The following is a 55,251-nucleotide window of genomic DNA, read 5'->3' on the forward strand; positions in this document are numbered from 1 at the left end:
TTTCCGAAGAATTATTGATCCCATCAGGTATCGAAATTACAGAAGAAATTGCTAAGAGAGTAGATGAGTCAGCTATTGACGAAGTTGAAATACGTTCTGTTCTTACCTGTGAGACCCGTAGAGGTGTTTGCGGTAAGTGTTATGGACGTAACTTGGCTACCGGAGCCATGGTTCAGGCAGGTGAGTCTGTGGGTGTAATTGCCGCACAGTCTATCGGTGAGCCAGGTACACAGTTGACCTTGAGAACATTCCACGTTGGTGGTACTGCTTCTAACATGGCGGTTGATGCGAGCATCAACGCTAAGTTTGACGGGGTAGTTGAATTCGAAGAGGAATTGAGATGGATCGAAACTACCAACAAAGATGGAGAGAAAATCTCTATCGTCATGGGTAGATCAGGTGAAATCAGAATCAACGATGCGAAGTCTGGCAAAACACTTGTGTCTAATCACGTGCCTTACGGTGCGATCTTGAATGTACAGGATGGTCAGAAAATTGCAAAAGGCGATTCTTTATGTACTTGGGATCCATACAATGCGGTTATTCTTTCCGAATTTGATGGAGAAGTGGAGTTTGACGCGATCATAGAGGGCATCACCTTTAAGGAAGTTGCCGATGATCAAACAGGCTTTAGAGAAAAAGTAATCATTGATACAAAAGATAAAACTAAGAATCCAGCGGTAGTAGTTAACTATGGTGAGGAGTCTAAGGGGTATAACATTCCAGTAGGAGCTCACTTAGCTGTTGAGGCAGGTGAAAAAGTGAAAGCTGGACAAATCTTGGTGAAAATCCCACGTTCTGTAGGTAAAACTAGAGATATCACGGGTGGTCTACCACGAGTGACAGAATTGTTTGAGGCAAGAAACCCATCCAATCCAGCGGTGGTTTCTGAAATCGACGGTGTGGTAACTTATGGTGGTATCAAGCGAGGTAACCGTGAAATCTTCATTGAATCCAGAGATGGTGTTAGAAAGCGTTACATGGTTTCACTTTCCAAGCATATCTTGGTTCAGGAAAATGACTTTATCAGAGCTGGTGAGCCATTATCCGATGGTGCCATCACTCCAAACGATATCCTATCCATCAAAGGACCAACTGCTGTGCAGGAATACTTGGTGAATGAGATTCAGGAAGTTTACAGATTGCAAGGTGTGAAGATCAACGATAAGCACATCGAAGTAATTGTAAGTCAAATGATGCAAAAAGTAGAGATCTTGGACGCAGGTGATACTAATTTCTTGCAAAATCAAGTAGTTGATAAATGGGCATTCAGAGAAGAAAACGATAATATCCTAGACAAAAAAGTGGTTATGGATGCAGGAGATTCTTCTACCTTGAAGCCAGGGATGATCATTACTTCCAGAAGGTTGAGAGATGAAAATTCCAGCTTGAAGCGTAAGGATTTGAAATTGGTACAAGTAAGAGATGCTGAAACTGCCGTTTCCAAGCCAACCTTGCAAGGTATTACTGCTGCATCATTGGGTACAGAAAGCTTTATTTCAGCAGCATCCTTCCAGGAGACGACGAAGGTGTTGAGTGAGGCAGCTATCCGAGGTAAGCGTGATGAGCTATTGGGTCTGAAAGAAAACGTAATTGTAGGTCATTTGATCCCTGCAGGTACAGGTCAGCGTAAGTTCCAAAGCATGATCGTAGGATCATTGGAGGAGATGGACCGCATGACAAATGAAAGAGACCGTACAGCAAAAAAATCCAAAGAGGCTGTTAAATAAATAAACGTCTAATTATTGAAAGGCCTGTATTCACGTACAGGCCTTTTTTAATCCTTATATGATATGGACCAAAATAATCAACCGAATCAACAAATAGATGTGGAATTGACAGAAGAGGTGGCTGAGGGTATTTACTCCAACTTAGCCATGATTGCCCATTCCAATTCAGAATTTGTTATTGATTTTATCCGTCTGATGCCAGGTGTGCCTAAAGCCAAGGTGAAATCACGCATTATTATGACCCCCGATCATGCTAAAAGATTGCTAGCAGCCTTGAAGGACAATATTGCCAAGTACGAGGAAGCATTCGGGAAGATCCCTACAGGACAGGAAGCACCGGGATTCCCGATGAATTTTGGGGGAAACTTTGGCGAGGCTTAATAAAAATATAACAGCTTAATTTTGTTTGTTTTACCGATTTCCCTACCTTTGCAGTCCAAAATTTACAAGTTTAAAGGAAGTATTTATAAATCTATCAGTTAATGCCTACTATACAACAGTTAGTAAGAAAAGGTAGAAACGTCCTAGAGACCAAATCCAAGTCAAAAGCTTTGGATGCATGTCCTCAAAGACGTGGTGTATGTACCAGAGTGTACACTACCACCCCGAAGAAGCCAAACTCAGCGATGAGAAAAGTGGCCAGGGTTAGATTGACGAATGGTAAAGAGGTGAATGCCTACATTCCAGGAGAGGGTCACAATTTGCAAGAGCACTCGATCGTATTGATCAGAGGTGGTCGTGTAAAGGATCTACCAGGTGTACGTTACCACATTATCAGAGGTGCATTGGATACTGCAGGAGTAAAAGACCGTAAGCAAGGTCGCTCCAAGTACGGTGCTAAAAGACCTAAGCCAGGAGCTCCAGCTGCTGCAACAGGCAAAAAGAAATAATTAATAACATTACAAAGAAATGAGAAAAGCGAAACCAAAGAAGAGATATATTCTTCCTGATCCGAAGTTCAATGATACTTTGGTAACAAAGTTCGTTAACTGTCTAATGGTAGATGGTAAGAAGAGTATTGCTTACAAAATCTTCTACGATGCAATCGAGAAGGTTGAACAAAAAGTAGGTGAGAACGGTCTTGAGGTTTGGAAAAAAGCGCTTAACAATATCACTCCAGCCGTAGAGGTGAAGAGTCGTAGAGTTGGTGGTGCTACGTTCCAGGTCCCAATGGAAGTTAGACCTGAAAGAAAATTGTCCCTAGGTATTAAATGGATGATCAATTATGCCAGAAAAAGGGGTGAGAAGACTATGATGGATAGATTAGCAGGTGAAATCATCTCCGCATCCAAAGGTGAAGGTGCGGCTGTTAAGAAGAAAGATGATACACACAGAATGGCTGAAGCCAATAAAGCATTCTCACACTTTAGATTTTAATAGGTAATGTCAAGAGATTTAAAATATACTAGGAATATTGGTATTGCTGCGCACATTGATGCAGGTAAGACCACGACCACTGAACGTATCCTTTTTTACTCCGGCGTCAGCCATAAAATCGGTGAAGTACACGACGGAGCAGCTACCATGGACTGGATGGCCCAAGAGCAAGAAAGAGGTATTACCATTACTTCTGCTGCTACCACAGTTTTTTGGAATTACAGAGATAATAAATATCAAATCAACATCATCGATACTCCTGGACACGTTGACTTCACGGTAGAAGTTAACAGATCTTTGAGAATCTTAGATGGTTTGGTGTTCCTTTTCAGTGCAGTTGATGGTGTGGAACCACAGTCTGAGACTAACTGGAGACTAGCTGATAACTATAAAGTAGCCCGTATCGGTTTCGTTAACAAAATGGATAGATCCGGTGCTAACTTCCTTGAAGTTTGTAAACAAGTAAAAGAAATGTTAGGAAGTCATGCTGTTCCTTTGCAGCTTCCTATCGGTGCCGAAGACAAGTTCAAAGGGGTAGTTGACTTGATCAACAACCGTGCGATCACTTGGAATGAGGCAGATATGGGGATGACTTATGAAGTGATTCCTATGCCTGAGGATATGGTGGAAGAAGTAGCACAGTGGAGAGAGCATTTGTTGGAATCAGTTGCTGAGTTTGATGAGTCTTTGATGGAGAAATACTTCGAAGATCCAGATTCAATCACAGAGGCTGAAATCTTAGCTGCTCTTCGTGAAGCTACTATCCAAATGAAAATCGTTCCTATGGTTTGTGGTTCATCTTTCAAAAATAAAGGTGTACAGACCATGTTGGATTTGGTAATGGAATTATTGCCTTCTCCACTGGATAAGGACGAAATCATTGCTCATGAACTTGACAATGAAGAAAAAGAAGTAAAAATTGGACCTGACGAAAAAGAGCCATTTGCTGGCTTGGCTTTCAAAATTGCAACTGATCCATTTGTGGGTAGATTGTGTTTCGTAAGAGCCTATTCAGGTGTATTGGAATCTGGTTCATACGTATTCAATAGCCGTTCAGGCAATAAGGAACGTATTTCCCGCGTATTCCAAATGCATGCTAATAAGCAAAACCAAATCCCAAGACTACAAGCTGGAGATATCGGTGCAGTAGTTGGTTTCAAAGATATCAAGACTGGTGATACCCTATGCGACGAAAAGCGTAAAGTAGTATTGGAGTCAATGGTATTCCCTGAGCCGGTTATCGGATATGCTATTGAGCCTAAAACTCAAGCAGATGTTGATAAATTGGGTATGGCGATCGCAAAATTGGTAGAAGAAGATCCAACACTTCAAGTGAATACTGATCATGAAACTGGTCAGACTATCTTGAGAGGTATGGGTGAACTTCACCTTGAAATCATCATTGACCGTCTGAAGAGAGAATTTAAGGTTGAAATCAACCAAGGTGCTCCTCAGGTTGCTTATAAAGAAGCTTTATTTGGTTCAGTTGAACACAAAGAAGTGTATAAGAAGCAGACAGGTGGTAAAGGTAAGTTTGCTGATATCGTGTTCGAATTAGGACCTAAGGATCCAGATCCAGAAACTGGTGAGATCAAACAAGGGTTGGATTTCGTAAACGGTATCGTGGGTGGTGTGATTCCAAAAGAATTCATCGCTCCAGTTCAGAAAGGTTTCACAGAAGCTATGAAGAACGGTCCTTTGGCAGGTTACCCAATCGAGTCTATGAAAGTACGATTGTTCCACGGTTCTTACCATGACGTTGACTCCGATGCATTGTCTTTTGAATTAGCTGCAAGAATTGGTTTCAAGGAAGCTGCTAAGAAGTGTAGACCACAATTGTTGGAGCCAATCATGGCCGTAGACGTAGTAACACCAGATGAGTACACTGGACCTATCACGGGTGACTTGAACAGAAGAAGAGGTTTGATGAAAGGTATGGATACCAAAGGTTCTTCTACAGTAGTAAAGGCAAGTGTTCCATTATCTGAATTGTTCGGTTATGTAACTGACTTGAGAACGATCTCTTCTGGTAGAGCAACAGCGTCTTTGACGTTCTCTCACTACGAGCCAGTTCCAACCAATATCGCTGAACAAGTGATTGCGAAAGTAAAAGGTGAAAAAGCCTAAATCCTGAAAGAAAATGAATCAGAAAATCAGAATAAAACTAAAATCATACGATCACAGCTTGGTGGATAAGTCATCAGAGAAGATCGTAAAGGCGGTAAAAGCTACTGGTGCTATTGTGGTGGGGCCAATTCCATTGCCTACAAAGAAGGAGAAATTCACTGTGTTGAAATCTCCTCACGTAAACAAGAAAGCGAGAGATCAATATCAGCTTTGTACTTACAAGCGCTTGGTAGACATCTACAGCAACAGCTCAAAGACAGTGGATGCTTTGATGAAGATCGAGCTTCCAAGTGGAGTTGATGTAGAAATCAAAGTCTGACGGATCATTCACTCCCATACTGAAACCTGCAGCGTTTTCGTTGCAGGTTTTATTTTTTATATGTTTGAAGGGGCGATTTTTGGAGAGAAGTTAGCTTATGGAGCTTTCGCCAAATTTATTTTGGTAAATAATTGAAAATATTGAAGTTGGGTTTTGCATGGTGAAATTAAATTGATAACTTTGCAGTCCTTAAAAAGGGCCCATCTGCGTAAGCAATTGGGTTTCAAGTTTATTATATAACAGAAGATGTCTGGAATAATAGGTAAAAAAGTAGGAATGACTAGTATTTTCAGTGCCGATGGACGTAATGTCGCATGCACGTTAATAGAAGCTGGTCCTTGCGTAGTGACGCAAGTAAAAAATGTTGAAACAGACGGGTACAACGCTGTTCAATTGGCATTCGGTGAGCGTAAGGAGAAAAACACTCCTAAGCCATTGATGGGGCACTTTAAAAAGGCCGGCACCACGCCAAAGCAGAAAGTTGTTGAATTCAGAGACTTTAGAGTCGAATTCGAAGGTCAGGTTGATCTTGGAAAAACCGTAGAAGCTGGTCAGGTATTCGTAGAAGGTGACTTCGTAGATGCGATCGGAACTTCCAAAGGTAAAGGTTTTCAAGGTGTTGTGAAAAGGCATGGATTTGCTGGTGTGGGTGGTCAAACTCACGGTCAGCACAACAGACAAAGACACCCTGGATCTATTGGTGCTTGTTCTTGGCCTTCAAGAGTATTTAAAGGTATGAGAATGGCAGGTAGAACTGGTGGTGACAGAGTGAAAGTTGTCAACCTAAAGGTCCTAAAAATCTATCCTGAGAAGAACTTGCTACTTGTGAGTGGTTCTGTTCCTGGTCCAAAAAATTCTTTCGTTATTCTAGAGAAGTAAGAAAATGGAATTAGCAGTATTAAAACATAACGGCGAAGATACAGGTAGAAAAATCACGCTATCAGACGAGGTTTTTGCAATAGAGCCAAACGATCACGCGATCTACCTAGATGTCAAACAATTTTTGGCTAACCAGAGACAGGGTACTCACAAATCTAAGGAAAGAAACGAGATCGCTGGTTCAACCAAGAAAATCAAAAAGCAAAAAGGTACCGGTGGTGCCAGAGCGGGTTCAATTAAATCTCCATTGTTCAGAGGAGGAGGTAGAGTTTTTGGTCCTAAGCCAAGAGATTACTCTTTCAAGTTGAATAAGAAATTGAAGCAATTGGCTCGTAAGTCTGCTTTGTCATATAAAGTTAAAGAGAACAGCTTAGTAGTATTGGAGAGCATCAGTTTTGATTCTCCTAAGACTAAAAACTACATCTCTTTCTTGAATGGTCTTGCACTTACTGATAAGAAGTCCTTGTTAGTTCTTCCTGAAGTAAATAAGAATGTGTACTTGTCCAGCAGAAACCTTGCAAAGGCGAAAGTGGTAACGGTTGATTCTTTGAATACATATGAGTTGTTGAATGCTGACAGCTTGGTATTGTGCGAAGGCGCTGTAAGTAAATTAGAAACCATTTTATCGTAAGAAGTCATGCAGATATTAAAGAGACCTTTGATTACGGAGAAGATTTCTGCCATGAACGAAAAAGGCGTTTATGGATTTGTAGTTGAGAAAACAGCTACTAAGCCAGAAATTAAAGCAGCCATCGAGAAAATGTACGGTGTGAAGGTAGAGGATATTCGTACCTTGAGAATGCCAGGAAAGCCAAAGACCCGTTACACCAAAACTAAAATAGTTTCAGGATTTTCCAAGCCATTCAAAAAGGCTATTGTGAAGATTGCTGAAGGTGAAGTGATCGATTTTTACGGAGAAATTTAATTGAATCATAGATAACAATGGCAGTTAGAAAATTAAAGCCTGTTACGCCGGGTACAAGATTTAGAGTTGCTCCTGTATTTGATGAAATTACTGCATCAAAGCCAGAGAAGTCTTTATTGGCCCCGTTGAAAAAAACAGGTGGTAGAAATAATGCAGGTAAAATGACCAATCGCTATATCGGTGGTGGTCACAAGAGAAGACTTAGAATCATTGATTTTAAGCGTAACAAATTTGGTATCCCTGCTGTAGTGAAGACAATTGAGTACGATCCTAACAGATCTGCGCGAATTGCCTTATTGTTCTACACAGATGGTACTAAAACCTACATTATTGCCCCGGAAGGTTTGCAAGTTGGACAAACAGTGATTTCCGGTGAGAGTGTTGCTCCAGAAGTGGGTAATGCGATGCACATGACCAATATGCCTTTAGGTACAATTGTTCACAACATCGAACTTAAGCCAGGAAAAGGTGGCGCTTTGGCACGAAGTGCGGGCGGCTATGCTCAGATTGTAGCGAGAGAAGGTAAGTACGTAACTGTAAAATTACCATCTGGCGAAATGAGATTAATCCTTGGTGCGTGTTTGGCTACAGTAGGTACTGTATCCAATGCTGACCATATGAATGTTAGGTTAGGTAAAGCTGGTAGAAACCGTTGGTTGGGAAGAAGACCTAGAACCAGAGGTGTGGCGATGAACCCTGTTGATCACCCTATGGGTGGTGGTGAGGGCCGTTCATCCGGTGGACACCCAAGATCTAGAAAAGGCTTACTTGCAAAAGGTAAGAAAACTAGATCACCTAAGAAGTATTCAAATAAATTCATTATCAGTAGACGTACGAAATAATTATGGCACGTTCATTAAAAAAGGGTCCTTATATAGAGCACCATTTGGCTAAGAAAGTGGATGTCATGAACGAATCAGGGAAAAAGTCTGTGATTAAAACATGGTCCAGAAGATCAATGATCTCCCCAGATTTCGTAGGCCACACCTTTGCTGTGCATAATGGAAACAAATTCATTCCTGTTTTTGTGACTGACAACATGGTTGGACATAAGCTAGGAGAATTTGCACCTACCAGAAACTTCAGAGGTCACATCGCCAAAAAAGATAAAGGAAAGAGATAATCATGGAAGCAATAGCAAGATTAAACAACGTTCCTACTTCTCCACGCAAAATGCGTTTGGTAGCTGACCTCGTGAGAGGTAAAAGAGTAGGACATGCACTCAGCATATTGAAGTTTACTCCGAACCACGGTTCCATTAAGTTAGAGAAGCTTCTTCTTTCTGCTGTAGCCAACTGGCAAGCGAAAAACCCAGATGTAAAGCTGGAAGATGCAGATTTATATGTGAAAACTATTTTTGTTGACGAAGGTCGTATGTTGAAAAGACTGAGACCTGCTCCTCAAGGAAGAGCTCACAGAATCCGTAAAAGATCAAATCATGTAACCTTGATTGTTGACGCAGTCGATGCAGGTGTTACCGCTGATGAAGTAGAAACAACAGAAAACAACTAATTAAAATCAGACTATGGGACAAAAAATCAACCCAATTGGTTTTAGACTTGGTGTAATCAAGGGATGGGACTCTAACTGGTACGGTGGCAAAGATTTTGCTGAGAAGCTGTATGAAGATCAGCAAATCAGGAAATACGTCAACGCTAGAATTCCAAAAGGAGGTATCTCAAAAGTTATCATCGAAAGAACTTTGAAGAGAATCACATTGACGATCCACACGGCAAGACCAGGAGTGGTAATCGGTAAAGGTGGTGCTGAAGTTGATAAATTGAAGGAGGAGTTGAAAAAACTTACCAACAAGGATGTACAAATCAACATCTTTGAAATTAAGCGTCCTGAATTGGATGCGAAGTTGGTAGGTGAGTCAATTGCTCAGCAATTACAAGCTAGAATTTCCTTTAGAAGAGCAATGAAACAATCCATTGCTGCAACCATGAGAGTGGGAGCTGAAGGTATCAAAATCAAACTTTCCGGTAGATTGGGTGGTGCTGAGATGGCACGTTCTGAAATGTACAAAGAAGGAAGAATTCCTTTGCATACATTGAGAGCTGACATTGATTATGCAGTTTCTGAAGCCTTGACTGTCTATGGTATCATTGGTATCAAAGTATGGATCTTCAAAGGTGAAGTGTACGGAAAGAGAGACCTTTCTCCAAATATTGGTGCTGCTGAGAGCAAATCTAATGCTGGTAATCAAGCCAACAGAGGAAAGCGCAGAGAAGGCGGACCAAAGAGAAGAAAGAGAAATAACTAATTTATCACCATTAGTGAGAAATCATGTTACAGCCTAAAAGAACAAAATATAGAAAAATGCATAAGGGCAGGATCAAAGGGATCGCTCAGAGAGGACACACACTCTCTTTCGGTAACTTTGGTATCAAGTCCCTAGAGGCAGGTTGGATAACTTCCCGTCAGATTGAGGCCGCTCGTATTGCTATGACAAGAGCAATGAAGAGAGAAGGTCAGGTTTGGATCAGAATTTTCCCTGACAAACCAATCACTAAGAAGCCTGCTGAAGTACGTATGGGTAAAGGTAAAGGTGCTCCTGAATACTGGGTAGCAGTAATCAAGCCAGGAACAATCCTTTTTGAAGCTACTGGCGTAAGCTTGGAAGTGGCAAAAGAGGCCTTGAGATTGGCACAGCAAAAACTTCCTGTTAGTACGAATTTCATTGTACGTAGAGATTACGTAGGATAATAAACACTATGAAAAACTCAGAAATCAGATCACTTTCCGAAAGTGAAATCATCGAGCGTATAGCCGCTGAGCAGCAAAATTTAACTAAGTTAAACTTCGCTCATGCTATTTCTCCTATTGAGAATCCAAATAAAATTAGGGAATCAAGACGTTTTATCGCGAGACTACAAACGATCTTGACAGAAAAACAAAGAGCTAAATAAGAAAAAGATGGCTACTACTGAGAGAAATCTACGTAAAGAGAGAATTGGCAAAGTAGTCAGCAACAAGATGGATAAATCCATTACAGTTGCCGTAGAGAGAAAGGTAAAACACCCAATCTACGGCAAGTTTGTTGCCAAGACTACCAAATTTATGGTTCATGACGAGACAAATGATGCTAGAGAAGGCGATGTTGTCAAAATTAGCGAAACTCGTCCGCTGAGTAAAAACAAGCGTTGGAGATTAGTAGAAATTATAGAAAGGGCTAAGTAATCATGATACAGCAAGAATCCAGACTAAGCGTGGCGGATAATTCCGGTGCCAAAGAGGTGCTCGTAATCCGCGTGTTGGGTGGTACCAAGAAAAGGTATGCTTCCATCGGAGACAAAGTTGTAGTAACAGTTAAATCTGCTCTTTCTTCCAGCAACATGAAAAAAGGTACCGTTTCTAAAGCGGTTATCGTGAGAACGAAGAAAGAAATCAGACGTAAAGACGGTTCTTACATCAGATTCGAAGATAATGCAGCTGTATTGTTGAACAACAACAACGAGCCAAGAGGTAGCCGTATTTTCGGTCCTGTTGCAAGAGAGTTGAGAGATAAGCAGTATATGAAGATTGTATCTTTAGCCCCAGAAGTATTGTAATCATGGAAAGAAAATTTAACAAACAGCCAAAGCTACATATCAGAAGAGACGATGTCGTAAAGGTATTGTCAGGCGATGATAAAGGCAAAACAGGCAAGATATTGTCTGTTGATCTTGAAAAAAGAAGGGCTATCGTAGAAGGTCTTAACATGGTAACAAAACATGTTAAACCAACTGCTTCCAATCCTCAAGGAGGAATCGAGAAAAAAGAAGCTCCTATTCACATTAGTAACCTTATGCTTGTAGATCCTAAGACGGGTGAAGCTACCAAAACAGGTAGAAAAAGAAATGAGCAAGGTAAATTGGTAAGGTATTCCAAAAAAACAGGGGAGGTGATCAATGGCTAAGCCTAGAGTAAAAGATAGATATTTGACTGAAATTGCTCCAGCGCTTAAGGAGAAGTTTCAATATAAGTCAGTGATGCAGGTCCCTAAATTGACAAAAATTGTTGTTAATAAGGGTATCGGTGCAGCGGTAGCTGATAAAAAATTGGTTGATCAAGGTGTAGAAGAGCTTGGCTTAATCACTGGTCAGAGAGCTGTAGCTACAAAGGCGAAAACTTCTGTATCCAACTTCAAGTTGAGAGAAGGAATGCCAATTGGTGCAAAAGTTACTCTTAGAGGTAACAAAATGTACGAATTCTTAGACAGATTGATGACTGTTGCTCTTCCTCGTGTGAGAGATTTCAAAGGTATCAGCGATAAAGGTTTTGACGGAAGAGGTAACTATACCTTGGGTGTAACCGAGCAGATCATTTTCCCTGAAATCAGCATTGAGAAAGTTAACAGGATTTCCGGTATGGACATCACTTTCGTGACAACTGCTGCAACTGATGAAGAAAGCTATGCTTTATTGAAAGCTTTCGGTATGCCTTTCGTTAACAAAAATAATCAATAAGAATATGGCAAGAGAGTCATTAAAAGCTCGTGAGAGAAAAAGAGAACATCTTGTAGCCAAGTTTGCTAAGAAAAGAGCAGAACTGAAAGCTGCTGGTGATTATGAAGCATTGGATAAACTTCCAAAAAATTCATCCCCGGTGAGACTGCACAACAGATGTAAATTAACCGGTCGTCCGAAAGGATACATGAGGAAGTTTGGTGTCAATAGGGTTACTTTTAGAGAAATGGCTTCTGCTGGTAAAATTCCTGGTGTAACCAAATCTAGCTGGTAAAAAACAGGTAACTGTTTTTATTCTGAAAATCATTGTGTAACTTTGCACGCCCGTTTGGGAACGTGCAGTTAGACTTATATAATTATGACTGATCCAATAGCTGATTATCTAACAAGATTGAGAAACGCCATAAAGGCGTCTCATCGAATAGTTGAGATACCTGCTTCTAACATTAAAAAAGAAATGACCAAGGTCTTGTTTGACAAAGGTTATATTCAAAACTACAAGTTCGAGGAGAATGGTCCTCAAGGAACTATCAAAATAGCTTTGAAATACAATCCTGCCACCAAGCAAAACGCCATCGTCAGTCTTTCTAGAATTAGTAAGCCAGGTTTGAGAAAGTATGTGAAACATGGAGATCTACCAAGAGTCATCAACGGCTTAGGTATTGCAATCCTGTCCACATCTAAGGGTGTAATGACCGATAAAGAGGCCCGTGTAGAGGGTATCGGTGGAGAAGTACTTTGCTACGTATATTAATAAACCGTCATGTCAAGAATAGGTAAAAAACCAATAAATCTACCTGCGGGTGTTACTGTAGACGTGTCAGCACATAATACTGTCACTGTTAAAGGTCCCAAAGGTACGCTAGTTAGGGATGTGAATCCCGATATTACCGTGAAGGTTGAAGGCAATGAATTGCTTGTAGAGAGACCAACGGATTCCAAAAGACATAAGTCTTTACACGGATTGTACCGTTCTTTAATCAACAACATGGTTGTTGGTGTATCCGATGGATACAAAAAAGAAATGGAATTGGTCGGTGTAGGTTACAAGGCATCTAATCAGGGACAAGTTCTAGAACTTTCTCTTGGTTATTCCCACAGTATTTTCTTTGCGTTGCCGGAGTCAATTAAACTGACTACTGAAACTCCTAAGGGTAAAAACCCTTTGGTAACTTTGGAAGGTATCGATAAAGAATTAGTAGGTCAAATAGCTGCAAAGATCAGATCCTTGCGTAAGGTAGAACCTTACAAAGGTAAAGGTGTACGCTTCGTAGGTGAAATTGTAAGACGTAAGGCTGGTAAAACTGCTGGTAAAAAATAATTAAGATGGCTTTTAATAAGAATTTCAGAAGACTTAGAATCAAGAAAAGTATTCGTAGAAAAATCAACGGTACAGATTCAAGACCTCGTTTGTCAGTATTTAAAAGCAATACTGGTATTTACGCGCAATTAGTGGATGATTTGAAAGGTCATACACTTGCTCAGGCGTCTTCCAAAGAACTTGGTTCCGTTAAGAATGCCAATGTATCAGTTTCTAAAGAAGTTGGTAAAAAACTAGCTGAAAGAGCTGTAGAAAAGGGTGTTTCGGAAGTAGTATTCGACAGAAGCGGCTATTTGTATCATGGTAACGTTAAAGCTTTAGCCGACGGTGCTAGAGAAGGTGGCCTTAAATTCTAATAATTATGTCTCAACTAAGAAGAAAACCCATTAGGGCAACAGATACTGAGTTAAAAGAAAAAGTAGTAGCGATCAACCGAGTTGCGAAAGTAGTAAAGGGTGGTCGTAGATTTTCTTTCTCTGCTATTGTGGTAGTAGGTGACGGAAATGGCGTAGTAGGTTACGGCCTAGGAAAAGCCAATGAAGTTACAGATGCAATCACTAAAGGAATTGAAGATGCTAAGAAAAACTTGGTGAGAGTACCGGTATTGAAAGGTACTATTCCTCACGAGCAACTTGGTAAATTCGGTGGCGGTTTTGTATTGATCAAGCCAGCTGCTGCAGGTACCGGTGTTATTGCTGGTGGTGCGATGCGTGCTGTATTGGAATCTGCCGGCGTTACTGACGTATTGGCGAAGTCTAAAGGATCTTCCAATCCACATAACGTGGTAAAGGCAACTATTGATGCCCTGGTACAATTAAGAGATGCTATCAGCGTTTCTCAGCAGAGAGGTGTTAAAATGTCAAAAGTATTTAACGGCTAAGAGAAATGACGAAGGTAAAAATCACACAAATTAAAAGTACCATCAAAAGACCAAAAGACCAAAAAGCTACTATCATTGCGCTTGGTCTTGGTAAAATCAATAGGTCTGTAGTAGTAGAATCCAATCCTGCTATCAATGGTATGATCAATAAAGTTAGTCACCTTGTAAAAGTGGAGGAAGCTTAATATGAAACTACATACACTAAAACCTGCTGAGGGTTCTGTAAAATCCCGAAAGAGAATCGGTCGTGGTACAGGTTCTGGTAGAGGAGGTACTTCTACAAGAGGTCATAAGGGAGCAAAATCAAGATCTGGTTATAAGACCAAGCTTGGATTTGAAGGTGGTCAAATGCCTCTTCAGAGACGTGTTCCTAAGTTTGGGTTTAAGAGCTTAAACAAAGTTTACTCTAAACCAATCAACCTTTCTACGCTGCAAGAATTGGCTTCTCAATTCAACTTGGACACCATTTCTTTCGACACTTTAATAGAGCATGGATTAGTTTCTAAAAAAGATGTTGTAAAAGTGTTAGGTAGAGGCGAACTTACGGCCAAATTAAATGTTAGTGCTCACTCATTCTCTGCTTCCGCTGTTGAAGCTATTGAAAAAGTAGGCGGAACGGTAAATAAGATTTAAGATTAAATGAAAAAGTTCATCTCAACAGTTAAGAATATCTTTTCTATTGAAGATTTAAGAATCCGAATTATGAATACAATCGGTTTACTGATTGTATTCAGATTGGGTTCTTTCATCGTTTTACCAGGTGTGGACCCTTCTAAGTTGGGTGATGCTCCAGAAGGTATATTTGGTTTGATCGATACTTTCCTAGGAGGTGCATTTAGTAATGCATCCATCTTTGGTCTAGGGATCATGCCATACATATCTGCTTCCATTGTGTTGCAGTTATTAACTGTTGGTGTTCCATATTTTCAAAAATTACAGAAAGAGGGAGAGTCAGGGAGAAAAAGAATCAATCAAATCACTCGTGTATTGACAATTGCAATCACAGTTGCTCAGGGTATCGGCTATATTACAGCTACTATCCTTCCAACTGGCGCGGTAATGGTTGACACTACGTTATTCATGTTTAGTTCATTGGTATTGCTTTCGGCTGGTACTATGTTCTGTATGTGGATTGGTGAAAAGATCACGGAGAAAGGTATCGGTAATGGTATTTCCATGTTGATCATGATTGGAATCATCTCTCGATTCCCAGGTGCGATTATTGCTGAGGTACTTTCTAAAGGTACTTCAGGGATGTTACTATTATTGTTAGAAGCTGCTGTCTTGTTCTTCGTTGTACTTGGAACGGTTGCTTTGACGGAAGCTACTCGTAGAATTCCTGTGCAGTATGCAAAACAGGTTGTGGGTGGTAAAGTCTATGGCGGTCAGCGTCAGTATATCCCTATCAAGGTAAATGCTTCTGGTGTAATGCCGATTATCTTTGCTCAGTCTTTGATGTTTTTACCAGCATTGATTGCTCAAATATGGTCAGCGGACAATGATATTGCCAATTATATTGGAAGTACATTCAGTGATTTCACCTCTTGGCAGTACAACCTTGTATTTGCTATCATGATCATTCTCTTCACATTCTTCTACACTGCTATCACGGTCAATCCGGAGCAGATTTCTGAAGATTTGAAAAGAAATGGTGGATTTGTACCAGGCATTAAGCCGGGGGCTCCTACCGCTGATTTTATTGATAACATTATTTCTAGAATTACGCTGCCTGGATCTATATTATTATCTGTAGTTGCCATTCTCCCTGCGTTTGCGATTATTGCAGGTGTTGGAGGAGAGTTTGCTCAGTTCTATGGTGGTACTTCTCTTTTGATCATGGTAGGTGTTATCATGGATACATTGAGACAAATTGAAAGTTACCTATTGATGAGACACTACGAGGGTATGATGAAGAGTGGGAATATGAAAAACAACCCTTCAAATTACGCCGCTGCACTATGATTCACTACAAGACTTTAGACGAAGTCCAGTTAATCAAAGAAAGTGCTCAAATATTAGGAAAAGCTCACGGCGAAGTCGCCAAGTGTATAAAGGAAGGGGTAAAGACCTCTTATCTAGATAAAATTGCGGAAGAGTACATTAGAGATAATGCTGGTGTACCTTCCTTCAAAGGTTATAACGGGTTCCCAGGGACTTTATGTATCTCGGTCAATGAGGTCGTAGTTCATGGTTTTCCCAGTGAATATGTTTTGAAAGATGGCGATATAATCTCAGTAGATTGTGGAGTCTTTCACCAAGGTTTTCATAGCGATTGCGCTTATACTTACCCTGTCGGTGAAGTTTCCCCTGCTGTTTTGTCATTGCTCAAAGTCACCCGAGAGTCACTTTATCTAGGGATTGAAAAGGCTGTTTTAGGAAATCGGATTGGAGACATTGGTCATGCCATTCAAAAGTTTGTAGAATCCAAAGGTTATACGGTTGTTCGTGAGCTTGTTGGTCATGGACTTGGTAAAAATCTTCATGAAGCTCCTGAGGTTCCTAATTATGGAAAGAGAGGTAGTGGTCCAACATTGAAAGATGGACTAGTGATTGCGATCGAGCCCATGATTAATTTAGGTACACGGAATATTGTACAAGAACGGGACGGATGGACGATTAGAACAGCTGATAGAAAGCCTTCTGCACATTTTGAGCACACCGTAGCGATATTTGAGGATAGGACCGAGATTCTGACGACTCATCAATACATAGAAGAAATTATTAAATTCTAAATATGGCTAAGCAAACATCTATAGAGCAAGATGGAACAATCATAGAAGCGTTATCTAACGCTATGTTTAAAGTGGAGCTGGAAAATGGGCATCAATTGATTGCGCATATTTCCGGGAAAATGAGAATGAATTATATCAAGATCCTTCCGGGTGACAAAGTGAAATTAGAGCTGTCTCCTTACGATCTTTCAAAAGGTAGAATCGTTTACAGATATAAATAAAATATCATGAAAGTTAAGGCATCAATCAAGAAGAGAAGTGTTGATTGTAAAGTAATCAGAAGAAACGGTAAACTTTACGTGATCAACAAGAAGAATCCTAAGTTTAAACAAAGACAAGGTTAATCATTATGGCAAGAATTGCAGGTGTTGACATTCCAGACAACAAACGTGGTGAAATAGGCCTTACCTATATCTTCGGTATCGGTAGAAGCTCCGCGAGAGCTATCCTAGAAAAGGCAGAAATTTCTTATGATAAGAAAGTTGGCGAGTGGAACGACGAAGAGTCCACTTCAATCCGTAACATTATTGCTGCGGAATTTAGAACTGAAGGAGCATTGAAGTCCGAAATTCAGTTGAACATCAAGCGATTGATGGATATCGGTTGTTACAGAGGTTTGAGACATAGAAAAGGTCTTCCAGTAAGAGGTCAAAAAACCAAAAATAACGCAAGAACAAGAAAAGGTAAGAGAAAGACTGTTGCTAACAAGAAGAAAGCGACTAAATAAATCTTGACATAGATTATGGCTCAGAAAAGAAACGATAAAGCTAAAAGTAAAAAGAGAGTAGTTAAGGTAGAAGCCGTAGGCCAAGCGCACATCAGAGCTTCCTTTAACAACATCATCATCTCTATTACTAACAACTCTGGTCAGGTGATTTCTTGGGCTTCTGCCGGTAAAATGGGTTTCAGAGGTTCTAAGAAAAACACTCCTTATGCTGCACAAATGGCCGCTCAAAACTGCGGACAGGTAGCTTACGACTTAGGTTTAAGAAAAATTGAAGTATTTGTAAAGGGTCCTGGTTCCGGTAGGGAGTCTGCGATTAGAACTTTGCAAAATGTTGGTCTTGATGTAACTACGATTGTTGATGTGACACCACTTCCGCACAACGGATGTCGTCCTCCTAAACGTAGAAGAGTATAATTATTAAATAAGATACACAATGGCAAGATATACAGGTCCAAAGGCAAAAATCGCCAGAAGATTCGGCGAGCCGATCGAAGGATATAGCAAAGCTCTCCAAAAAAAGAACTACCCTCCAGGACAACACGGTAGAGGTAGAAGAAAAAAGCAGTCTGAATACGCTATTCAGCTTGGCGAAAAACAAAAGGCAAAATACATTTATGGTGTTTTGGAAAGACAATTCGCTAAATTATTTAATATCGCTTCCAGAAAAGGTGGTATTACAGGTGAAAACTTGTTGCAGTTGTTGGAATCAAGGTTGGATAACACCGTTTACAGGTTAGGAATTGCTCCTACCAGAAGAGGTGCTAGACAATTGGTTTCTCACAAGCATATTTTAGTAAATGGTGAGGTGGTTAACATTCCATCATACACGCTTAAGCCAGGCGATGTTGTTTCGGTAAGAGAGCGTTCCAAGTCATTGGAAGCTATTACAAACAGCTTAGCGGGTAAGGGAAGTTCTCGTTTTTCTTGGTTAGAGTGGGATAACTCAGCATTATCAGGAAAGTTTGTCTCTGTTCCAGTGAGGGAAGATATTCCTGAAAACATCAAGGAGCAGTTGATCGTCGAACTTTACTCTAAATAATAAACTTTCAGACTTAAATAGAACTATTGATATGTCCATATTAGCATTTCAAATGCCCGAAAAAGTGGTAATGGAAAAAGCCGATGATTTTCATGGCTTGTTTACCTTCAAGCCACTTGAAAAGGGCTATGGGGTCACCATTGGTAATGCCTTGAGAAGAATTTTGTTATCTTCCTTGGAAGGCTATGCAATCACTTCTGTGAAACTTCCAGGTGTTGTGCACGAATTTTCCACAATTGAGGGTGTTGTTGAAGATGTGACTGATATCATTTTAAATTTAAAACAAGTTAGATTTAAAAAGGTACATGATTCTATCGATGGCAAAATCACGGTAGAAGTTAAAAATCAGTCTGTTTTCACTGCTGGAGATATCGCCAAGTTCACTACCTCTTTCGAAGTATTGAACCCTGAATTGGTGATTTGTCACCTTGATGAGTCTAAAAGTTTCGAAATTGAATTGACAGTTGAAAAAGGAAGAGGTTATCTTCCTGCTGAAGAATCCAAGCCTAAAGAGCAAGTATTTGGTGTGATTCCAATCGATGCCATCTTTACACCTATCAAGAATGTAAAGTACAGCGTAGAGAATACCCGTGTTGAGCAAAAGACTGACTTTGAAAAGTTAATCCTTGAAGTTACAACAGACGGTTCTATCCACCCTGAGAAGGCATTGCAAGAATCTGCTAAAATCTTGATTCAACATTTCATGTTATTCTCTGATCAGACTATGGTGATTGATGCTCCTGGAGCAGATTCCCCTGAGCCTATTGATGAGGAGTTCTTACACATGAGAAAATTGTTGAAGACTTCTTTGAGCGATTTGGATCTTTCTGTAAGAGCATTCAACTGTCTGAAAGCTGCTGATGTAAAGACATTAGGCGACCTAGCCAAGTTAGAAATTTCTGATATGATGAAATTTAGAAACTTTGGTAAGAAGTCTTTGGCTGAACTGGAGCAATTGATTCAAGAAAAAGGGTTGACCTTTGGCATGGATCTTTCTAAGTATAAACTTGATGAAGAATAAATAACATGAGACACGGTAAGAAATTTAACCACCTTGGCAGGACTGCCAGCCATAGAAAAGCGATGCTTTCTAACATGGCTACTTCCCTGATTCTTCACAAGCGTATTTCCACCACGCTTGCCAAGGCAAAGGAATTGAAGAAATATGTAGAGCCTTTGATCACAAGAGCAAAGGAAGATTCTACACACAATAGAAGAATCGTTTTCTCCTACCTTCAAAGTAAAGAGGCTATCAAGACTCTTTTCGGTGAAGTAGTTGAGAAAGTTGGTGAAAGAAATGGTGGTTACACCAGAATCATCAAAACTGGTTTTCGTCTAGGTGATAATGCAGAAATGTGTATCATCGAGATGGTTGACTTCAACGAATTGATGTTGAAAGATGCTAAGCCAGCTAAGAAAACTACTCGTAGAAGTAGAAGAGGTTCTGGAAAAGCGGCTGACGCTTCTAACGAAGCAACTGACACTACAGAGAGTACTGAAGAAAAGTCAGCTGAATAATTCATGCAGACAATCTAACATAAAAGAGGGGTTGAGCTTTTTGCTCAATCCCTTTTTTTATGTCCGGTTTATTCCGGGTAATCCTTTAAAATTTGTAACTTTGGCAAGTTCTTAAACCAACATGACTCAACAAAAAGCAACTCTTCTATTAGCAGATGGGACTATTTTCAAAGGCACACTCATTGGTAGTCCTGGAACCAATGGTGGTGAAATCTGCTTCAACACAGGGATGACTGGGTATCAGGAAATCTATACAGACCCTTCTTATACTGGTCAAATCGTTGTCACGACCACCTCACATATCGGTAATTATGGTGTGATTGACTCCGAAGTAGAATCATCAGCTCCAACGATCGCTGGTATTGTGGTGAATAGTTTTTCTCAAACTTTTAGCCGATTGGATGCCAATGGTTCATTGCAAGACTACTTAGTCAAGCATGGAATTACAGGTATTGCCGATATCGATACTAGGAAATTGGTACGTCATCTTCGTTCTAAAGGCGCCATGAATGCGGTGATTAGTTCGGAATATGAGGATGATTTGACAGGACTTAAGGTTCAATTAAACCTTGTTCCTGACATGAACGGATTGGAGCTTTCCTCCGAAGTTTGTACCAAAGAGCCTTTTTATTTTGGCGATGAACATGCTAGCATCAAAGTTGCTTGTTTAGACTTTGGTATCAAGTTGAATATTCTCCGTAACCTAGCAGATCGAGGTGTATACTGCAAGGTTTTTCCTGCGAAGACTTCTTTTGAGGAATTGCAAGCTTGGAATCCAGATGGTTTCTTTTTGTCCAACGGACCTGGCGATCCAGCAGTAATGGAATACGCAGTACAAACTACCAAGCAAATTTTGAACTCTGGTAAGCCTGTTTTCGGGATCTGTCTTGGGCATCAGATTTTAGCTGAAGCCTGTGGGATTTCCACCTATAAAATGCACCATGGTCACAGAGGATTGAATCATCCGATCAAAAATTTGCTTAGTGGAAAAAGTGAGATTACTTCCCAAAATCATGGTTTTGTAGTCAATAGAGAAGAAGTGGAAAAAAGTGATGTGGTAGAAATGACCCACGTGCATTTGAATGACCATACAGTAGCTGGGATTCGGGTCAAAGGAAAGCCGGCTTTTTCTGTTCAATACCACCCAGAGTCTTCTCCTGGTCCTCATGATTCGAGGTATTTATTCGACGATTTTGTATCTTACATGCATAAAAATTAATAATCCTCTTAAACCTTTAACATTACAATTATGACGTTGATTCAATCTATTCACGCCAGACAAATCTTAGACTCCCGAGGAAATCCTACAGTTGAAGTAGATGTATTTACTGAAACAGGTGCTTTTGGACGTGCGGCTGTTCCCAGTGGAGCTTCTACTGGTATCAATGAAGCTGTGGAACTAAGAGATGGTGATAAATCAAAATATTTAGGAAAGGGCGTATTGAAAGCCGTTGCTAATGTAAATAACGTGATCGCTCCTGAATTGGTAGGGATGGATATTTTTGAACAAAATACCATCGATCAGATCATGATTGAATTGGATGGTACACCTAATAAAAGCAAACTAGGTGCAAACGCAATTCTAGGTGTTTCTTTGGCTGTGGCCAAGGCTGCCGCTATGGAGGCTGGTCAGCCACTTTACAGATACGTAGGTGGAGTAAATGCCAATACCCTTCCTGTACCAATGATGAATATCATCAATGGTGGTTCTCACTCTGATGCACCTATTGCATTCCAAGAGTTTATGATCCGTCCTGTGGGTGCTGCTAGTTTTACTGATGCGATTCGTATGGGCGCTGAGATTTTCCATCACTTAAAGAAAATTTTGCATGATAAAGGCCTTGTAACAGCTGTAGGTGATGAGGGTGGCTTCGCTCCTAACTTCTCTGGCGGTACAGAAGAAGCCTTGGGTTGTGTCTTAGATGCTATCAAAAATGCGGGCTATACACCTGGTGATGATATCACATTAGCTTTGGACTGTGCAGCTTCTGAGTTTTATAAAGATGGTAAATATGACTACTCCAAATTTGAAGGTCCAAACGGTAAAGTTAGAAGCAGAGAAGAGCAAGTTGCTTACCTTGCTGAGCTAACTGAAAAGTATCCTATCGATTCTATCGAAGATGGATGTGCTGAGGAAGACTGGCAAGGATGGGCGATGTTGACTGAGAAAATCGGTGGCAAAGTACAGATTGTTGGGGATGACTTATTGGTGACCAACGTGAAGTTCTTGGAAAGAGCCATTAACGAAAAGTCTGCTAACTCCATTTTGATCAAAGTAAATCAGATCGGTACCTTGACTGAAACTTTGAATGCGATCAATATGGCCCATAAGGCTGGATTCACAGCTGTAATGTCCCATAGATCTGGTGAGACAGAAGACTATACCATCGCAGACCTAGCGGTAGCTACCAACTGTGGTCAAATCAAGACAGGTTCTGCGTCCCGTTCAGACAGAATGGCCAAATACAACCAATTGCTAAGAATTGAAGAGCAGTTGGGAGATGCAGCAGTATTTCCTCAAAAGAAGTAAAAGGAAATAGGTCTAAGGTCCTTTCCATTTGGTAACGGATACTAGAAATGCAGTGATTTAATTTTTAAGGAAAGCGGTCCAAAAGGGCCGCTTTCTTTTTGTTTGCATTTGATTTTTGTGCAGATTTTTTAAAAACATATACTGGATTAGCCATCGTATTTAGCTAATTTTTTGACTGAAAAACGCAATTAACCATTCCTTTAACCGCTGATGGGATTTTTGAAGGACTGAACGGTTGATTTTTGTAAGTTAGTTGCAAACTACTTGACAATGTTATGAGGAAAGTTTGCTTGTTTATGCTTATGATTGGGTTATGGACCACTGTCATGGCACAGATGGAACCGCTTTGGTTGCGGTATCCGGCTATTTCACCCGATGGCCAGGAAATTGTATTTAGCTTTAAGGGAGATTTGTTTAAAGTTCCTTCGCAAGGGGGGACTGCTTTACCGCTCACGTTGCATGAAGCACATGATTACATGCCAGTTTGGAGTCCGGATGGCTCTCAGATCGCCTTTGCTTCTGATCGCTTTGGAAATTTCGATGTTTTTGTCATTCCTTCTCAAGGAGGAGAGGCTAAGCGGCTGACATTTCATTCCGGCAATGACTTTCCTTGGGATTTTACTCCTGATGGAAAAGAAGTGATTTTTAGCTCTCCGAGAAATGATTTGTATTCGTCTGTACGTTTCCCCAACAGGGGGCTTTTTGGGAAGTTATACCAAGTGCCTGTAGATGGGGGTAGATCAATCTTACTATCTACCGCTGGATTTCAATCAGCTTCCTTCGATCCTACTGGCGAGCGAATCATCTTTCAGGACAGAAAAGGATATGAGGACGAATGGAGAAAGCGTCATACTTCCTCTGTCACCCGTGATATTTGGATCTATGACCTAGCAAAAGAATCATACACCCAAATTTCAGATTTTGAAGGAGAGGATCGTGAACCCTTGTTTTCCGCTGATGGTCAGTTTGCTTTCTATCTCAGTGAGAAAAATGGAAGTCAAAATATATTCAAACGCAATTTGGCAAATGGGCAAGAAGAGCAATTGACCAATTTCAACGATCATCCTGTTCGCCATCTGACTAGAAGCAAGGGAGATGTGTTGAGTTTTTCTTGGGATGGGGGAGTTTACACCCTTCGTCCAGGTGGACAGCCAAGCCGTGTTGCAATCAAAATATTTGCTGATTTCAGCGGTAAGGATCAGAAGATTGTCTCTGTGAATGGAGGAGCAACCGAAATGGCTCTTTCTCCAAATGGCAAGGAGATTGCATTTGTGTTTAGAGGAGAGGTATTTGTGACTTCTGTTGATAATAACCTTACCAAACGAGTGACCAATACACCTGCACAAGAGCGTATGTTGAGTTGGGGTGCTGATGGGAAGACGTTGTTTTTTGCTACTGAGCGGGGAGAAAGTTGGGATATTTATCAAGCGCGTATTGTTCGGGAGGATGAGCCGTACTTTTTCGCGGCTACATTAATCAAGGAAGAAGCCGTTATTGCTACGGATAAGGATGAATTTCAACCTTTGGTGTCTCCTGATGGGAAGGAGATTGCCTATTTGGAGGAGAGAAATCGCTTGATGATTTACAATTTGGCATCTAAAACTTCCAGACAAATCATTCCTTTAGGTGAAAACTTCTCGTACAGAGACGGAGATCAGGATTTTACCTGGAGTCCAGACAGTAAGTGGATTGTAGCCAAGAACTCTTTAGGGCTTTATGGAGCGAGCCATATGGTGATGTATGATGCTGCTGGTGGGAAAGAAGGAGTGAATTTGACCAATTCTGGCTTTTCTGATGGGCAAGGGAAGTTTGCCATGAATGGGAAAGCATTTGTTTGGGCCAATGATCGGGACGGTAAAAAGCCCTTAGCCTTGCAAGGTGCACGGGAGTTGGATATTTATGGATTGTTTTTTGATCAGGCTACCTACGATAGATTTCGATTGAATAAAGATGAATATACCTTGTTTAAGGAGCGAGAGGAAAAGAATAAGCCTGCGGAAGTTACCAATTGGAATCCCGATTTTTCTGGGATTGAACAGCGGCGTCTTCGCCTGACTACCGGTTCTTTGAATCTAGCTTCTTTTGATGTATCCCCTGATGGGGACAAGCTGTATTTCATGGCGAGCTTTGAAAATCGCTACGATGTATGGGCGTTTGATAATCGGACCAAGGAACTGAAATCATTGGCCAAAACAAATAGCGGTTCAGGAAGCATTCAATTGGATAAAGAAGGAAAAAATCTGTTTGTCTTAGCCAATGGACGGCTGTCAAAAATTGAGACTGCAAGTGGGAAGGTGAGTGCTATTGGTATCAATGAGGAAATGGTCTTGGATGCCGCAGCTGAGCGGGAGTATATTTTCCATCATGCTTGGAGACAAGTGAAAAAGAAGTTTTATGATCCTGAACTTCACGGAATTGATTGGGATATGTATAGAGCGAGCTATGCGCGATTTTTACCTCATATCAATAATAATTACGACTTCCAAGAGCTTTTAAGTGAGATTTTGGGAGAGTTGAATGGCTCTCATACAGGGGGTAGGTATTCTCCTAGACCCGAAAATGGAGATCAAACAGCTTCCTTAGGGCTATTTTACGATGAAAAATCTCAGGAAAATGGGCTGAAGATTACCGAAGTGATCAAAGGTGGGCCTTTGGATAGAGCAAGTTCCAAAATCAAGGCAGGACATGTAATTGAAAAAGTCGATGGTGTTGCCATCGATGGAAGCTTGGATTGGAATATGCTATTAAACCGGAAAGCGGATCGCAATGTCCTGTTGTCCATGATAGACCCAACCTCTAAGCAGCGATGGGAAGAAACGGTTAAGCCGATCTCTCAGGGAGCGGAAAATGCGCTGCTTTACCGACGTTGGGTGGAGACTATGCGAGCAATGGTGGATAAACTCAGTGATGGCAGACTGGGCTATGTACATGTGCAGGGAATGAATGATAATAGTTTCCGTACTGTATACGATGAAGTCCTTGGAAGAAATGCAGATAAAGAGGCATTGATTGTAGATACCCGATTCAATGGAGGGGGATGGTTGCACGAGGACTTATCGACTTTCTTAGATGGCAAGCCATACGCAACGTTTAGACCTTACGGTTTTATTGCCCGTGGGGGTGAACCAAGAGATAAGTGGGCAAAGCCATCCGTGGTATTGATGAGTGAAAGTAATTATTCCGATGCGCATGCTTTCCCTTATGCCTATCGTGCTAAAGGTATCGGTAAATTGATCGGGATGCCAGTACCTGGGACCAGTACAGCCGTTTGGTGGGAAACACAGATAGATCCAACAATCGTTTTTGGTATTCCGATGATTGCATTCTATGGAGTTGAAGAGGATAGACCTTTAGAAAATCTCCAATTAGAGCCTGATATCAAAGTGCCCACTCCTTTTGAGGAAATCCTTTATGGAAAAGATGCACAATTGGAAGCGGCTGTTGAGGAGCTATTAAAGACTTTAAAAAAGTAGTAGGTGGTGAAATAAAGTTGAAATATACGTTGTGAAATAAGGTGGAAATAATCTTGGGTTTTGACTGATTTTGGTCAAGATCGATATTATTGCCTTAGGCGATATTTGAATTGAAATAAAGTGAAATATGCTGTTCGAAATAAGGTGGGAATAGCTTTGGTATAAAAAAACAGCCCCAGTAGCGATCTTGGGGCTGTTTTTTGTTGTATGGAAATTAGGGTTTTGCTCGAAGCCGTGCTTTGAAGAGTGCCTCGTAGTCGCGTTCTCGTTCACTTTTGTTAGGTGAAATCCATATATTGTTTTCTGAATCGATAAACTCAATTCGTCCTAACTCTTTGGGGATTTCTATCGGGATTAAGCCTCCATCTTCAGAAACCAAGGCCCACTTAGCTACTTGAACTTTGTTGATTGCTTGGAAAATTTCTTGGAAGCCATTTACGCCTTCAATAGCTCGCGCATAAGCTTCATCTGTCAGGCCGCTTTCATAACCAATCAAGGGTTGGTTTTGGTAACTGTGCATGTGATTGATGGATCCATAGGCAAATGTTCGGGTATCGAAACTTATAACATCCAAGTCTATGGCTTTTGGATCTTTCCCTTTGATCTGCTCAAAGGCATCAAATTTCAATGCAATTTCCTTAGCAGGATGTTCTAAGTCTGACCATTTGTAGAAATACAAGGTTGGATCATTGGTAAATGCTACATAAACTCCTGAACCCTGTACCCGCATCACCGGATAGGTGGACGTTTGAGTGTAGATTTCATCCGATTTACTGAAACGGGAGTTAGAAGGATAGGGTACAACTCCAGTGAAGGTGTTGTTCTGAATATTGATTTTTTCTAGAATCGTACCTGCGTCGATAGAATAGAATCCAGAGCCTTTTTGATTTCTTGAACCCACTTGAGCCAGTGCTTCATTTTCATTTCTAAATTGGAATAAATCTGCATGAAACACCTGATAGCCCATGGCAGGAGTAAAGTCAGGTTTGAATTTGCCCAAGAGTTTACCTGCAAAATCAAACTGGAAGAATCCATTGATCCCTAAGACTGCGAAGGATTCTGAGTTTCTAAATTGTGGTCGTGCAATGGGATTGGAGCCGATAGCATCAGGTTGATCACCTGTAAACTGATAGGTTTGCAAGATATTTCCAACTTGGTCGATTAGTAGGATTTCCGAGTTTTGAAGGTTCATGGCCAGGAAATGTGCTCCATCTGGACTGATATGTGACCAGCCTAAAACGCCAATATAGTCCACTATAACAGAGTCTTCAACGACTATTTCATAGCTACTGATATTGACTGAGGAAAGGGTTTCAGTTTCTCTCTTAGTACAAGCAAGACTAAGGAGGAGGAAACTGAACAGAAAGACTGAATTAAAGTAGTTGGTGTACATACAATCATCGCTTATACAATTGATGAACAGCGTAGATTTTATTAGGTTTCACAACCTCTGACAAGAAAATCAAATTCTCTTGAATTCCAATGATTTGGTAGGTAAAGGTACGAACTTCATTTCTTTTGGGGGTTTGGATATTGACAAATACCCCTTCTTCGGTACTGAAAATATCAGAGCCTTCGTGTAGGGTGATGACATTTTCTTTATTGATTGACTTCAGCTTTATTCCATACGCATTCCGATTAGTTCTGGCTGTTTGCTGATGGGCGAATGTACCTTTCCTAAGTACTTCTCTTACCTGTGCTTCGGTGATTTTTTTCTCAGGTGCTAGGTAGAATACTGCTTGATAACTGTAAAATTTTTCCAAGCCTCCGTAGGGCATGCGCTGGGTTATCCAAACATGTGAGGCACCTCTAGAACTCGCTTCTTCTAAGAGTTTTTTTCTGGCCCTCGTATCCATGGCATTGATAGCTGTGAATACCCAAGCACCTCTAGCCTTGGAGTGTGCTTCTCCTATTTTGATGAGGTCTTTGGTTTCGCTGTAATCATGGAGGATCGTGATGTCTTCTGGTTTAGTGAATCCATCGACCGGTCCCATCCGGGAAATAAATTGAGCTTGAACACTAAATGAACCCATTATAAAAAGGGCAAAGGCCAATAAGCCTAGAGTTTTAAAAGATGTAAGCATAATGGAAGTTTTTTTCTTTAGATGTACGAAGAACTTCTGTGAAAGGCTGAAAAATGTGAGAAAATTTATTGGAAAAATCATATGATCGGTAATATAAGTTTGTTTACTGATTTATTCGCTTGGCTTAGTTTAATGTTTGTTAGTGTTTAAATACTTGTCAACCAGTGGGTTTAGAATAGGTTTTAGTTGTTTTGAAGTTAACCTTTGAAAAATATGCTATAAACACTTACGATAAGGATAAATAGAAAAAGTGCTGCCACGAAGTTTCTTTTGAAATCAAAAAGTTTGGGTTTTGACTTTTTGAATGCAAATGTTCTTGATACAAAGCCAATAAATTGAAGTATTCCAATCATTAGGAGGTCGATCAGTATGTCAAACAATAAAATCATTGGTCTCTGTTTATCGAAGTATTAAAGCAAAAGAAGTCAAGATGCCGATTCCTATACCTATTCCACTCATAGCATTGATCCTTCTGTCTTTTATTCTCCAAGCATTTTCTCGGTAGCCAGCGGCGTATGCTTCGTTTTCCATTAATAAGGCATCGGGGTAATTCAAGTTTTTGTCTTTGGGAGGTTCTCCGCTAAGGAAATAGGTGAGCGAATAGCCCGCTGCATATAAGGTAGAGTATGAAAATGAAGCAAATGAAAATATACTCATATTTGCGAAGACTGCTGCCTGAGCTAGAGGCTGGACTTTGTAGTGAAAGTCCGCATCAGACCAACCTAGTAAAAAATCTTCAGTTGGTTCCATAGATATTTCTTCCCCTAATAGATAATAATGAATATCTCCGTTATTCCGCTCAACTTTGGATATGTCCCGATAGCGCAAACGGAATTTTTGGGCTTTTTGGTCATCCTCCAGTCGATACACTACCCGCTCCAATCTCATTTTATGGATAAATACATCCAACACTTCTCCATTTTCTTTCCAGATGATGTCCTGTGCAAAAGAAGTACGGGTTAGTAGCAAAACTACCCAAATTAAAATCATATTAACGAAAGACATGTTAGGCTCATTCATGTGATTTTTTTTTCATAATGGAATAGTTAACGCAAAACGAAGCAGCGAACATAGCCGCATAGTGGCCAGTACTTAAAGGTCCTCCGTGTATGTAGTACCCAATTAATTTTCCTACGATTAAAACGACCACTAAATTAGCTATAAAGTAGAGGCTGATTTTTTTAGTCCTATTCCACGATTTCATAAGGATACTAGTGAATGATGCTAGGTTTATTTTTTACGCACTTGTTTTAGGCTCATTTCCACCACTTCCCCAAACGCTTCATAAGCTTTGAGGTCCATGGATTTTTTATTTCCTGCGATGCTAAAGTTTAAAGGATTTCCAGCCACATAGGTTTTATAAGCTTTATCGATATCATTAAAGCTGATGTCTTGATAACGCTCATAAAATTGTTTGTTTGGATCTTCATTGAAGCCGAGTAATTTCCAATTATAAATGGTTTGCGGCATGCTTCGGAAGTAGGGTTTGGAAAAAGCAACCGATTGAACCAATGATTTTTGGATTTCGGGCAGGCGCTCCTCTTTTTTGGGTAAGTCTTGAAGTAAATCCCTGAATACAGTCATTGCTTCTACACTTTTATCCGCTTGGCAACCCACAAATCCGATAATATGGGCATTTCTTCCACGGATAGTTCCATTAGATAGCCGGGCGCCTGTAGCGTAGGCAAGGGAACGGAATTCTCGGATTTCTTGAAACACTAAACCCGACATGGAGTTGCCGAAATATTCATTGAATGCATTAATGGCATATTGATTTTCTTGTGAGAATGGCAGATTAGTATTGCTTAAGAAATAAATCTGTGTTTGAATGGCCTTTTTATCATTCATGAAAAATACGGTTGGTTTTGCATGATTGGCAAATGCCCGTTCTTCCATCTTTTTGGCATGCGTACCTGATAAAATACTTCCCAGGGAATTTTGCAGCAACTGTTCTACTTCCTGATGAGGAGTGTTTCCTACATACGTGATCAATGATTCAGTTTCAAGCAGTGTTTTCAAACTTTCCTGAAGAGCACTAAAGGGCAGGTCCTTGATTTCCTTTATAGACATGCGGGTAAGGTAAGGGGAGTTTTCCCCATAGATCAGATAATCGCTGATGATATCTGATTTGGCATCTAGGTCTTTTCCTTCCATTCGACGTTCAAATCGTACTCCTGAAAGGAAACTCTTTTTACCCAGTTCTGAGAATACAGGTTTTGAGAGGAGTTCCTGAAGTAAAACAATACTGGCTTGGAAGTTTTCTTCCACTCCTTGCATAGAAACGATAAACTGTATGTCATTACTGTAAATGGATAGGCTTGTGCCTAAGCGAGCTAAGGCAGATTTGAATTCATCCCTGCTTTTTGTAGCTGTCCCAGCGGAGTTTAGCATGGATGCTAAGTATTCTAGTTGGTTATCTTGCAGGTCTCCTCTTTGGATATTCAAGGTGAAGCTAAAGATGCTATTAATGGGATTAGGGGAGTGATAGAGTTCGACCCGTTCTTTTAGCTTGCTGACTTGAACAGCCTCTTGCAAGTTGATGAAACTTGGATTCAGAGGGAGTTCCGGAATGGCTTTAAATGCTTTAGCATACTCAGATTCTGTTCCTTTCGGACTAACAGGGGTGAAGGGAGGCTTTGGAAGCTTGTTTTTCTTTGGGAAGCCAGTTCTGGAGTACAATACAAGGCGATTTTCTCCGAAATAGGTATTTGCCATGGCGACCACTTGTTCTTTGGTGATATTCTGAATTTGTTCATTGATAGCTAATACATCTTCCCATGAACGATCGCTGATAAAAGCTTCTGCCATGTAGTATGCTTTTTGGAAGTTGGATTCCAAATTCAATTGATGGCGCTTGTTATAATTGAGTTTGATATCATCCAATAATTGCTCATCGAATTTGCCTGCTTTCAACTTTTCTAGCTCGGCCATCATCAGGTTTTCAGCCTTTTTTAAGGATTGGCCCACAATCTTTGGTACAAAGATTACGAGTGTTCGACCATGTTCCACTTGGATATCAGCTTCCATCTCGGCTGCGAGTAGCTTGTTGTCCATAGTCAGTTTATCCCATAACCCAGTTTGATTACTGTTGCTGAGGAGTTCATTAATTACGGTGAGTGCTGCCTCATCTGGGTGTCCGGAGGGAACAGTTCTGAAACCAGCGATTCCCACTTTGATAGGAGTGTAGCGTCCTTTGATAACTTCTTTTCCTTTGAAATCTGCTTCGGCGATACGTTCGCGGGCGGGTTTATCTTTGGCTTCCCAGCGTCCGAATTTTTCTTCCAGAATAGATTTGATTTGTTCGATTTCTATGTCACCACTGATGATCAGTGCCATGTTGGAAGGGACGTAGTACGTTTGATAGTACTCGTACATGCGCTTGAGGGAAGGGTTTTTGAGGTGTTCTATTTCACCCAAGATATCTCGTTGCCCATAAGGGTGGTTTTTATAGAATGCCCGATCAAAGCTTTCTATCAACTTGTAGGTTTGGTCATCCATGTACATGTTTTTTTCTTCATAGACCGTTTCTAGTTCGGACTGAAACATGCGAAAGACGGGATTCATGAACCGGTGGGAATAGATTTCGGACCATTTTTCGAGTTGATGAGGAGGGAAAGTATTGTAGTACATCACCATGTCATGGGAAGTGAAGGCATTCAGTCCTTTACCACCAATGCTATTGATGAGGCGGTCAAATTCATTGGCTACCGCAAATTCGGAGGCGAGCAAGTTTTGTTCATTGATTTGGAGTTGGATAGCTTTTCGGAGCTCTTCCGATCTTGTTTTCCCCAGTTCCTCGTAGAGGGAATCGATTTTTGCTAAGTGTATGGACTCTTGTTCAAAATCAACGGTTCCGATCTCGGTAGTTCCTTTGAAGAGCATATGTTCGAGATAGTGGGCCATGCCTGTCGCATCCGCTGGATCCCAAATAGCCCCACCATTAACGACTACCGCACCGAGTACTTCAGGTCTAGTTTTGTCTTCGTGCAAATAGATGGTGAGTCCATTTGGTAATTGATAGGTTTCTATTGGTAATTGTTGGGCAAAAAGGCCAATGGGTAAAAAAAAGATTAGTAAAAATAGCTTTTTCATAGGTTTAAATTTTATTTTTCCAACGGGCTATGTGAATAAAGGTTTCGTTTTTAAGTTTCATGATTGCTAGCTGATTTATTCATAGAATTGGTTGAGAATAAAGCTCACCAAATTCATAGCTGCATGCACTGAAAATACTGACCAGAAAGGGTTAAGACCATTTACCTGCTTGGCCATGATATAAAAGAAAGCGAATATGACCCCTGAGATGGTGGCGGTCACAAGATAATAGGTGTTGTAATCGTGCGTAAGTCCGAATGGTATTGCTGAAAGGAGGATTGGAATAAGCAATGGGATCTGTTTTTTAATGATTGATTCAAACCAAAAGACTAATTCAATTATAAGATATTGAAAAAGGAAAGTTTCCAAAAGTGGGCCTAGAAATACTGCCACCCAAAATATTTCGGTGGTGGACATGTCCTGTAGAAAGTCAATTTCAAATACAGAATCATCTACGAGCCAATTAACAACCCAGGAGGACGTAATAGTGTAAAACACCTCCATAGCAAAAAAGCAAAGGAGAAGTTGTAATGGTACTCGATGCTTGTGATTTTCGATGAATAAACGAATCGGGTCTTTCCAGTTTTTCATCGTTTAGGAGTCAGCTTTTATGGACTTGAATTTTTCTTTTTTCCATTTTCTGAATATAGGTAGTACAAGTGTCATTGAATGAATAAACATTCCAGCGGCAAATAATCCATAGGCATGTCGTCCTAGTTTTTCATCTAACAAATAGCTATCGATTAATGGTGAAGCTATCATCGCTAAAGTAATGATGAAGATGTAAGGTTTGAGTATTTTCATTGAAAGTGGTTTATCTACACGATATCTTAACAATCCTAATTGGAAAATAATAAATGGGAGTTAAAAGAGGAAAAATCTTATGAAAAATAAACGTTTAATTTAGTGCTTTCTTAGATATGGGATAGTACTACCCCTTCAGGGCAGGGGAGTAGTGTATGGATTTATACCATGGGTGCGAGAACCCATGGTTACTGTGGTGTTGCGCTTTCAGAGCAATGTTGGAGAATTGCTATTGTGAAATTACATTCCCGAAGTGGCTTATATTTTTTGATCATACGGATTATCATTGGGGCAATTAAACTTCCATTAACTCCAGCCAATTCAGAGTATCAGGTTACTTTCAATCGTTATATGGCCAATCAATTTAGCTTGCTGACTGATAGTTCACTTGCTCATCTGTATTAGAAACTTACCTTATAAAATCCGTATTTTTTTAAGAGTAGGTTATTAATTGACTTAATATGATTTTCTAAAATAGACCTTAACTCACTGTCTTGTTCTATGGTAAGATCAAGTTCCATAAGCTGACAAAGGGCTGATAGTTTTTCTTTTTTGGTAATGTCGTCACATTCTGAAAACAATTCCTTTTGAGAATACGCCTTGCTTATCCTTCGTAAAAATATATTGCAGGGATGATTAAGGTCGCATTGTAAGCCCCATGGAAAATTATTGCCCATTTAATTCCGTGGTTAAGCCTGATATAGCTCAAGACAAGTCCAATTAAAAATTGGGCACCTACCATAAATGGCACCCAATAGAAATATCGAAAATAATCGAAGTCTGTAAAATTCATTAAATGGACTAATCCAAATAATGCTGAGGAGATGAAGATTGAGTATTTTAAATTAGGCCGCTCGCCTTGGTTTACTTTGTACAGTAGATAAAACAGATAAACCCATAACAAAGCTAAAGGAATCCAAACCTCACTAATCAATAATATAGACAAGCCCAAACTCCACCAAATAGATGAGATCTTAAAGTCTAAGTGTAATCTGTATACAGGCTCTTCCAATAATGGAGCTACAAAAATTGCTATGATAGCTATGAGCCATTTATGCTCTTTTAATAGAAAATCCATTTTGTGATCAAACTGATCTAACCCTGCCAAGTGTAGTACATAAGCATATGGTATGATTACGGCAAAAGTTATCAAAAGCAAATAGAGAAATTCACTTCCTCTTATTTTCTCAAAAGAATCCTTAAGGTAAGGATCTGTGATAAAGGTAATTAAATTGGTATAGGTTTGCTTTATATTTTTCAATTCAATTCTACTTAAAGATTAATTGCAAATTTCTGCACAATCTATCATACCACTAAAGTAACCCAAGACATAAGCGAACAAACAAATGGCAATAATCATCATCGAAAACCAAAACGTATATGTTAGATATCTCATAATCACAGTTTCAAAAATTTAGAGTCAAATTTCACTTCTTGGTTTCACATCAAACCGAAATACAATTATAAGCCCCAAACATAATAGATCAAATTCTTGAAATCAAAAGTTCTTACAAAACCAGGGAAAAATAACAAATAATCACTCGACTGAGATAAGCGAACAATACTAATAATGCATTATTTTTGGCTTGCTTTTGTGATGTATTTAGGGTTAAAATCGGGGTGATGAAAGTGCCTTCTTTTTATTTTACATAATCCATAGTTACGTGTCAAAAATGATTGATGCTAATCCAATTTTTGAAAAGTGCTGCATCAAGCATTTCCGGGCGTTGGTTAATCCCAATCTCGCTCTGGCAAATCAGGTTAGCTAGCATGGTGATTTGCTGATTGATCTTGGTCAAAACGAAATAGTTTTTGAGGTTGGTAAAGTCATTTGCAAAACTTTTACTTCCGAACAACTAAAAATACTGCTTTCGAAGAAAATCATCTATCTATTGCGTATTAATGTGTAGAGTAAAATTTACATTTGATTCAACTTTGGGGATGATTTAAGTACTGCCCTTCAGGGCAGGGGAGTAGTGTATGGATTTATACCATGGGTGCGAGAACCCATGGTTACTGTGGTGTTGCGCTTTCAGAGCAATGTTGGAGAATTGCTAGCGTGATCAATCTCATTCCATTAACTCGAGCCAATTCCGAGTATCAGGTTACTTTCAATCGTTATATGGCCAATCAATTTAGCTAGCTGACTGATAGTTCACTTGCTCATCTACATTAGAAACTTACCTTATAAAATCCGTATTTTTTTAAGAGTAGGTTATTAATTGACTTAATATGATTTTCTAAAATAGACCTTAACTCACTGTCTTGTTCTACGGTAAGATCTAGTTCCATAAGCTGGCAAAGGGCTGATAGTTTTTCTTTTTTGGTAATGTCGTCACATTCTGAAAACAATTCTTCGATCATAATTATTGCTTCAGGTTTAAAAAAATTGGCTCTATTCTTTCCGAAAAATGAAGAATAGATTTCCTGTATTTCTTTTTTATCAACAGAGGGGTTATTCAATAGCTTGTTTAAACCTTCAAAGAATGCTCTGAGCCATCGTAGTAGTAGATCTCTTTCTTGCATTATTGAGAGTATGATGAAGTGACACTAGTGTTTATCAAGATCCTAGACTGGCTAAAGGTAGGCTTAAAAAGAAGTGGGTTTTGATCAAAAAAAGTAAATTGAAATCCCAACTGCTGCTCCTGAAATAAGTCCAATGATTAATCCTTCAACGAATGTGATTTTATTTAATTTCATGATATGTATTTTCACCAGACTCTAATTTATTGGATAATAAATCAATAGGAAAATAATTTTGCACCTATCGATAAAAAATCAATTCTTTCATTAAAGCCAATGTGGGATTTATCATATAGCATAATACACAAATGCCGCAAGTGCACCAACTCCAACGCCATACAATAGTCCTATAAGGAATGATTTTTTAAATGCTTTGTTTTTGAATAAATTCATAAATTTTGCTTCGTAGTTTCTTGATAATTAATGGATTATTGTTTGACTGTTCTCATGGTGCGCTTTTGCTTTGCCAATGGCATACCCTGCATGGTAAGCAAAAAATGCTATGGTGACAATGATTGCCAGAATTTGAGTAATTGCTTTTACTTTCATAGTTTACAAAATAATCATGAGTAGTTACGGGGTGAATTTGTAGAAGATTTTTTTTGTTTTTTGTATTTTTGGCAAAAATGAGTGTACTATATTTTTACGGAGGCCACAGATTTTGTTACTAGTTTTCTTCAAAATCAACTTTTTAGATCATTGCCTTGGCAAAACGTTAAGTTGTCTAATTTCATAGTAATAAGAAAGGCTAAGATAGCTTCCAAGATGGATGCAATGATAACCATTGGATCATCCGTTTGTGGGAAAAGTTATGGTTTTACGAGCATTTCATAAGCAATTATTCTCTCCTTATTATTTGGAAATCAACACTGGGCCTAACATAGAACTTCTCTGACAGTTTAGCCTAGGTAAACTAATTCTTGACTGCTTTGAAGGCTAATTTTGGCCTGGACTCTGGAGAAAACTTACGTCTTGTTTCCTTGATCATGCGGTTAAATTTTAACGATTTTATTACTTAACCTCTAATCTAAATTTTTGGAAGTATTATAAAGATTACCTGAGTTATTATAAACCATTTGGCTAATATGTCAGCTGCTTTTCAATACTGTTGCGCTTTGACGTGGTAGCGAATTATAGTTTTTATAATGAATATGAGTAAGAATAACCATGGTCCCCTCAATTAATAGAATATAAATCATAGTAATGGGTAAACCCAGAAAGGTAGTTTCTACGTCATGAAATAAGATAAAGGAATAATTGGCAAGATTTTCATTTCCATGTATTCCATAAAATAAGCCAATTAAATTACTTAAGAAATGTATCCCAATGACAAACTTTATATCTTTCATTTTCAAATGGATCATAGAAAGAAATAATGAAGAGACAAACAAAAACAGTGCTTCGTGAATTTTTGATGGGAAATGGAATAGTGAAAATATGGTACTAATCATCAATATTTTTATTACTGGCGACGTATTTGAGATTTTATCCCAAAGAAATCCTCTAAAAAATAATTCTTCAATTATAGCAGGAAAAAGTAATGAAATCGGGAATAGTAAGTAGTAGTACGCAAAGTTAGAAATGTCATATTCTTGGCGAATGCTATGTTCAAAAAAACCAGACCAATGAAAAATATAGTAATAGATGACACTTATAGTTAAAAACATTACAAAATATTCCGAGTGTTTTTTTTGAATTTTTTTACTTTCAATAGGGTGTATATATTTCAAAAAAATCACTGCCAAAGAAGAATACAACAAAATAGAAGTGGATGACCTTAAAAAATCCGGCTCTATAAAAAACAACAATATTTCAATCACTACTATGCTAACTAAGTAGATCATGGAGACAAATATAATTCTATAATTATTCATAAGTTATTTTAATGGGAAAGGGTGGGACCCTTTCCCATAATTTATGCGATCAAATTAGTGGTTGTCCAAACTGAGCCCATATCAAATGGTTCTGGATCATCTCCCATTAAATATCCTAGTTTATCGCCAATATATCTACCAATCTCTCTAAATATGCTTCCTCCATTGATGGCCTCAGCTTCATTGTTAGAAAGCTCTATCAGTTTATTAGTTTCCATATTTTCTCCTTTCTTTTCCATCCTGATATCCTTCTGCTAATCCCAATGTAAACTCGATGATTATACCTATTCCAACAGCATATGGTGTCCATCTAAATCCACCATTGAAAGTGATTTTTTCCTCCAAACTCAATTCTTTTAAATCGTTCATAATCTAAATAAATTTTCATTTTTCCCCAAGCATTTCCGGGCGTTGGGATATCCCAATCTCGCTCTGGCAAATCAGGTTAGCTAGCTGACTGACGTTTCACATGATCATCTGCATTAGAAACTTACCTTATAAAATCCGTATTTTTTTAAGAGTAGGTTATTAATTGACTTAATATGATTTTCTAAAATAGACCTTAACTCACTGTCTTGTTCTATGGTAAGATCAAGTTCCATAAGCTGACAAAGGGCTACTAGTTTTTCTTTTTTGGTAATGTCGTCATTTTCTGAAAACATTTCCTCGATCATAATTATTCCTTCATACTCAAGAAAATAGGCTCTATTCTTTCCGAAAAATGAAGAATAGATTTCCTGTATTTCTTTTTTATCAACAGAAGATTTATTCAACAGCTTATTTAAACCTTCAAAGAATGCCCTTAGCCATCGAAGTAGTAGATCTCTTTCTTGCATTATTGATAGTTTGTGAAATAGCACTAGTGTTTATCAAAGTTACAAAGAGGCATAATTCACAAATGACGCAAATGCACCAACTCTTATAGCATACAATAGTCTCATAAGGAATGATTTTTATACGCTTTGTTTTTGAATATATTCATAAATTTTGCTCTGTAGGTTCTTGATAGTTAGTGGACTATTGCTTGATTGTTTTCATGGTGCGCTTTTATTTTGCCAATGGCATACCCTGCGTGGTAAGCAAAAAATGCTATAGTGAAAATGATTGCTAGGATTTGAATAATACCTTTTGGTTTCATTATTTATAAATTAATCATTAGTTTTAACGGGGTGGATTTGCAGAAGGTTTTTTTGTTTTTTGCATTTTTGGCAAAAACCGATGTTCTTTCTTTTTACAAAAGCCACTGATTTTATAACTATTTTTCTTCAAAATCAACTTTTAAGTCTATTGCCTTGTCAACCGTTAAGTTTCCAAATTTCATAGCAATAAGAAAGCCCAAGATAACACCCATGATGGATGCTATACTATTCATTACATCATACGTTTGTGGATAAAAATAGGGTTGAACGAGCGATTCATAAGCAATTAATCTCGTAAGAGTGGCTAAAGAGATAAACGAAAGCTCATCATTGTATTTTGACAATTCTTTTCATGAGTTCAGTTTTGAAAGATTCAAAAGAGAAACTTCCGAATGCTCTGTCTTATTGTTTGTTTGAGTAAACCCTAAGGAAAAATAATGGATAGTTCTTAAGTTAGAAAAGAAGGTAGAGAAAATAAATGTTTAATTTTGGATTTACTGGACTACAGAAGGTGTACTGCCCTTTTAGGGCGAGGGAGTGTGTTTTATCATGGGTTTTGTGGACCCATGGTTACTGAGGTATTGCTCCTTCAGAGCAGGGTGAAGTATAGGGCCGTAGGCCTGTGGACTTCGTAGGAGGGAATAATTCGCGAGAAAATGCTAGGGGCGTAGCCCTGAGGTCTTATAATTTGTGAAAAAGTGATTTTGAAAGATGGCTTATTGAAGCCAAGTTATAGGTTTTTGGAATACAATGTCGAATGATGAATATCAAACGCCGAATTTTGAATCTAGGTAGGTTATCATGAATCTCCTTTTTTTCCTGTTTTATTCGTTGTTTTAACTGATATAAGGGCCATAATCGCCAACACAACATAAATGAGCACAGCAATAGGCCTCGATGTTTCAAAGGCACCTAAAACTGCAAATTGATTACAGTTTGGACTAAAGAAGGCGATATCAATGGCGGCGTAAGTCCAACATAAGAAGATAAAGAAGAAGAAAGCCATTATAATTTTTCTCATAAGGTTTTTCTTTTAACGATTACAGTTTTGAAAGATTTAAAGAAGCAATTTTAGTAAGTTCAATCTCACATAGTGTGTTTGAGTAAATCCTAGTGAAAAATAATGGATAGGCCTTAATTTAGAAAAGAAGGTAGATAAGATAAACGTTTAATTTCGGGTTTGCTGAGCTATGAAAGGCGTACTGCCCTTTCAGGGCAGAGAAGAGGAGTGTGGATTTTATCATGGGTTTGAGAACCCATGGTTACTCTTGTGTTGCTCTTTCAGAGCAGAGTGACGTTTAGAACTGTAGATCTGTATTTCGTAGATTCAACTAATCCGAAATGAAGGCTAGGGCCGTAGGCCTGTGGATTTCGTAGGAGGGAATAATTCGCGAGAAATAGGGGCGTAGCCCTGAGGTCTTATAATTTGTGAAAAAGTGATTTTGAAAGATGGCTTATTGAAGCCAAGTTATAGGTTTTTGGAATACAATGTCGAATGATGAATATCAAATGCCGAATTTTGAATCTAGGTAGGTTATCATGAATCTCCTTTTTTTCCTGTTTTATTCGTTGTTTTAACTGATATAAGGGCCATAATCGCCAACACAACATAAATGAGCACAGCAATAGGCCTCGATGTTTCAAAGGCACCTAAAACTGCAAATTGATTACAGTTTGGACTAAAGAAGGCAATATCAATGGCAGCGTAAGTCCAACATAAGAAGATAAAGAAGAAGAAAGCCATTATAATTTTTCTCATAAGGTTTTTCTTTTGTTACTCTCCAAAAATAAAACCACCTATAAACCAATTTTTTCTCTCCCAAAAGCAAAAAATATTAGTTTAATTTAAACTAATCTATTAATTTTTTTTTAATTATTTTATTTTTACAAAAACTCGTTTAACTTTTTCTTCCGTAATAGTTAATGAGTCTCCAGAGATTTGATAGGTTGACTGCATGGTTTGACTAATTGATGGAATTTCTGTGTATAAAATAGCATGATCACTGGTGGACCAGTAAATAGAAGGTATATCTGAAAATTCAAATTTGTGCCCATGTTTTTTTGCTAAATCTCTAAAAACTCGCGATTCCGGTATGATTCTTCCATCATTAGTATATGTGAATTTGTAATTTTTAGAGGAATTGTCTAGCTCTTTATCAAGTATTCCTTCAAGCGTAAATGTTTGTTTTTCAACCCAAGTACCTATAAGACGTTCATCTTTTAAATGGTTGGATGATATGCTTTTACTATCAAAAGATGTTTTTCTAACTGGTTCAAAATATACATGATATGTCTTTTTTTCTAATTCAAACACTAAGGAAAGGAGTTCATCTTTTCTAGAAGCCACCACTTCGAGTTCTTCGCCACTGTCAAGGGGAAGACCAAACTTGATTTTATTTTCTGTTTTTTTTCCTATCATTATGATTGAATGATTTTTCCCAGATTGTATGGTAACCAAGTAATGATCTTTTTCTTTTTCGATTATGAGCATATTCTGCTCTCCAATTAAATCTCCCATGTAAACTCCCTCAAGCTTTTGACCATGAGAAATAGTGGAGGCGAACAGCAAAATCATTAAGATAAAATATCTCATGTCGGTTTGGTTTGCAGATTTAATAGCGATAAAATTAATTTTATTGGATTTAGTTGATGCTCCGGTAATTTTTAACCGGAGCAGTTCAACTACATACAATTATATAATTTATGTAGGTATAGTCCAGAAAGTAGTGAACTCTTACCAGCATAATATACAGAAAGTGATGCATAAAGCATCATATCCTCAATACTACAACCTCCATTCACGCGCTCTAATTTTTCAAAATTTAGCTCTTTCATAACAAATTTAGTTTTTTGGTTGAACATTTATTTAATTGATAATCAAATTTATTGCTGTATCGGTGAAATAATCTTTCACTCTAGGAAGAATTTTCGATAAAAATGTAACTTTTTTTGTCTTTGGAGTAAGAAATATCCTTTCCAAGACTTAATCGAAGGTCATCGATTATTAAATAGACCATTCTTTTGGAAACTCCTATGTTTCTAGCTAGGTCACCTGGTCCTCCTGTCTTCTTTTTTTCAATTAACTCTATCAAGAGTTTCGTGCGCTCGTAATACTTCAATCCTGCCATAGTTTTATCAGTTTAGTAGTACTAGATGTTGATATGCTTTAGAAAATTGATTCTCTGATTGTAATAATTGTGAGGCTGTTCCAAAAGCTTTGATTTGCCCATCTTCTAAAACCATCAGATTGTCCATGCTTGCAGCCAAAGCTGGTTGATGGGTAATCAATAAAAGTGAAGCTTGATTAGCCTGAACATAGGATTTTACAATAGAAAGTACTGCATATTCTGTTTCCCAATCCATTGCCGCAGTAGCTTCATCCAATACAAGGATCTTTGGTTTTTTTACCAAGGCTCGGGCCAATCCGACCAGTTGCCATTGTCCTCCGGAAAGATTTCTTCCTTCTTCCCCACATATAGTAAGAATGCCTTGTGGGAATTGATTGAAAAACCCTCCTAATCCTAGTTCCTGCAAGGTCTGAATTGTCTTTTCTACTTCTTGGTGATTATTTGTCAGGGCTATATTGTCCAATACTGTCCCGTTAAAGAGCTTTTCTTTTTGACTGACTACACCCAACTGATTTCTCCAAGTCATTAAATCATTGGCTTCACCCATTAAGAAGGGCATAGAAAGCTTCCCCTGTTCTGGAACATAAAAGCGCTGAATTAACTCCACTAAGGTGCTTTTTCCTGTTCCGACAGGAGCAAAAAGTGCTGTCGTCTGCCCTGCTTGAAGTTGAAAACTCACTCCTTTAAGTATCGGGCTTCTACCAGGATAACGGAATGCCAGGTTTTCTGCATTTAAAAGGACGTTTGGATTTACCTCTTCTTCCTTACTTATAGAAATTTCCTGATCTTCGGCTTTCAGTCCAGCAATCTCATGCATTCGGTCAAAGGCTACCTTGGCTTCCTGAAATTGTATATTGGCTACTACTAATCCGGCTACAGCTGGTAAAATAGAACTCCCCACCTGAATCAAGGCCATCAATTCCCCTAGTTGAAGATTTTTTTGGAACACTAGATAGACGCCCAAGCCGAACAACAGGCTCATAAATACGGCAACAATCACTTGTGTGAAAAATGAAAAGCTATTGCCAATGATCGCCAAGTCATAGCCCTTGTTTTGATAATGCCCATAGACCTGATCAATTCTGTCTTTGAATACCTGTTCTTTATTATAGGATCTCAAGACATGCACTCCCGTCAAGCTATCGATGTACTGCGTCTCATTGAGGGCATGGGCGGCCATCACTTCTTTTTGCTTGGCAATGATGGGTTGATGATAGCGCCACCCAATGAATAAAAATGCCAAAGAAGCTGCTACACATAACCATCCCATCACCCATGATTGGTAGAAGACAAAGGCTAGGGAAACTACTACTACCAAAACATTAATAATGACCGTTCCCGTAATCATTGCGACTGTTTGCTGGATACGAAGGGAGTCATTCATACGAGCGATTAGGTCACCCGTACTGAAACCCTTGAAGTAGTTCATGGGTAGATGGAATACTTTCCGGACAAAGGAAGATACAATCCGGATGTTGAGGCCTTTTCCCTGTCTTGCCATAAATACACCCAAAAAATATCCTAATAATGAGCGGAATAGTAATAAAGCTCCCAATGCGACCACCCCAAAGATGGCTTTGTCATAGGTTTGATTAGGAAGGAAATCATCAATGAGTTTTTGTGAAAAAATCGCTGTTGAAAGACCTGTGATGGCCATAAGCGTTCCAAGAACTGCCGCGACAGCCAAAATAGGAATATCTTCTGCAATAAGTGATCTGAACCAGACAAATTTAGCATTGGATTGGGATTTTCTGGTCTGAAACTGTTCATTAGGTTTTATTTGAAGTAGAATGCCTGATTTCCAGATTTCAGTTAATTCCTTTTCGCTGTAGCTTACAATTCCCATACCGGGATCACTGATCCAGAATTTACTCCCATCAAACCCAAAACAGACCACATAATGTTCCCTCACTTGATCCATAAGCACATGGAGTATGACAGGCGCTTCCTGTTCTTTCAGGTGCTTGATTTCCGCTTCAAAACCTTTGGCTGTTAGGCCGATTACAGAAGCTGCTTGGATCAAGCCCAAAAGAGTAGTTCCGGACATAGTTGTTCCACTGACATCTCGTAGCTTTTCTTGCGTGACTTCTCCACCATGATATTTTGAGATGGTACACAGGCAGGCCAATCCACAGGCATACTCTCCCAATTGGGTTGTATGGAATTTTTTTAAGTTGGATTCGTTGATTTTCATGGTCTGCCCTCCTTTCTATGTGGTAACTTTTTTAAAATGATATCCAATTTTACTGGGCCTTGATACGATGCCACTAAAGCACTGGAACTATCATAGCAAAAAATACTGGGCACTGACCGCACTCCAAGATAGGTAGATAGGTGCATTTCCTCATCGAGGACTAGCTTTATATGTTGTTGATGAAGAAATGGATACTCCTCCAAAACACCTTCAAGCTCATTTTTTAATTGATTGCTGGCAAGGAGGATACTTACATGGTTAAATTCTTCTATCCGTGTTTCAAGCGCCTGAAGCATGATTTTACACATGTCACAGGTGGAGTTGAAGTAAACCAACAGAAAGGGCCGGTCCGAGGCAAATTCATCAATTTGCACTTTTTCTCCATTAAGTGTAGCTAAGGACATGGAAGGAATAGACTGAATCTGTTGAATGATCCGTGCATCTTGCTCCGACTTTTGATTAAACTTCCATATCAATCCTGAGAGTAGAAAAATCAAAACTCCGGATAAACTAACTAATAAGGCTTTTCTGGTCATAGTTTAGGTGAAGTTTAGGGTTAGAAAAAGTATCAACACCATCCAGAAACTCATGGAGAAGGCATAAGTGGACATAACAAGCTTTGAACTCTCTGATCTTTTAAAATCAAGTTCATTACTAAAGAAGTAAATCAGTAGTAGGCAGTAAATAACCTCAAATAAATTGAGTAGTTGGAGAGGGTAGTACCAAATAGGCTTAACAGAGGTGATATCAAGTAAACTCAGTACTGAAAGTGGTGCAAAAAGAGAAAACTCAGAATAAGTCAGGTCGGATAGCGTTCCTAAGAATACTTTTAACATTCCGCCTAATACAATGATACTTTCCGCATAAACTGCAATCATGAATAAACTCCCTAACTTGATGCCCTGATGCCTATTTGCGAAGAATAGTCCTGCATAAAGGATCAAAGCCATCAAAAAGCATTTAAGACTTAAAATCAGGAATGTTAACAGTATGGAAAATTTGTTCCAATACTGCATATCTTCTAGCATGTCCAAAAGAACATTTTCAGGGATTTCAAATTCTTTTTGCTTCGCAAGCTCTTTCAGCATCATAGACTCAAAGTCCAAAAGAAAAAAGCTCATCAGAAACAATGCTGTGGAATAAAAAACGAGGATAAGGAATGTTTTCATCTGTGTAAAATTTAAAGTCCAAACTTTATTTTTTGCTTTTGCACAATGAAAATTAAAAAATCACCCACTAATTTCCTCTTATCCCACCCAAGTTAAACGTTTATTTAAACGCTTAATTGAATCACCTGCTCCTCGGAGAGTTGGCAATTAGGTAAGTACTTAAAGTTTAAAAACCTGCAGTTAAAAACATATCAACTTCAAAAAGTCTACCGAATGCCTAAAAAAACAAACTATTTACAGCGCCCCTATCCACCAAAGCCCAACTCCAATAAAAACGGCATAACCTAGTCCATAAAGCATCAGCTTCTTTTTGATTTCGTCTTTGGTTAAGGCTCTATGTTGGGGTTCTAATTTGTAAAGGGCTAAGCGACAGGTTGCATTGACGATAAAAAGTACCCAAAAAACTTCACTGTTGAATGATTGCTCACTTATCCAAGAGCTGATCAAGATCACAGCCATAATAGTTAAACTCACATGAAATCCTGTCTTCAAAAATATCTTCATTATTAACTGAAATTAAATTATTTGGCTATTTTGAAAGTTGCACGTATGGATAAATTGCCGCAACAATTAATCTGTTGAACAACTTTTCACCAAAATACCTTCTATTGAGCTTATACACAAACTCATTGAGGTAATTCTGAAGATACTTTTCACTTACCATGTGATATATTCCCAGCAGATTCCTTTTTAAGTTACTTATTGCCACATGGACCCAGTTAAGAGCTCCTTTTGTAGAGTCTTGGGAGGACTTTATCTTGATGTGCTCTTCCACCAATCTTTCGAGGTTTACATATGCTGTGTTTTTATCAGTAAACAGAACTGATTCTGGATCTATTGATTCTTCTACAAATTGCTCCACAGTTTCTTTGGTCACATCAGTTAGTACTTTCATTTTAAAAAAACCACAATGACGGCTCCTTTTACCTGTAGTTGGATCCTCCAATGGCGTCGATTCTGAAGCGACTGCAACAATTGCCTGCTTTTGGCTCCCCTTCCCTCGCTTCAGGCGTTCCTGAACCTCCTTTCTTGTTGCTTTTTCCACATATGCCTCATCATATTCCACCATTCCTTTGAGTAGATACAGATCATCCCGCTTTCCCATTACAGCTCTGATCTTGTGCATGAGGTTGAACGCAGTTTCATACCTTTTAAGTCCCAACTGTCTCTGGAATTCTAAGCAGGAAAAGCCTTTCTTGGTGGCCGACATCAACAGAAAGGCGGTGAACCAGGTCTGCAATGAAAGATTGCTCGATTCCATTACAGTGCCTGCCTTAAGGGAAGTCCTCCTTCTACATATGCTGCACTCAAAAAACTTCTTTCCACTAAACCAGTACTGTTTTGAGAAGCTTTTACAGGTTTTACAATAAATCCCGGTGTTCTCACGGTAGGTTTTCAAGAAATCCTCACAGCTTTCCTCGTTTGGGAAATAGTTTACAAATTCTAAGATGTTCATGGTTTTGTGTATTTTTAACCAAGAAACACCAATTACACCAACTAGGAAAACTATTGACACAAATTGATAAACTATAGTTGGCTACGTGTATGATTCCGAAGAGTAAGATTAAAGAATTATAGTCTTTGGACTTGTTTAATATCACTAAAAAAAAAGTAAAACACCCAAAAGCATTTTTTGGGTGTTGAAATGGATATAATGACAGCGATTTTAAGAAAATGAAGAATTCTAATACAGAATTTGGAGCAAATGCATTTTTTTAACGCCAAATTCTAATTCCTATGTAATAACCTAGTGCTATTGACATTAATAGTAATACACCCATTAATATATAGATCAAAAGATTATTTGATAACATTTCGTTAAACTTTATTTCCATATTCTTGATCCGATTGCAAAACCTAAAGCACAAGATCCTACAAATAAAATTCCACAACCAACAGCAACAGCGAGTGTAATTGGCTCACCACCATTAATTTGATTAAGATCATCATTGCTAAGTTCTACAATATTTTTATTTTTTTCAAGATTTTTCATATCAATTTATTTTTTTTCTCTTGTTAAATATGCGACTCCTAACCCAACACAAACGCCAACCACTATTATTCCTCCAACAATTACAGCTGGATGCAGACCACCATTAATTTCTAGCGCATCATAATCTGATAATTCTTGTAAACTATCAACCTGCCCAAAATGGTCCACTTCATGAAGTCCATTTTTTTGAAAATCATAGTTTGATTTTTCATTGACTAAAGTTTTCATAATTCTAAAATTTACTCTTTCCCAACCTTTTCCGGGCATCGGGTTTTCCCAATCTCGCTCTGGCAAATCAGGTTAGCTAGCATGGTGATTTGCTGATTGATCATAAACCAAAGAAAAGATAGTTCCGTCTAAAATATTGGACTTGTGAAAAAAAGTTGAAGTTTTTCCAGCAGAAATATTTCTCTCTTCTGAGGTATTCAATACCTGCATAGAAAAGCTAACAGAAATACCACCACAATTCACAAAAATAAAGGAATTAATTCTCTTGGAAAAACGAATGCAAATCCCTTGATCTTTTAGCTCATCTATCATTAGATAAAGCTTCGCTCTACTCACTCCCAGTCTCTCTGCAAATTCTTCTGGGCTTCCTGTCCGCTGCTCCTTTACCAGTTTGTTTAGGAGCTTTAGTCGTTCGATTTGTCTGATAAATTCCATGGTATAGTTAATTTAGTTATTGGTTGAATAGTTGGAAGGTTAGGGCTAGGTTTTTTTTTGTTAAACTCTTAGCCTCTAAATTTTCATTGTAGGTTAATTTAGTTAAAGGGTTAAACGTTAAGTGTCCAACGTTTACACGTTACAATATCACCAGTTGCTTTCGGATCATTTCGTAGTATTTCCCCTCTTTCGCCAATAACTCGACATGGCTTCCTTCTTCAATTAGCTTTCCTTTGTCCATAACGTATAGCCTGTCAAATTCCTGTACAGCGGCTAATCTATGGGTGATAAATATGATCGTTTTACCTTCTGTAGCGAGCATTCGGATGGTCTGTTGCACAAATTGCTCCGATCCTGGGTCAAGGGAGGCTGTGGCTTCGTCTAAGATCAAAATCTCAGGATCTCTGTACAGGGCTCTGGCTATAGCTATTCGTTGCTTTTGCCCTCCTGAGAGTGAGGCTCCATTTTCTCCCAAATATGTGCCGAAACCATTGGGTAGGTTTTCCACAAAATCCATCATTCCTAGCTTATTACAAATGCTGACTACTTTTTGCATGTCAGGTTGATAATCACCCAAAGCTATATTTTCCAATACATTGCCCGCAAAAAGATCGATCCGCTGGGGTACTACAGATACAATCTGTCTCAGGCTGGCGTTAGCAATAAACTTGATATCATACTCACCTATGTAAATATTTCCTGATTGGAGCGTATAGAGGTTTTGCAGTAAGGAGACGAGGGTGCTTTTTCCCGATCCGCTTTCCCCGATCACGCCGGAGATTTTACCTTTCGGAAAAGTAATGGTAAGGTCATCAAAAACATTAGCTCTTGATCCATACCTGAATTTTACATTTTTGAAAATGATGTCACCCACATTTTCCTTTTTGATAGGAAAGGTGTCAGCCGACCTTTCTACTTCCAAATCCATAATTTCAAACAACCTATCCGCCGCAATCAGTGCATTTTGAATGGTTTTATTCATACCAATTAGACTTGACACCGGACCAGTAAGGTATCCGGTTAGTGCATAAAATGACATGAGTTCACCAGGAGTGATCTCATTTTGTAGGACATAACCCGCTCCAACCCAAAGCAAGATGATGGTAAAGAGTCGGGACACTACTTCAGAAGAGGTGCTTGAAAAGATATTGTTCAATCCAGATTGATACACTGTTCTCAATAAAGCTATAAATCGCACTTCTGTCTTGATATTGGCATGATCCTCAGCACCAAATCTTTTGATGGTACCCGCAGAAGTAATTGACTCTACTAGTTGAGATTCCAGTTCGGCAGACTCTTCCATCAACCTACGTTCGATCTTTTTATTTAATCGATTAGTGATCCAGTAGATTATCGTGTATAGTGGGATCACTAATAACATCACCAATGCCAACTTCCAATAAAAGGTGAACATCAAGGCAAATGAAAACAAGACGATAAAAATATTGACCAAAAATCCTATGGAGACATCGTTAATGAATGCTCTGATTTTTACAGCATCATTAATCCGTGATATGATTTCCCCCACTCTCATAGTGTCAAAAAATCGTTGTGGGAGTGTAAGCAAATGTTTGTAATAACCTAATATCAACCTTGCATCGATTCGTTGGCCTACTTTGATAATAAAGAGCGTTTTATATATGCCGATCACCACTTGCATGAGAAGAAGTCCAATCATTACAAGAGAAAGTAAATTCAATAAATTTGTATTTCGGCCAATGAAAACATGATCGATGATCTTTTGAACATAGATGGATGTAGATAAACCTAAAATGGTGTAAATAATTGCTCCGACCAAGGACTGTATCATCACTGCTCTATGAGGTCTTACCAAGTACCAAAATCTACTCCAGGTACTTACTTTCTCACTAATGGCCTTAAACTCGTCGTTAGGCATCAACAACACCAGTACCCCTGTCCACATTTCTTTGAATTCATCAGGGTTCACTTTATGGATCTGTCCATCTCCCGGATCCATGTATTCCACCGTTTTATCTGTAACTTTATACAAGACTACAAAGTGATGAAGAACTTTCTTTACTATTACATGCGCGATGACTGGCATAGGTACATCCTTTAGCGCCTCAAAATCACCTCTGACACCTTTTGCTGAAAACCCCATTTTGGTTGCAGCTTCTATAAGTCCCAAAATGTTTGTTCCCTTTTGGTCGGTAGAGGCCATCTGTCGGATTTTGGCTACTGGCATTTCCAATTTATAGTGTGCTGCCACAGAGGCCAGGCAAGCTGCGCCGCAGTCGGTAATATCTCGTTGTTTGATTCTAATACCCATGATTTTTTAAAAAAGTTAGTTAATGTTTTGAACTTGTGGATTGAGCCAATTGTCCACCTTGTCATATAATAATTGAAACAATGATCTACGAGCAACCACAAACCGTGCATTGTAGGTCATGCCTTTTTTGATATAACCTTCTTGACCATTAGCTAAAGTCAGGTATGGTTTATCTAGGGCACAGGTTACCAAAAAACCAGCTTCGCGTTCATTGAATAATGAGAGGTCGTCTGCGATGTCAATCACTTTGCCTGTGGCTATTCCCCATTGATTATAGTTATAAGCATCAATTTGGAAACTCACTTCTTGACCTACCGTAATAAATGCGATGTCTACAGGAGAAATATAAGTAATGGCCAGTACAGTAGTATCAGGCGATATTTCCGCTAGTTTTTGTTGAGGGTGAACAAAATCCCCTTCATTCAAATTCACTACATTCAAAAGAGTACCATTGATACCAGCGATGACTTTGTATTGGTCGCTTTGCTCCATGTACACACTTTTTTGGTTGCTTAAGCGGATTTTTTCATTTTGATAGTTGACCAGTTCCTGTTCCCAGAGATTTCTCTGTTGCTTTCTAACGAGGTCTAGTTGGGCATTTGCTTGCTTATATTGCACATCTGCGACATCATACTCAGCAAAAGCAAGAGCGCCATTTTCAAAAAGCGTTTGAGCTCTTTGGAAATCTCTTTCGAGCTTCTGCACGGCAGCTGATTGATTATTGATTTTTGTGTGGTACTCTAGAAGAGATGCTTGGTAAAACTTAGACCTCAATGGAATAGGCTCAGAATTATTATCCAAATGGTCTAACCGCAACAGCTTATGCAAGTCAGCTATAAATTCATCGACTATTGAAAGCCTTTCCTCCACTCCCTGCATCTCCAAGTTAAGGACCTCTCCTCTGATAGTAGCTAGCACTTCTCCTTTTTGGACTTTTTGGTTTTCCCTCATATACCATGTTTCCAACCTACCGCTGACAGAGCTCATTAGGGCATTACGCTGGATAGCTGATTGGAAAGTCCCTCTGGATTGCACGGCCACGTCTACATATAGTAAGGGCAGGGCGATAATTGCCGCCACTAGCATCCCTAAAAGGAGTAGGTAGATTACTTTGGAGCGTACACTGATATGAGAGTCGTAGACCTCTACAGATTGCGCTATAATAGCGGATGGGAAAATACTTTTGCTCATGGGCTGTCAGTTGGTTTAAAAAGAATATAGTTTAAATAAAATACCTGATTAAAATAGTACAAGTTAATGTGAGATAAAGCTAAATTATGGTGTAATTATATAGCCTAAAAAAATTATTTCCAAAAAAAGCACGGTTTACAGCTTAAGCGCTTAGGTCAAAAATGCCTCTGATTTTTTTACGAAACAAAATATTATATCAACTAAAGTTTTACCCCCCCCCAATTAAAAATTTAATTTTACAATTTTCTAGTATAGGTAGAGAAAATTTTTTTTGAATTTTTTTTAAAAATCAGGCCAAAACATAGATTATAGATGGCGATTACCTTGCCAGTCAGTGGGTGGGTTTAAAAAGTATCCGGTAACTCAATTGAGCCTTTTTTTAGCTATGAGCATTTAGCCTTCACCCCAATTAAAGTATAAAAAAAACCTGCGAAATTATCCGCAGGCTATTTTGTTGACACGGGTGGCGTGGCGGCCACCTTCGAAGTCTGTTTGTAAGAAGACATCCACCATCTTGGAGGCTGTCTCGAAGGGGATAAATCGGGCAGGGATGGCTAGTACATTGGCATTGTTATGCGAACGGGCTAAGGCTGCTAGTTCTTCGTTCCAGCATAAAGCAGCACGGATACCTTGGTGCTTGTTAGCTGTGATAGCTACTCCATTTCCACTGCCACAAATTAAGATTCCAAACTCAAACTCACCTGATTCTACAGCAGTAGCTAGCGGATGTACATGGTCTGGATAGTCTACCGAACCATCAGAGTATGGGCCGAAATCTTTCACTTCCAAACCTGCTTCATGCAATTGTTTGATTAAGGCCTGTTTGTATTCATATCCGGCATGGTCTCCGCCGATTGCTATTTTCTTCATCATCAAAGGAGTTAAATGTTATCTTCTAGTGCTTCTTTGGCACGCTTCTTTTCTAATCGCTTCGCAATTTGAATCCCAGCTTCGTACAAAACCAAAATCGGCATGGCTATCAGTATTTGGCTGATGACATCCGGAGGGGTAATTACTGCTGCCAGGATAAGAATGACTACAATAGAATGTCTTCTGTAGGTTTTCAACATGGCGGCACTCACCAATCCTGACATGGATAGGAAGTAGATGACCATGGGCAACTGAAACATAATTGCCGAAGCCAAGACCAACATGCTTAACGTGCCTACATAAGAGGTAATGTCAAACTCATTGGAAATCGTAGGGTCCAATTGGTAATTGGCCAAGAAATTTACCGAAATAGGGGTCAGGATATAGTATCCAAAGAGTGTCCCTAGGAAGAAGAGCAAACTCACAAAGAATACGGCTCCTCTAGCTGCTTGACGTTCTTTGGCATATAATCCCGGGCTAATGAATCTCCAAACCTCCCAAAATAAGTAAGGAAAGGATGCGATGATTCCCACCACTAAGGAGGAGGTGATGTGCATAGAAAACTGCCCAGTCATCTGACGGCTTTGCAAGATAAATGGGAGTTCTGTGATACACAGAACAGGTGTGTTAAAGATTTCTGCCAATTGACAGAGCATACGGTAGGTGAAAAAATCAACTTTGGAAGGGCCCAAAATGATTTGTCCAAATACGATGCTTTTGGCAAGAAAGGCAATGATGGTGAAAATTAATACGGCAGCAACTGAGCGTAGCAAATGCCACCTCAGTTGCTCCAAATGGTCTAAAAAGGACATGCCTTCCTCTTCCTCTTCTTCTCTATACTGATCTAATGCCACTTTAAATTCGAGTGATTAATTTTTCACATGCGGTTTCTTACGAGTAACCACTTATGTAGTGTATGTATTTAGTTTAAGCTACAGTCAACCGTTGTCTGTTGACGATTATCAGCATGATTACAAATGATATGTTCACCTTCTGCAATTGCGGATAATCCTATCAATACAATGGAAATTGAACCATCCACTCGTTAACTTGGGATTTAATAGCAGCTAAAGCAGCTTCATCTGCATGATTAACCAAGGCATCATCAATCAAAGCTACAATTTTCTTCATGTCCTCTTCTTTCAATCCTCTCGTGGTGACGGCAGCAGTTCCTACACGCATACCAGAAGTCACAAAAGGAGAGCGCTTGTCGAATGGCACCATGTTTTTATTAATGGTAATATCCACTTTACCCAAGGTTTCTTCTGCAAGTTTACCGGTAAGCTCTTTATTGCTTAAGTCAATTAACATCAGGTGATTGTCCGTTCCTCCAGAGATTAATTTGTATCCTCTGGCTACAAACTCTTCCGCCATTACGGCTGCGTTTTTCTTCACTTGCACCACATATTCCATGTATTCGTCAGAAAGACCTTCTTGGAATGCAATTGCTTTTGCGGCAATGATGTGCTCCAAGGGTCCACCTTGGGTACCTGGAAATACACCAGAATCTAGTAAGGATGACATTTTTCTCAACTCACCTTTTGGTGTTTTCAAACCAAATGGATTATCAAAGTCTTCTCTCATCAAAATCAAACCACCTCTAGGTCCTCTCAAGGTTTTGTGAGTGGTTGTAGTGACGATATGGCAAAACTCCAATGGATCATTCAATAAGCCTCTAGCAATCAATCCGGATGGATGGGAAATATCTGCAAGCAACAAAGCTCCCACTTGGTCAGCGATGTCTCTCAAACGCTCATAATCCCAGTCACGGCTATACGCAGAAGCTCCACAGATCAATAATTTAGGTTTTACTTCCAAAGCTTTGGCTTCTACTTTATCATAATCGATCAAACCAGTTTCTTCTTCTACACCATAAAAATGCGGCTGATACAATTTACCAGAAAAGTTCACTGGGGAACCGTGGGTCAGGTGACCACCATGCGCTAGATCAAACCCTAAAATAGGATCTCCAGCGTTTAATACAGCCAAGAAAACAGCTGCATTCGCTTGCGCACCGGAATGTGGCTGCACATTTGCCCAGCTTGCTCCAAAGAGTTCCTTCGCTCGATCAATAGCCAATTGCTCAATCTGATCCACCACTTCACAACCTCCATAATAACGCTTGTTAGGGAGACCCTCAGCGTATTTGTTGGTCAACACACTTCCCGCCGCTTCCATCACCTGCTTACTGGTGAAGTTTTCGGATGCGATCAATTCTATACCCGTCTTTTGACGGTTTTCTTCTTTTGCAATGAGGTCAAAGATTGCCTGATCTCTTTTCATGGATATGATTTTTAATAGGTTGCCCAAAATTAGTTTTAATCAATGGATAATCCAATTCAAAGGGAAGTTAAGTGAGGAGTTATCAGGTGGGAGAATTAGGAATTAAGAAAGAAGTTAAAGGCGAGAGTTTAGAAGCGAGAAGCGAGAATCAAGTTCACGCCACGAGCGCTACGATTTATTGCGACGCTCGCAATGGTTGGCGGTCCACAGATTTTGCAGATTAGCATAGATTAAAATCAACAGTCTCTCAGGCCCCATAAACGCCCAGAGTCTTGATTCTTGTATCTTGGCTCTTGTCTCTTGTCTCTACCAATTGTCCACAGATTTCGCAGATTAGCACAGATTTTATGTCCAAAACTTAGCGACCTCTGCGCTAACCTTAGGGTTCTTTGCGGTTTCAGGTCTCAATTTAATCAACGTTTTTCAAGAATATCCCCATATTTTCCTGCTCCTAAATTATATGGCCGCTAGGCATAACTTATCCAACTTGGGGGACTTCGACTTTATTTCGTACAAGCCTATTTCATCCTTCCTCCCTCATCCTTCTACCTTATTTTCTTGATTCTTGGCTCTTGGCTCTTGTCTCTACCAATTGTCCACAGATTTCGCAGATTAAAAGAGACAGTCTCTCAGGTCCCATATATGCCCCTGTCTCGTCCTGAAAATACTTGACACTTTTTTCATCGTCTTTCTTTTCAATCTTTTTCTACCTTTTTTTGGTAAAAATCTACGGGTAATGTGTCTTCCGTGTAGAGCGCATGTTTACTTAAATTATCTTGCTATAACCCATTTAACAGCTCCATCGGAGCGGCCGGCATTTTAGCAACGGGTTTCAACCCGTTAATGAGAAACATAACCTAAGGCGAAGTGTCGTAGACACGATTGACATGAGCTAAAGGATTTTATGTCGGCCGTCCCTATGGGAC

Annotated in this window: 69 protein-coding genes and 1 pseudogene (1 of these 70 cut by a window edge); 39 read left to right on the forward strand and 31 right to left on the reverse strand. The window is 39.2% G+C overall.

Features of this window, described 5'->3' with window-relative positions; genetic code table 11:
• The 32 genes from rpoC to rpsK form a co-directional block, all read left to right on the forward strand.
• Positions 1–1,730 carry the end of a DNA-directed RNA polymerase subunit beta' gene (rpoC, locus tag IPZ59_RS09100; protein ID WP_236139543.1) on the forward strand. 2,581 nt of this gene lie to the left of the window's left edge, so the window shows 1,730 of its 4,311 coding nt (coding positions 2,582–4,311); the start codon falls outside the window, past its left edge; its stop codon occupies positions 1,728–1,730.
• Between the two features lie 63 nt (positions 1,731–1,793).
• Positions 1,794–2,111: a DUF3467 domain-containing protein gene (locus tag IPZ59_RS09105; protein WP_236139544.1), complete on the forward strand. Its 318-nt coding sequence runs from the start codon at positions 1,794–1,796 to the stop codon at positions 2,109–2,111.
• Positions 2,112–2,212: 101 nt separating this feature from the next.
• Positions 2,213–2,620, forward strand: a complete 408-nt coding sequence (gene rpsL, locus IPZ59_RS09110; protein WP_189585939.1) for a 30S ribosomal protein S12 — start codon at positions 2,213–2,215, stop codon at positions 2,618–2,620.
• Between the two features lie 19 nt (positions 2,621–2,639).
• On the forward strand, positions 2,640–3,107 hold the full coding sequence (gene rpsG, locus IPZ59_RS09115; RefSeq protein ID WP_189585942.1) for a 30S ribosomal protein S7: 468 nt from the start codon (positions 2,640–2,642) through the stop codon (positions 3,105–3,107).
• A 6-nt stretch (positions 3,108–3,113) separates the two neighbouring features.
• Complete coding sequence (gene fusA, locus IPZ59_RS09120) at positions 3,114–5,234, forward strand: elongation factor G (protein WP_236139545.1); 2,121 nt, start codon at positions 3,114–3,116, stop codon at positions 5,232–5,234.
• A gap of 13 nt (positions 5,235–5,247) precedes the next feature.
• The gene (rpsJ, locus tag IPZ59_RS09125) at positions 5,248–5,553 is read left to right on the forward strand and encodes a 30S ribosomal protein S10 (RefSeq protein WP_009183381.1); all 306 of its coding nucleotides are present in this window, start codon (positions 5,248–5,250) and stop codon (positions 5,551–5,553) included.
• A gap of 246 nt (positions 5,554–5,799) precedes the next feature.
• Positions 5,800–6,432 (forward strand): 50S ribosomal protein L3, encoded by a 633-nt coding sequence (rplC, locus tag IPZ59_RS09130; RefSeq protein ID WP_236139546.1) that lies wholly within the window; start codon positions 5,800–5,802, stop codon positions 6,430–6,432.
• Positions 6,433–6,436: 4 nt separating this feature from the next.
• Positions 6,437–7,063 carry a 50S ribosomal protein L4 gene (rplD, locus tag IPZ59_RS09135; protein ID WP_236139547.1) on the forward strand — a complete coding sequence of 209 codons (627 nt, stop codon included), beginning with the start codon at positions 6,437–6,439 and terminating at the stop codon, positions 7,061–7,063.
• Positions 7,064–7,069: 6 nt separating this feature from the next.
• Positions 7,070–7,357, forward strand: coding sequence for a 50S ribosomal protein L23 (rplW, locus tag IPZ59_RS09140; protein WP_236139548.1), 288 nt, complete (start codon positions 7,070–7,072; stop codon positions 7,355–7,357).
• A gap of 17 nt (positions 7,358–7,374) precedes the next feature.
• Positions 7,375–8,199: a 50S ribosomal protein L2 gene (rplB, locus tag IPZ59_RS09145; protein ID WP_236139549.1), complete on the forward strand. Its 825-nt coding sequence runs from the start codon at positions 7,375–7,377 to the stop codon at positions 8,197–8,199.
• A gap of 2 nt (positions 8,200–8,201) precedes the next feature.
• Positions 8,202–8,480 carry a 30S ribosomal protein S19 gene (gene rpsS, locus IPZ59_RS09150; protein ID WP_009034213.1) on the forward strand — a complete coding sequence of 93 codons (279 nt, stop codon included), beginning with the start codon at positions 8,202–8,204 and terminating at the stop codon, positions 8,478–8,480.
• A 2-nt stretch (positions 8,481–8,482) separates the two neighbouring features.
• A complete protein-coding gene (gene rplV, locus IPZ59_RS09155; protein ID WP_236139550.1) occupies positions 8,483–8,869 on the forward strand; it encodes a 50S ribosomal protein L22 in 387 nt (128 codons plus the stop codon).
• A gap of 13 nt (positions 8,870–8,882) precedes the next feature.
• Positions 8,883–9,623, forward strand: coding sequence for a 30S ribosomal protein S3 (gene rpsC, locus IPZ59_RS09160; protein WP_236139551.1), 741 nt, complete (start codon positions 8,883–8,885; stop codon positions 9,621–9,623).
• 23 nt (positions 9,624–9,646) lie between these two features.
• Entirely contained in the window at positions 9,647–10,066 is a 420-nt protein-coding gene (gene rplP / locus IPZ59_RS09165) for a 50S ribosomal protein L16 (protein ID WP_189585965.1), read from the forward strand.
• Between the two features lie 8 nt (positions 10,067–10,074).
• Positions 10,075–10,269 (forward strand): 50S ribosomal protein L29, encoded by a 195-nt coding sequence (gene rpmC, locus IPZ59_RS09170; RefSeq protein WP_236139552.1) that lies wholly within the window; start codon positions 10,075–10,077, stop codon positions 10,267–10,269.
• A gap of 7 nt (positions 10,270–10,276) precedes the next feature.
• Positions 10,277–10,540 (forward strand): 30S ribosomal protein S17, encoded by a 264-nt coding sequence (rpsQ, locus tag IPZ59_RS09175; RefSeq protein ID WP_236139553.1) that lies wholly within the window; start codon positions 10,277–10,279, stop codon positions 10,538–10,540.
• 2 nt (positions 10,541–10,542) lie between these two features.
• Positions 10,543–10,911 carry a 50S ribosomal protein L14 gene (gene rplN / locus IPZ59_RS09180; protein WP_189585973.1) on the forward strand — a complete coding sequence of 123 codons (369 nt, stop codon included), beginning with the start codon at positions 10,543–10,545 and terminating at the stop codon, positions 10,909–10,911.
• A 2-nt stretch (positions 10,912–10,913) separates the two neighbouring features.
• Positions 10,914–11,258: a 50S ribosomal protein L24 gene (gene rplX / locus IPZ59_RS09185; protein ID WP_236139554.1), complete on the forward strand. Its 345-nt coding sequence runs from the start codon at positions 10,914–10,916 to the stop codon at positions 11,256–11,258.
• Positions 11,251–11,808 carry a 50S ribosomal protein L5 gene (rplE, locus tag IPZ59_RS09190; RefSeq protein ID WP_236139555.1) on the forward strand — a complete coding sequence of 186 codons (558 nt, stop codon included), beginning with the start codon at positions 11,251–11,253 and terminating at the stop codon, positions 11,806–11,808. The genes rplX and rplE overlap by 8 nt, the downstream gene beginning before the upstream one ends.
• Before the next feature lie 4 nt (positions 11,809–11,812).
• A complete protein-coding gene (rpsN, locus tag IPZ59_RS09195) occupies positions 11,813–12,082 on the forward strand; it encodes a 30S ribosomal protein S14 (RefSeq protein ID WP_236139556.1) in 270 nt (89 codons plus the stop codon).
• 84 nt (positions 12,083–12,166) lie between these two features.
• Positions 12,167–12,562 (forward strand): 30S ribosomal protein S8, encoded by a 396-nt coding sequence (rpsH, locus tag IPZ59_RS09200; RefSeq protein WP_189585983.1) that lies wholly within the window; start codon positions 12,167–12,169, stop codon positions 12,560–12,562.
• Between the two features lie 9 nt (positions 12,563–12,571).
• Entirely contained in the window at positions 12,572–13,129 is a 558-nt protein-coding gene (gene rplF, locus IPZ59_RS09205; RefSeq protein WP_236139557.1) for a 50S ribosomal protein L6, read from the forward strand.
• A gap of 5 nt (positions 13,130–13,134) precedes the next feature.
• Positions 13,135–13,485 (forward strand): 50S ribosomal protein L18, encoded by a 351-nt coding sequence (rplR, locus tag IPZ59_RS09210; protein ID WP_236139558.1) that lies wholly within the window; start codon positions 13,135–13,137, stop codon positions 13,483–13,485.
• Positions 13,486–13,490: 5 nt separating this feature from the next.
• Positions 13,491–14,009, forward strand: coding sequence for a 30S ribosomal protein S5 (rpsE, locus tag IPZ59_RS09215; protein ID WP_189585992.1), 519 nt, complete (start codon positions 13,491–13,493; stop codon positions 14,007–14,009).
• 5 nt (positions 14,010–14,014) lie between these two features.
• Positions 14,015–14,194, forward strand: coding sequence for a 50S ribosomal protein L30 (gene rpmD / locus IPZ59_RS09220; protein WP_236139559.1), 180 nt, complete (start codon positions 14,015–14,017; stop codon positions 14,192–14,194).
• Position 14,195: 1 nt separating this feature from the next.
• Positions 14,196–14,642, forward strand: a complete 447-nt coding sequence (gene rplO / locus IPZ59_RS09225; protein WP_236139560.1) for a 50S ribosomal protein L15 — start codon at positions 14,196–14,198, stop codon at positions 14,640–14,642.
• Positions 14,643–14,648: 6 nt separating this feature from the next.
• Complete coding sequence (secY, locus tag IPZ59_RS09230) at positions 14,649–15,971, forward strand: preprotein translocase subunit SecY (RefSeq protein WP_236139561.1); 1,323 nt, start codon at positions 14,649–14,651, stop codon at positions 15,969–15,971.
• Positions 15,968–16,741, forward strand: coding sequence for a type I methionyl aminopeptidase (gene map / locus IPZ59_RS09235; protein ID WP_236139562.1), 774 nt, complete (start codon positions 15,968–15,970; stop codon positions 16,739–16,741). The genes secY and map overlap by 4 nt, the downstream gene beginning before the upstream one ends.
• 2 nt (positions 16,742–16,743) lie before the next feature.
• Positions 16,744–16,962 carry a translation initiation factor IF-1 gene (gene infA / locus IPZ59_RS09240; RefSeq protein ID WP_040480068.1) on the forward strand — a complete coding sequence of 73 codons (219 nt, stop codon included), beginning with the start codon at positions 16,744–16,746 and terminating at the stop codon, positions 16,960–16,962.
• Between the two features lie 6 nt (positions 16,963–16,968).
• Positions 16,969–17,085 (forward strand): 50S ribosomal protein L36, encoded by a 117-nt coding sequence (gene rpmJ, locus IPZ59_RS09245; RefSeq protein WP_014772314.1) that lies wholly within the window; start codon positions 16,969–16,971, stop codon positions 17,083–17,085.
• Positions 17,086–17,090: 5 nt separating this feature from the next.
• Positions 17,091–17,468 (forward strand): 30S ribosomal protein S13, encoded by a 378-nt coding sequence (gene rpsM, locus IPZ59_RS09250; protein ID WP_236139563.1) that lies wholly within the window; start codon positions 17,091–17,093, stop codon positions 17,466–17,468.
• A gap of 15 nt (positions 17,469–17,483) precedes the next feature.
• On the forward strand, positions 17,484–17,882 hold the full coding sequence (rpsK, locus tag IPZ59_RS09255; protein ID WP_236139564.1) for a 30S ribosomal protein S11: 399 nt from the start codon (positions 17,484–17,486) through the stop codon (positions 17,880–17,882).
• Here the strand turns inward: rpsK and IPZ59_RS20320 are convergent.
• Positions 17,807–17,968 (reverse strand): annotated as a pseudogene (locus IPZ59_RS20320) (hypothetical protein); the annotation flags it as partial. The gene rpsK and the pseudogene IPZ59_RS20320 sit on opposite strands and share 76 nt — an antisense overlap.
• Between IPZ59_RS20320 and rpsD the strand changes: the two are divergent.
• From rpsD to IPZ59_RS09285, 6 genes are all read left to right on the forward strand, one after another.
• Positions 17,902–18,507, forward strand: coding sequence for a 30S ribosomal protein S4 (gene rpsD / locus IPZ59_RS09260; protein ID WP_236139565.1), 606 nt, complete (start codon positions 17,902–17,904; stop codon positions 18,505–18,507). The pseudogene IPZ59_RS20320 and the gene rpsD overlap by 67 nt on opposite strands.
• Positions 18,508–18,538: 31 nt before the next feature.
• Positions 18,539–19,528 carry a DNA-directed RNA polymerase subunit alpha gene (locus IPZ59_RS09265; protein WP_236139566.1) on the forward strand — a complete coding sequence of 330 codons (990 nt, stop codon included), beginning with the start codon at positions 18,539–18,541 and terminating at the stop codon, positions 19,526–19,528.
• Positions 19,529–19,533: 5 nt separating this feature from the next.
• Positions 19,534–20,025 carry a 50S ribosomal protein L17 gene (gene rplQ, locus IPZ59_RS09270; RefSeq protein WP_236139567.1) on the forward strand — a complete coding sequence of 164 codons (492 nt, stop codon included), beginning with the start codon at positions 19,534–19,536 and terminating at the stop codon, positions 20,023–20,025.
• Positions 20,026–20,146: 121 nt separating this feature from the next.
• Positions 20,147–21,244 carry a glutamine-hydrolyzing carbamoyl-phosphate synthase small subunit gene (gene carA, locus IPZ59_RS09275; RefSeq protein ID WP_236139568.1) on the forward strand — a complete coding sequence of 366 codons (1,098 nt, stop codon included), beginning with the start codon at positions 20,147–20,149 and terminating at the stop codon, positions 21,242–21,244.
• Positions 21,245–21,274: 30 nt separating this feature from the next.
• Positions 21,275–22,555, forward strand: coding sequence for a phosphopyruvate hydratase (eno, locus tag IPZ59_RS09280; protein ID WP_236139569.1), 1,281 nt, complete (start codon positions 21,275–21,277; stop codon positions 22,553–22,555).
• Positions 22,556–22,830: 275 nt separating this feature from the next.
• Positions 22,831–26,028: a S41 family peptidase gene (locus tag IPZ59_RS09285; protein WP_236139570.1), complete on the forward strand. Its 3,198-nt coding sequence runs from the start codon at positions 22,831–22,833 to the stop codon at positions 26,026–26,028.
• Positions 26,029–26,242: 214 nt separating this feature from the next.
• Here the strand turns inward: IPZ59_RS09285 and IPZ59_RS09290 are convergent, their stop codons facing one another.
• From IPZ59_RS09290 to IPZ59_RS09315, 6 genes are all read right to left on the reverse strand, one after another.
• Complete coding sequence (locus IPZ59_RS09290; RefSeq protein WP_236139571.1) at positions 26,243–27,421, reverse strand: hypothetical protein; 1,179 nt, start codon at positions 27,419–27,421, stop codon at positions 26,243–26,245.
• A 4-nt stretch (positions 27,422–27,425) separates the two neighbouring features.
• Positions 27,426–28,112, reverse strand: coding sequence for a hypothetical protein (locus tag IPZ59_RS09295; RefSeq protein ID WP_236139572.1), 687 nt, complete (start codon positions 28,110–28,112; stop codon positions 27,426–27,428).
• Positions 28,113–28,511: 399 nt separating this feature from the next.
• Positions 28,512–29,132, reverse strand: a complete 621-nt coding sequence (locus IPZ59_RS09300) for a hypothetical protein (RefSeq protein ID WP_236139573.1) — start codon at positions 29,130–29,132, stop codon at positions 28,512–28,514.
• Between the two features lie 210 nt (positions 29,133–29,342).
• A complete protein-coding gene (locus tag IPZ59_RS09305; RefSeq protein ID WP_236139574.1) occupies positions 29,343–32,204 on the reverse strand; it encodes a M16 family metallopeptidase in 2,862 nt (953 codons plus the stop codon).
• Between the two features lie 75 nt (positions 32,205–32,279).
• Positions 32,280–32,795, reverse strand: a complete 516-nt coding sequence (locus IPZ59_RS09310) for a CPBP family glutamic-type intramembrane protease (RefSeq protein ID WP_236139575.1) — start codon at positions 32,793–32,795, stop codon at positions 32,280–32,282.
• A 3-nt stretch (positions 32,796–32,798) separates the two neighbouring features.
• Positions 32,799–33,008: a hypothetical protein gene (locus IPZ59_RS09315; protein ID WP_236139576.1), complete on the reverse strand. Its 210-nt coding sequence runs from the start codon at positions 33,006–33,008 to the stop codon at positions 32,799–32,801.
• A 168-nt stretch (positions 33,009–33,176) separates the two neighbouring features.
• On the opposite strand from IPZ59_RS09315, the gene IPZ59_RS09320 reads away from it, so the two are divergent.
• On the forward strand, positions 33,177–33,413 hold the full coding sequence (locus IPZ59_RS09320) for a hypothetical protein (protein ID WP_236139577.1): 237 nt from the start codon (positions 33,177–33,179) through the stop codon (positions 33,411–33,413).
• Between the two features lie 199 nt (positions 33,414–33,612).
• Here the strand turns inward: IPZ59_RS09320 and IPZ59_RS09325 are convergent, their stop codons facing one another.
• The 24 genes from IPZ59_RS09325 to IPZ59_RS09435 all read right to left on the reverse strand — a co-directional run bounded on the left by IPZ59_RS09325 (position 33,613) and on the right by IPZ59_RS09435 (position 54,325).
• A complete protein-coding gene (locus tag IPZ59_RS09325) occupies positions 33,613–34,269 on the reverse strand; it encodes a CPBP family glutamic-type intramembrane protease (protein WP_236139578.1) in 657 nt (218 codons plus the stop codon).
• Between the two features lie 911 nt (positions 34,270–35,180).
• A complete protein-coding gene (locus IPZ59_RS09330) occupies positions 35,181–35,534 on the reverse strand; it encodes a hypothetical protein (protein ID WP_236139579.1) in 354 nt (117 codons plus the stop codon).
• Positions 35,535–35,951: 417 nt separating this feature from the next.
• On the reverse strand, positions 35,952–36,080 hold the full coding sequence (locus tag IPZ59_RS20270; RefSeq protein ID WP_262912272.1) for a hypothetical protein: 129 nt from the start codon (positions 36,078–36,080) through the stop codon (positions 35,952–35,954).
• Between the two features lie 539 nt (positions 36,081–36,619).
• A complete protein-coding gene (locus IPZ59_RS09335) occupies positions 36,620–37,405 on the reverse strand; it encodes a CPBP family intramembrane glutamic endopeptidase (RefSeq protein WP_236139580.1) in 786 nt (261 codons plus the stop codon).
• A 41-nt stretch (positions 37,406–37,446) separates the two neighbouring features.
• Entirely contained in the window at positions 37,447–37,623 is a 177-nt protein-coding gene (locus IPZ59_RS09340; RefSeq protein ID WP_236139581.1) for a hypothetical protein, read from the reverse strand.
• Positions 37,613–37,774, reverse strand: coding sequence for a hypothetical protein (locus IPZ59_RS09345; protein ID WP_236139582.1), 162 nt, complete (start codon positions 37,772–37,774; stop codon positions 37,613–37,615). Before IPZ59_RS09345 ends, IPZ59_RS09340 begins: the two co-directional genes overlap by 11 nt.
• 113 nt (positions 37,775–37,887) lie before the next feature.
• A complete protein-coding gene (locus tag IPZ59_RS09350) occupies positions 37,888–38,241 on the reverse strand; it encodes a hypothetical protein (RefSeq protein ID WP_236139583.1) in 354 nt (117 codons plus the stop codon).
• A gap of 1,102 nt (positions 38,242–39,343) precedes the next feature.
• Positions 39,344–39,565 carry a hypothetical protein gene (locus tag IPZ59_RS09355; RefSeq protein WP_236139584.1) on the reverse strand — a complete coding sequence of 74 codons (222 nt, stop codon included), beginning with the start codon at positions 39,563–39,565 and terminating at the stop codon, positions 39,344–39,346.
• Positions 39,566–40,081: 516 nt separating this feature from the next.
• On the reverse strand, positions 40,082–40,303 hold the full coding sequence (locus IPZ59_RS09360; RefSeq protein WP_236139584.1) for a hypothetical protein: 222 nt from the start codon (positions 40,301–40,303) through the stop codon (positions 40,082–40,084).
• A gap of 114 nt (positions 40,304–40,417) precedes the next feature.
• Positions 40,418–41,137 (reverse strand): hypothetical protein, encoded by a 720-nt coding sequence (locus IPZ59_RS09365; protein WP_189581100.1) that lies wholly within the window; start codon positions 41,135–41,137, stop codon positions 40,418–40,420.
• Positions 41,138–41,459: 322 nt separating this feature from the next.
• The gene (locus IPZ59_RS09370) at positions 41,460–41,672 is read right to left on the reverse strand and encodes a hypothetical protein (RefSeq protein ID WP_236139585.1); all 213 of its coding nucleotides are present in this window, start codon (positions 41,670–41,672) and stop codon (positions 41,460–41,462) included.
• A 7-nt stretch (positions 41,673–41,679) separates the two neighbouring features.
• Positions 41,680–43,866, reverse strand: a complete 2,187-nt coding sequence (locus tag IPZ59_RS09375) for a peptidase domain-containing ABC transporter (RefSeq protein ID WP_236139586.1) — start codon at positions 43,864–43,866, stop codon at positions 41,680–41,682.
• On the reverse strand, positions 43,863–44,402 hold the full coding sequence (locus tag IPZ59_RS09380; protein ID WP_236139587.1) for a TlpA family protein disulfide reductase: 540 nt from the start codon (positions 44,400–44,402) through the stop codon (positions 43,863–43,865). The genes IPZ59_RS09375 and IPZ59_RS09380 overlap by 4 nt, the downstream gene beginning before the upstream one ends.
• 3 nt (positions 44,403–44,405) lie before the next feature.
• Positions 44,406–45,035, reverse strand: a complete 630-nt coding sequence (locus tag IPZ59_RS09385) for a hypothetical protein (RefSeq protein WP_236139588.1) — start codon at positions 45,033–45,035, stop codon at positions 44,406–44,408.
• Between the two features lie 234 nt (positions 45,036–45,269).
• Positions 45,270–45,539 (reverse strand): hypothetical protein, encoded by a 270-nt coding sequence (locus tag IPZ59_RS09390; RefSeq protein WP_236139589.1) that lies wholly within the window; start codon positions 45,537–45,539, stop codon positions 45,270–45,272.
• 25 nt (positions 45,540–45,564) lie between these two features.
• Complete coding sequence (locus IPZ59_RS09395) at positions 45,565–46,491, reverse strand: IS1595 family transposase (protein ID WP_236139590.1); 927 nt, start codon at positions 46,489–46,491, stop codon at positions 45,565–45,567.
• A 369-nt stretch (positions 46,492–46,860) separates the two neighbouring features.
• Positions 46,861–47,028, reverse strand: a complete 168-nt coding sequence (locus IPZ59_RS09400) for a class IIb bacteriocin, lactobin A/cerein 7B family (protein ID WP_236139591.1) — start codon at positions 47,026–47,028, stop codon at positions 46,861–46,863.
• 6 nt (positions 47,029–47,034) lie between these two features.
• Positions 47,035–47,256, reverse strand: a complete 222-nt coding sequence (locus IPZ59_RS09405) for a hypothetical protein (RefSeq protein ID WP_236139592.1) — start codon at positions 47,254–47,256, stop codon at positions 47,035–47,037.
• A gap of 72 nt (positions 47,257–47,328) precedes the next feature.
• Positions 47,329–47,691, reverse strand: coding sequence for a DNA-binding protein (locus IPZ59_RS09410; protein ID WP_236139593.1), 363 nt, complete (start codon positions 47,689–47,691; stop codon positions 47,329–47,331).
• A gap of 139 nt (positions 47,692–47,830) precedes the next feature.
• Positions 47,831–49,981 (reverse strand): peptidase domain-containing ABC transporter, encoded by a 2,151-nt coding sequence (locus IPZ59_RS09415; RefSeq protein WP_236139594.1) that lies wholly within the window; start codon positions 49,979–49,981, stop codon positions 47,831–47,833.
• A 15-nt stretch (positions 49,982–49,996) separates the two neighbouring features.
• On the reverse strand, positions 49,997–51,172 hold the full coding sequence (locus IPZ59_RS09420) for an HlyD family secretion protein (protein ID WP_236139595.1): 1,176 nt from the start codon (positions 51,170–51,172) through the stop codon (positions 49,997–49,999).
• 435 nt (positions 51,173–51,607) lie between these two features.
• Positions 51,608–52,045 carry a ribose 5-phosphate isomerase B gene (gene rpiB / locus IPZ59_RS09425; protein ID WP_236139596.1) on the reverse strand — a complete coding sequence of 146 codons (438 nt, stop codon included), beginning with the start codon at positions 52,043–52,045 and terminating at the stop codon, positions 51,608–51,610.
• Positions 52,046–52,053: 8 nt separating this feature from the next.
• A complete protein-coding gene (gene tatC / locus IPZ59_RS09430) occupies positions 52,054–52,896 on the reverse strand; it encodes a twin-arginine translocase subunit TatC (RefSeq protein WP_236139597.1) in 843 nt (280 codons plus the stop codon).
• Positions 52,897–53,056: 160 nt separating this feature from the next.
• On the reverse strand, positions 53,057–54,325 hold the full coding sequence (locus IPZ59_RS09435) for a serine hydroxymethyltransferase (RefSeq protein ID WP_236139598.1): 1,269 nt from the start codon (positions 54,323–54,325) through the stop codon (positions 53,057–53,059).
• Positions 54,326–55,251 lie beyond the last annotated feature (926 nt).

The organism is Mongoliitalea daihaiensis, from assembly GCF_021596945.1.
Classification (GTDB): Bacteria; Bacteroidota; Bacteroidia; order Cytophagales; family Cyclobacteriaceae; genus Mongoliitalea; species Mongoliitalea daihaiensis.

What these genes read in the sequence shown, in the direction of transcription:
- IPZ59_RS09105 (WP_236139544.1), top strand. Translation starts at nt 1,794, where the DNA reads ATGGACCAAAATAATCAACCGAATCAACAAATAGATGTGGAATTGACA.
- rpsL (WP_189585939.1), top strand. Translation starts at nt 2,213, where the DNA reads ATGCCTACTATACAACAGTTAGTAAGAAAAGGTAGAAACGTCCTAGAG.
- rpsG (WP_189585942.1), top strand. Translation starts at nt 2,640, where the DNA reads ATGAGAAAAGCGAAACCAAAGAAGAGATATATTCTTCCTGATCCGAAG.
- fusA (WP_236139545.1), top strand. Translation starts at nt 3,114, where the DNA reads ATGTCAAGAGATTTAAAATATACTAGGAATATTGGTATTGCTGCGCAC.
- rpsJ (WP_009183381.1), top strand. Translation starts at nt 5,248, where the DNA reads ATGAATCAGAAAATCAGAATAAAACTAAAATCATACGATCACAGCTTG.
- rplC (WP_236139546.1), top strand. Translation starts at nt 5,800, where the DNA reads ATGTCTGGAATAATAGGTAAAAAAGTAGGAATGACTAGTATTTTCAGT.
- rplD (WP_236139547.1), top strand. Translation starts at nt 6,437, where the DNA reads ATGGAATTAGCAGTATTAAAACATAACGGCGAAGATACAGGTAGAAAA.
- rplW (WP_236139548.1), top strand. Translation starts at nt 7,070, where the DNA reads ATGCAGATATTAAAGAGACCTTTGATTACGGAGAAGATTTCTGCCATG.
- rplB (WP_236139549.1), top strand. Translation starts at nt 7,375, where the DNA reads ATGGCAGTTAGAAAATTAAAGCCTGTTACGCCGGGTACAAGATTTAGA.
- rpsS (WP_009034213.1), top strand. Translation starts at nt 8,202, where the DNA reads ATGGCACGTTCATTAAAAAAGGGTCCTTATATAGAGCACCATTTGGCT.
- rplV (WP_236139550.1), top strand. Translation starts at nt 8,483, where the DNA reads ATGGAAGCAATAGCAAGATTAAACAACGTTCCTACTTCTCCACGCAAA.
- rpsC (WP_236139551.1), top strand. Translation starts at nt 8,883, where the DNA reads ATGGGACAAAAAATCAACCCAATTGGTTTTAGACTTGGTGTAATCAAG.
- rplP (WP_189585965.1), top strand. Translation starts at nt 9,647, where the DNA reads ATGTTACAGCCTAAAAGAACAAAATATAGAAAAATGCATAAGGGCAGG.
- rpmC (WP_236139552.1), top strand. Translation starts at nt 10,075, where the DNA reads ATGAAAAACTCAGAAATCAGATCACTTTCCGAAAGTGAAATCATCGAG.
- rpsQ (WP_236139553.1), top strand. Translation starts at nt 10,277, where the DNA reads ATGGCTACTACTGAGAGAAATCTACGTAAAGAGAGAATTGGCAAAGTA.
- rplN (WP_189585973.1), top strand. Translation starts at nt 10,543, where the DNA reads ATGATACAGCAAGAATCCAGACTAAGCGTGGCGGATAATTCCGGTGCC.
- rplX (WP_236139554.1), top strand. Translation starts at nt 10,914, where the DNA reads ATGGAAAGAAAATTTAACAAACAGCCAAAGCTACATATCAGAAGAGAC.
- rplE (WP_236139555.1), top strand. Translation starts at nt 11,251, where the DNA reads ATGGCTAAGCCTAGAGTAAAAGATAGATATTTGACTGAAATTGCTCCA.
- rpsN (WP_236139556.1), top strand. Translation starts at nt 11,813, where the DNA reads ATGGCAAGAGAGTCATTAAAAGCTCGTGAGAGAAAAAGAGAACATCTT.
- rpsH (WP_189585983.1), top strand. Translation starts at nt 12,167, where the DNA reads ATGACTGATCCAATAGCTGATTATCTAACAAGATTGAGAAACGCCATA.
- rplF (WP_236139557.1), top strand. Translation starts at nt 12,572, where the DNA reads ATGTCAAGAATAGGTAAAAAACCAATAAATCTACCTGCGGGTGTTACT.
- rplR (WP_236139558.1), top strand. Translation starts at nt 13,135, where the DNA reads ATGGCTTTTAATAAGAATTTCAGAAGACTTAGAATCAAGAAAAGTATT.
- rpsE (WP_189585992.1), top strand. Translation starts at nt 13,491, where the DNA reads ATGTCTCAACTAAGAAGAAAACCCATTAGGGCAACAGATACTGAGTTA.
- rpmD (WP_236139559.1), top strand. Translation starts at nt 14,015, where the DNA reads ATGACGAAGGTAAAAATCACACAAATTAAAAGTACCATCAAAAGACCA.
- rplO (WP_236139560.1), top strand. Translation starts at nt 14,196, where the DNA reads ATGAAACTACATACACTAAAACCTGCTGAGGGTTCTGTAAAATCCCGA.
- secY (WP_236139561.1), top strand. Translation starts at nt 14,649, where the DNA reads ATGAAAAAGTTCATCTCAACAGTTAAGAATATCTTTTCTATTGAAGAT.
- map (WP_236139562.1), top strand. Translation starts at nt 15,968, where the DNA reads ATGATTCACTACAAGACTTTAGACGAAGTCCAGTTAATCAAAGAAAGT.
- infA (WP_040480068.1), top strand. Translation starts at nt 16,744, where the DNA reads ATGGCTAAGCAAACATCTATAGAGCAAGATGGAACAATCATAGAAGCG.
- rpmJ (WP_014772314.1), top strand. Translation starts at nt 16,969, where the DNA reads ATGAAAGTTAAGGCATCAATCAAGAAGAGAAGTGTTGATTGTAAAGTA.
- rpsM (WP_236139563.1), top strand. Translation starts at nt 17,091, where the DNA reads ATGGCAAGAATTGCAGGTGTTGACATTCCAGACAACAAACGTGGTGAA.
- rpsK (WP_236139564.1), top strand. Translation starts at nt 17,484, where the DNA reads ATGGCTCAGAAAAGAAACGATAAAGCTAAAAGTAAAAAGAGAGTAGTT.
- rpsD (WP_236139565.1), top strand. Translation starts at nt 17,902, where the DNA reads ATGGCAAGATATACAGGTCCAAAGGCAAAAATCGCCAGAAGATTCGGC.
- IPZ59_RS09265 (WP_236139566.1), top strand. Translation starts at nt 18,539, where the DNA reads ATGTCCATATTAGCATTTCAAATGCCCGAAAAAGTGGTAATGGAAAAA.
- rplQ (WP_236139567.1), top strand. Translation starts at nt 19,534, where the DNA reads ATGAGACACGGTAAGAAATTTAACCACCTTGGCAGGACTGCCAGCCAT.
- carA (WP_236139568.1), top strand. Translation starts at nt 20,147, where the DNA reads ATGACTCAACAAAAAGCAACTCTTCTATTAGCAGATGGGACTATTTTC.
- eno (WP_236139569.1), top strand. Translation starts at nt 21,275, where the DNA reads ATGACGTTGATTCAATCTATTCACGCCAGACAAATCTTAGACTCCCGA.
- IPZ59_RS09285 (WP_236139570.1), top strand. Translation starts at nt 22,831, where the DNA reads ATGAGGAAAGTTTGCTTGTTTATGCTTATGATTGGGTTATGGACCACT.
- IPZ59_RS09290 (WP_236139571.1), bottom strand. Translation starts at nt 27,421, where the DNA reads ATGTACACCAACTACTTTAATTCAGTCTTTCTGTTCAGTTTCCTCCTC.
- IPZ59_RS09295 (WP_236139572.1), bottom strand. Translation starts at nt 28,112, where the DNA reads ATGCTTACATCTTTTAAAACTCTAGGCTTATTGGCCTTTGCCCTTTTT.
- IPZ59_RS09300 (WP_236139573.1), bottom strand. Translation starts at nt 29,132, where the DNA reads ATGAATGAGCCTAACATGTCTTTCGTTAATATGATTTTAATTTGGGTA.
- IPZ59_RS09305 (WP_236139574.1), bottom strand. Translation starts at nt 32,204, where the DNA reads ATGAAAAAGCTATTTTTACTAATCTTTTTTTTACCCATTGGCCTTTTT.
- IPZ59_RS09310 (WP_236139575.1), bottom strand. Translation starts at nt 32,795, where the DNA reads ATGAAAAACTGGAAAGACCCGATTCGTTTATTCATCGAAAATCACAAG.
- IPZ59_RS09315 (WP_236139576.1), bottom strand. Translation starts at nt 33,008, where the DNA reads ATGAAAATACTCAAACCTTACATCTTCATCATTACTTTAGCGATGATA.
- IPZ59_RS09320 (WP_236139577.1), top strand. Translation starts at nt 33,177, where the DNA reads ATGGGTGCGAGAACCCATGGTTACTGTGGTGTTGCGCTTTCAGAGCAA.
- IPZ59_RS09330 (WP_236139579.1), bottom strand. Translation starts at nt 35,534, where the DNA reads ATGCAAGAAAGAGATCTACTACTACGATGGCTCAGAGCATTCTTTGAA.
- IPZ59_RS20270 (WP_262912272.1), bottom strand. Translation starts at nt 36,080, where the DNA reads ATGAAAGTAAAAGCAATTACTCAAATTCTGGCAATCATTGTCACCATA.
- IPZ59_RS09335 (WP_236139580.1), bottom strand. Translation starts at nt 37,405, where the DNA reads ATGAATAATTATAGAATTATATTTGTCTCCATGATCTACTTAGTTAGC.
- IPZ59_RS09340 (WP_236139581.1), bottom strand. Translation starts at nt 37,623, where the DNA reads ATGGAAACTAATAAACTGATAGAGCTTTCTAACAATGAAGCTGAGGCC.
- IPZ59_RS09345 (WP_236139582.1), bottom strand. Translation starts at nt 37,774, where the DNA reads ATGAACGATTTAAAAGAATTGAGTTTGGAGGAAAAAATCACTTTCAAT.
- IPZ59_RS09350 (WP_236139583.1), bottom strand. Translation starts at nt 38,241, where the DNA reads ATGCAAGAAAGAGATCTACTACTTCGATGGCTAAGGGCATTCTTTGAA.
- IPZ59_RS09355 (WP_236139584.1), bottom strand. Translation starts at nt 39,565, where the DNA reads ATGAGAAAAATTATAATGGCTTTCTTCTTCTTTATCTTCTTATGTTGG.
- IPZ59_RS09360 (WP_236139584.1), bottom strand. Translation starts at nt 40,303, where the DNA reads ATGAGAAAAATTATAATGGCTTTCTTCTTCTTTATCTTCTTATGTTGG.
- IPZ59_RS09365 (WP_189581100.1), bottom strand. Translation starts at nt 41,137, where the DNA reads ATGAGATATTTTATCTTAATGATTTTGCTGTTCGCCTCCACTATTTCT.
- IPZ59_RS09370 (WP_236139585.1), bottom strand. Translation starts at nt 41,672, where the DNA reads ATGGCAGGATTGAAGTATTACGAGCGCACGAAACTCTTGATAGAGTTA.
- IPZ59_RS09375 (WP_236139586.1), bottom strand. Translation starts at nt 43,866, where the DNA reads ATGAAAATCAACGAATCCAACTTAAAAAAATTCCATACAACCCAATTG.
- IPZ59_RS09380 (WP_236139587.1), bottom strand. Translation starts at nt 44,402, where the DNA reads ATGACCAGAAAAGCCTTATTAGTTAGTTTATCCGGAGTTTTGATTTTT.
- IPZ59_RS09385 (WP_236139588.1), bottom strand. Translation starts at nt 45,035, where the DNA reads ATGAAAACATTCCTTATCCTCGTTTTTTATTCCACAGCATTGTTTCTG.
- IPZ59_RS09390 (WP_236139589.1), bottom strand. Translation starts at nt 45,539, where the DNA reads ATGAAGATATTTTTGAAGACAGGATTTCATGTGAGTTTAACTATTATG.
- IPZ59_RS09395 (WP_236139590.1), bottom strand. Translation starts at nt 46,491, where the DNA reads ATGAACATCTTAGAATTTGTAAACTATTTCCCAAACGAGGAAAGCTGT.
- IPZ59_RS09400 (WP_236139591.1), bottom strand. Translation starts at nt 47,028, where the DNA reads ATGAAAAATCTTGAAAAAAATAAAAATATTGTAGAACTTAGCAATGAT.
- IPZ59_RS09405 (WP_236139592.1), bottom strand. Translation starts at nt 47,256, where the DNA reads ATGAAAACTTTAGTCAATGAAAAATCAAACTATGATTTTCAAAAAAAT.
- IPZ59_RS09410 (WP_236139593.1), bottom strand. Translation starts at nt 47,691, where the DNA reads ATGGAATTTATCAGACAAATCGAACGACTAAAGCTCCTAAACAAACTG.
- IPZ59_RS09415 (WP_236139594.1), bottom strand. Translation starts at nt 49,981, where the DNA reads ATGGGTATTAGAATCAAACAACGAGATATTACCGACTGCGGCGCAGCT.
- IPZ59_RS09420 (WP_236139595.1), bottom strand. Translation starts at nt 51,172, where the DNA reads ATGAGCAAAAGTATTTTCCCATCCGCTATTATAGCGCAATCTGTAGAG.
- rpiB (WP_236139596.1), bottom strand. Translation starts at nt 52,045, where the DNA reads ATGATGAAGAAAATAGCAATCGGCGGAGACCATGCCGGATATGAATAC.
- IPZ59_RS09435 (WP_236139598.1), bottom strand. Translation starts at nt 54,325, where the DNA reads ATGAAAAGAGATCAGGCAATCTTTGACCTCATTGCAAAAGAAGAAAAC.